The sequence below is a fragment of the Acidovorax sp. GW823-FHT05D11 genome, assembly GCF_058795695.1.
In genome coordinates this window covers 5,469,928-5,526,871 of sequence record NZ_CM179502.1, presented here as the reverse complement: position 1 = coordinate 5,526,871, position 56,944 = coordinate 5,469,928, and the positions used below count along the sequence as shown (strand labels likewise).

The 56,944-nt window shown below is 69.1% G+C and carries 48 protein-coding genes (2 of these 48 running past the window's edge); 28 read left to right on the top strand and 20 right to left on the bottom strand.

What is annotated here, in order from left to right:
• The 3 genes from AC3RCE_RS25460 to AC3RCE_RS25450 all read right to left on the bottom strand — a co-directional run.
• A protein-coding gene (locus tag AC3RCE_RS25460) for a diguanylate cyclase (protein ID WP_492254218.1) crosses the window boundary here: on the bottom strand, positions 1-197 show its start. The gene continues 958 nt to the left of window position 1, outside the view; only the first 197 of its 1,155 coding nucleotides appear in the window; it begins with the start codon at positions 195-197; the stop codon falls past the left edge of the window.
• Between the two features lie 131 nt (positions 198-328).
• A complete protein-coding gene (locus AC3RCE_RS25455; RefSeq protein WP_218339382.1) occupies positions 329-1,090 on the bottom strand; it encodes a 16S rRNA (uracil(1498)-N(3))-methyltransferase in 762 nt (253 codons plus the stop codon).
• A gap of 92 nt (positions 1,091-1,182) precedes the next feature.
• Positions 1,183-2,325, bottom strand: coding sequence for an aminoglycoside phosphotransferase family protein (locus AC3RCE_RS25450; protein ID WP_370627750.1), 1,143 nt, complete (start codon positions 2,323-2,325; stop codon positions 1,183-1,185).
• Between the two features lie 106 nt (positions 2,326-2,431).
• Here AC3RCE_RS25450 and AC3RCE_RS25445 point away from each other — a divergent pair, with 106 nt between their 5' ends.
• The 3 genes from AC3RCE_RS25445 to rsmA all read left to right on the top strand — a co-directional run bounded on the left by AC3RCE_RS25445 (position 2,432) and on the right by rsmA (position 7,264).
• Entirely contained in the window at positions 2,432-4,867 is a 2,436-nt protein-coding gene (locus tag AC3RCE_RS25445) for an LPS-assembly protein LptD (RefSeq protein ID WP_370627751.1), read from the top strand.
• An 11-nt stretch (positions 4,868-4,878) separates the two neighbouring features.
• The gene (locus tag AC3RCE_RS25440) at positions 4,879-6,297 is read left to right on the top strand and encodes a peptidylprolyl isomerase (RefSeq protein WP_218339383.1); all 1,419 of its coding nucleotides are present in this window, start codon (positions 4,879-4,881) and stop codon (positions 6,295-6,297) included.
• Positions 6,298-6,484: 187 nt separating this feature from the next.
• Positions 6,485-7,264 (top strand): 16S rRNA (adenine(1518)-N(6)/adenine(1519)-N(6))-dimethyltransferase RsmA, encoded by a 780-nt coding sequence (rsmA, locus tag AC3RCE_RS25435; protein WP_218297057.1) that lies wholly within the window; start codon positions 6,485-6,487, stop codon positions 7,262-7,264.
• A 377-nt stretch (positions 7,265-7,641) separates the two neighbouring features.
• Here the strand turns inward: rsmA and AC3RCE_RS25430 are convergent, their stop codons facing one another.
• The 5 genes from AC3RCE_RS25430 to aptA form a co-directional block, all read right to left on the bottom strand.
• A complete protein-coding gene (locus AC3RCE_RS25430; protein WP_010464776.1) occupies positions 7,642-8,067 on the bottom strand; it encodes a barstar family protein in 426 nt (141 codons plus the stop codon).
• Positions 8,068-8,207: 140 nt separating this feature from the next.
• Positions 8,208-8,615, bottom strand: a complete 408-nt coding sequence (locus AC3RCE_RS25425; RefSeq protein WP_218297058.1) for a guanyl-specific ribonuclease — start codon at positions 8,613-8,615, stop codon at positions 8,208-8,210.
• A 154-nt stretch (positions 8,616-8,769) separates the two neighbouring features.
• Entirely contained in the window at positions 8,770-11,115 is a 2,346-nt protein-coding gene (locus tag AC3RCE_RS25420) for an NADP-dependent malic enzyme (RefSeq protein WP_218297059.1), read from the bottom strand.
• 235 nt (positions 11,116-11,350) lie between these two features.
• Entirely contained in the window at positions 11,351-12,871 is a 1,521-nt protein-coding gene (locus AC3RCE_RS25415; protein ID WP_218297060.1) for a CoA-acylating methylmalonate-semialdehyde dehydrogenase, read from the bottom strand.
• Between the two features lie 86 nt (positions 12,872-12,957).
• Positions 12,958-14,322 (bottom strand): omega-aminotransferase AptA, encoded by a 1,365-nt coding sequence (gene aptA / locus AC3RCE_RS25410; protein WP_218297061.1) that lies wholly within the window; start codon positions 14,320-14,322, stop codon positions 12,958-12,960.
• A 209-nt stretch (positions 14,323-14,531) separates the two neighbouring features.
• Between aptA and AC3RCE_RS25405 the strand changes: the two genes are divergently transcribed.
• On the top strand, positions 14,532-15,434 hold the full coding sequence (locus tag AC3RCE_RS25405) for a LysR family transcriptional regulator (protein WP_218297210.1): 903 nt from the start codon (positions 14,532-14,534) through the stop codon (positions 15,432-15,434).
• A gap of 78 nt (positions 15,435-15,512) precedes the next feature.
• Positions 15,513-15,818: a flagellar basal body protein gene (locus tag AC3RCE_RS25400; protein ID WP_218297062.1), complete on the top strand. Its 306-nt coding sequence runs from the start codon at positions 15,513-15,515 to the stop codon at positions 15,816-15,818.
• A gap of 200 nt (positions 15,819-16,018) precedes the next feature.
• Here the strand turns inward: AC3RCE_RS25400 and AC3RCE_RS25395 are convergent, their stop codons facing one another.
• Positions 16,019-16,288 carry a DUF2061 domain-containing protein gene (locus tag AC3RCE_RS25395; RefSeq protein WP_218339387.1) on the bottom strand — a complete coding sequence of 90 codons (270 nt, stop codon included), beginning with the start codon at positions 16,286-16,288 and terminating at the stop codon, positions 16,019-16,021.
• A 265-nt stretch (positions 16,289-16,553) separates the two neighbouring features.
• Here AC3RCE_RS25395 and AC3RCE_RS25390 point away from each other — a divergent pair, with 265 nt between their 5' ends.
• The 6 genes from AC3RCE_RS25390 to AC3RCE_RS25365 all read left to right on the top strand — a co-directional run bounded on the left by AC3RCE_RS25390 (position 16,554) and on the right by AC3RCE_RS25365 (position 23,560).
• The gene (locus tag AC3RCE_RS25390; RefSeq protein WP_218297064.1) at positions 16,554-17,609 is read left to right on the top strand and encodes an SPFH domain-containing protein; all 1,056 of its coding nucleotides are present in this window, start codon (positions 16,554-16,556) and stop codon (positions 17,607-17,609) included.
• Positions 17,610-17,713: 104 nt separating this feature from the next.
• Positions 17,714-19,225 carry a DUF4178 domain-containing protein gene (locus AC3RCE_RS25385; protein ID WP_369640883.1) on the top strand — a complete coding sequence of 504 codons (1,512 nt, stop codon included), beginning with the start codon at positions 17,714-17,716 and terminating at the stop codon, positions 19,223-19,225.
• 96 nt (positions 19,226-19,321) lie between these two features.
• The gene (locus AC3RCE_RS25380; protein WP_370627755.1) at positions 19,322-19,543 is read left to right on the top strand and encodes a DUF350 domain-containing protein; all 222 of its coding nucleotides are present in this window, start codon (positions 19,322-19,324) and stop codon (positions 19,541-19,543) included.
• Positions 19,544-19,634: 91 nt separating this feature from the next.
• A complete protein-coding gene (locus AC3RCE_RS25375) occupies positions 19,635-21,155 on the top strand; it encodes a polyamine aminopropyltransferase (RefSeq protein ID WP_492255440.1) in 1,521 nt (506 codons plus the stop codon).
• 195 nt (positions 21,156-21,350) lie between these two features.
• Complete coding sequence (locus AC3RCE_RS25370) at positions 21,351-23,057, top strand: NAD(P)-binding protein (protein ID WP_492254217.1); 1,707 nt, start codon at positions 21,351-21,353, stop codon at positions 23,055-23,057.
• 5 nt (positions 23,058-23,062) lie between these two features.
• A complete protein-coding gene (locus tag AC3RCE_RS25365; protein ID WP_218297067.1) occupies positions 23,063-23,560 on the top strand; it encodes a L,D-transpeptidase in 498 nt (165 codons plus the stop codon).
• 61 nt (positions 23,561-23,621) lie between these two features.
• On the opposite strand, the gene AC3RCE_RS25360 is transcribed toward AC3RCE_RS25365, so the two are convergent.
• Together AC3RCE_RS25360 and AC3RCE_RS25355 are read right to left on the bottom strand one after the other, a co-directional pair.
• Positions 23,622-24,173 carry a GNAT family N-acetyltransferase gene (locus AC3RCE_RS25360; protein ID WP_492254216.1) on the bottom strand — a complete coding sequence of 184 codons (552 nt, stop codon included), beginning with the start codon at positions 24,171-24,173 and terminating at the stop codon, positions 23,622-23,624.
• A 34-nt stretch (positions 24,174-24,207) separates the two neighbouring features.
• A complete protein-coding gene (locus AC3RCE_RS25355; RefSeq protein ID WP_218339391.1) occupies positions 24,208-24,807 on the bottom strand; it encodes a helix-turn-helix domain-containing protein in 600 nt (199 codons plus the stop codon).
• A gap of 187 nt (positions 24,808-24,994) precedes the next feature.
• Between AC3RCE_RS25355 and AC3RCE_RS25350 the strand changes: the two genes are divergently transcribed.
• Complete coding sequence (locus AC3RCE_RS25350; protein ID WP_492254215.1) at positions 24,995-26,350, top strand: esterase-like activity of phytase family protein; 1,356 nt, start codon at positions 24,995-24,997, stop codon at positions 26,348-26,350.
• A 205-nt stretch (positions 26,351-26,555) separates the two neighbouring features.
• Here AC3RCE_RS25350 and ggt read toward each other — a convergent pair whose 3' ends face one another.
• Positions 26,556-28,187 carry a gamma-glutamyltransferase gene (ggt, locus tag AC3RCE_RS25345; RefSeq protein ID WP_369640879.1) on the bottom strand — a complete coding sequence of 544 codons (1,632 nt, stop codon included), beginning with the start codon at positions 28,185-28,187 and terminating at the stop codon, positions 26,556-26,558.
• An 81-nt stretch (positions 28,188-28,268) separates the two neighbouring features.
• Positions 28,269-29,219 (bottom strand): Bug family tripartite tricarboxylate transporter substrate binding protein, encoded by a 951-nt coding sequence (locus AC3RCE_RS25340; RefSeq protein ID WP_492255439.1) that lies wholly within the window; start codon positions 29,217-29,219, stop codon positions 28,269-28,271.
• A 139-nt stretch (positions 29,220-29,358) separates the two neighbouring features.
• Between AC3RCE_RS25340 and AC3RCE_RS25335 the strand changes: the two genes are divergently transcribed.
• The 3 genes from AC3RCE_RS25335 to AC3RCE_RS25325 all read left to right on the top strand — a co-directional run bounded on the left by AC3RCE_RS25335 (position 29,359) and on the right by AC3RCE_RS25325 (position 31,660).
• A complete protein-coding gene (locus tag AC3RCE_RS25335; protein WP_218297072.1) occupies positions 29,359-30,315 on the top strand; it encodes a LysR family transcriptional regulator in 957 nt (318 codons plus the stop codon).
• A gap of 88 nt (positions 30,316-30,403) precedes the next feature.
• Entirely contained in the window at positions 30,404-31,108 is a 705-nt protein-coding gene (locus AC3RCE_RS25330) for a riboflavin synthase subunit alpha (protein WP_218297073.1), read from the top strand.
• 48 nt (positions 31,109-31,156) lie between these two features.
• Positions 31,157-31,660, top strand: coding sequence for a GNAT family N-acetyltransferase (locus AC3RCE_RS25325; protein WP_218339394.1), 504 nt, complete (start codon positions 31,157-31,159; stop codon positions 31,658-31,660).
• Here the strand turns inward: AC3RCE_RS25325 and gcvA are convergent.
• Complete coding sequence (gene gcvA, locus AC3RCE_RS25320) at positions 31,633-32,535, bottom strand: transcriptional regulator GcvA (protein ID WP_369640877.1); 903 nt, start codon at positions 32,533-32,535, stop codon at positions 31,633-31,635. The two genes, AC3RCE_RS25325 and gcvA, sit on opposite strands and share 28 nt — an antisense overlap.
• Before the next feature lie 80 nt (positions 32,536-32,615).
• Between gcvA and AC3RCE_RS25315 the strand changes: the two genes are divergently transcribed.
• A complete protein-coding gene (locus AC3RCE_RS25315; protein ID WP_218297075.1) occupies positions 32,616-33,515 on the top strand; it encodes a DMT family transporter in 900 nt (299 codons plus the stop codon).
• 74 nt (positions 33,516-33,589) lie between these two features.
• Positions 33,590-34,087, top strand: coding sequence for an NUDIX hydrolase (locus AC3RCE_RS25310; protein ID WP_218339396.1), 498 nt, complete (start codon positions 33,590-33,592; stop codon positions 34,085-34,087).
• Positions 34,088-34,168: 81 nt separating this feature from the next.
• On the opposite strand, the gene AC3RCE_RS25305 is transcribed toward AC3RCE_RS25310, so the two are convergent.
• From AC3RCE_RS25305 to AC3RCE_RS25285, 5 genes are all read right to left on the bottom strand, one after another.
• A complete protein-coding gene (locus AC3RCE_RS25305) occupies positions 34,169-35,146 on the bottom strand; it encodes a Bug family tripartite tricarboxylate transporter substrate binding protein (RefSeq protein WP_218339397.1) in 978 nt (325 codons plus the stop codon).
• A gap of 38 nt (positions 35,147-35,184) precedes the next feature.
• On the bottom strand, positions 35,185-36,366 hold the full coding sequence (gene tcuB / locus AC3RCE_RS25300) for a tricarballylate utilization 4Fe-4S protein TcuB (protein WP_369640875.1): 1,182 nt from the start codon (positions 36,364-36,366) through the stop codon (positions 35,185-35,187).
• Positions 36,353-37,819 (bottom strand): FAD-dependent tricarballylate dehydrogenase TcuA, encoded by a 1,467-nt coding sequence (gene tcuA / locus AC3RCE_RS25295; RefSeq protein WP_492254214.1) that lies wholly within the window; start codon positions 37,817-37,819, stop codon positions 36,353-36,355. Before tcuA ends, tcuB begins: the two co-directional genes overlap by 14 nt.
• A 192-nt stretch (positions 37,820-38,011) precedes the next feature.
• Entirely contained in the window at positions 38,012-38,995 is a 984-nt protein-coding gene (locus AC3RCE_RS25290; RefSeq protein ID WP_218297080.1) for a LysR family transcriptional regulator, read from the bottom strand.
• Between the two features lie 152 nt (positions 38,996-39,147).
• Positions 39,148-39,963, bottom strand: a complete 816-nt coding sequence (locus tag AC3RCE_RS25285; RefSeq protein WP_218297081.1) for an IclR family transcriptional regulator — start codon at positions 39,961-39,963, stop codon at positions 39,148-39,150.
• A 101-nt stretch (positions 39,964-40,064) separates the two neighbouring features.
• Here AC3RCE_RS25285 and AC3RCE_RS25280 point away from each other — a divergent pair, with 101 nt between their 5' ends.
• From AC3RCE_RS25280 to AC3RCE_RS25230, 11 genes are all read left to right on the top strand, one after another.
• Positions 40,065-41,087, top strand: coding sequence for a tripartite tricarboxylate transporter substrate binding protein (locus AC3RCE_RS25280; RefSeq protein ID WP_492254213.1), 1,023 nt, complete (start codon positions 40,065-40,067; stop codon positions 41,085-41,087).
• Between the two features lie 34 nt (positions 41,088-41,121).
• On the top strand, positions 41,122-42,609 hold the full coding sequence (locus tag AC3RCE_RS25275) for a class I adenylate-forming enzyme family protein (protein WP_492245141.1): 1,488 nt from the start codon (positions 41,122-41,124) through the stop codon (positions 42,607-42,609).
• A gap of 13 nt (positions 42,610-42,622) precedes the next feature.
• Positions 42,623-43,414, top strand: a complete 792-nt coding sequence (locus tag AC3RCE_RS25270; protein ID WP_218297084.1) for a citryl-CoA lyase — start codon at positions 42,623-42,625, stop codon at positions 43,412-43,414.
• On the top strand, positions 43,411-44,241 hold the full coding sequence (locus AC3RCE_RS25265) for an SDR family NAD(P)-dependent oxidoreductase (protein WP_492254212.1): 831 nt from the start codon (positions 43,411-43,413) through the stop codon (positions 44,239-44,241). Before AC3RCE_RS25270 ends, AC3RCE_RS25265 begins: the two co-directional genes overlap by 4 nt.
• 102 nt (positions 44,242-44,343) lie before the next feature.
• Positions 44,344-45,465 (top strand): tRNA 2-thiouridine(34) synthase MnmA, encoded by a 1,122-nt coding sequence (mnmA, locus tag AC3RCE_RS25260; protein ID WP_218339404.1) that lies wholly within the window; start codon positions 44,344-44,346, stop codon positions 45,463-45,465.
• Positions 45,466-45,791: 326 nt separating this feature from the next.
• On the top strand, positions 45,792-46,268 hold the full coding sequence (bcsD, locus tag AC3RCE_RS25255) for a cellulose biosynthesis protein BcsD (RefSeq protein ID WP_255590973.1): 477 nt from the start codon (positions 45,792-45,794) through the stop codon (positions 46,266-46,268).
• Between the two features lie 46 nt (positions 46,269-46,314).
• Positions 46,315-46,869 carry a cellulose biosynthesis protein BcsP gene (bcsP, locus tag AC3RCE_RS25250; protein WP_492254211.1) on the top strand — a complete coding sequence of 185 codons (555 nt, stop codon included), beginning with the start codon at positions 46,315-46,317 and terminating at the stop codon, positions 46,867-46,869.
• Positions 46,866-47,648, top strand: coding sequence for a cellulose biosynthesis protein BcsQ (bcsQ, locus tag AC3RCE_RS25245; protein WP_218297088.1), 783 nt, complete (start codon positions 46,866-46,868; stop codon positions 47,646-47,648). The genes bcsP and bcsQ overlap by 4 nt, the downstream gene beginning before the upstream one ends.
• Positions 47,645-49,831, top strand: a complete 2,187-nt coding sequence (bcsA, locus tag AC3RCE_RS25240; RefSeq protein ID WP_218297089.1) for a UDP-forming cellulose synthase catalytic subunit — start codon at positions 47,645-47,647, stop codon at positions 49,829-49,831. The genes bcsQ and bcsA overlap by 4 nt, the downstream gene beginning before the upstream one ends.
• Positions 49,832-49,880: 49 nt before the next feature.
• Positions 49,881-52,199, top strand: coding sequence for a cellulose biosynthesis cyclic di-GMP-binding regulatory protein BcsB (bcsB, locus tag AC3RCE_RS25235; protein ID WP_492254210.1), 2,319 nt, complete (start codon positions 49,881-49,883; stop codon positions 52,197-52,199).
• Positions 52,200-52,289: 90 nt separating this feature from the next.
• On the top strand, positions 52,290-56,615 hold the full coding sequence (locus AC3RCE_RS25230; RefSeq protein ID WP_492254209.1) for a cellulose biosynthesis protein BcsC: 4,326 nt from the start codon (positions 52,290-52,292) through the stop codon (positions 56,613-56,615).
• A gap of 281 nt (positions 56,616-56,896) precedes the next feature.
• Here AC3RCE_RS25230 and AC3RCE_RS25225 read toward each other — a convergent pair whose 3' ends face one another.
• Positions 56,897-56,944: the final stretch of a hypothetical protein gene (locus AC3RCE_RS25225; protein WP_492254208.1), read on the bottom strand. It continues 1,593 nt past the right edge of the window; 48 of the gene's 1,641 nt are visible here — the last part of the coding sequence; its start codon lies off the right edge, out of view; it ends in the stop codon at positions 56,897-56,899.

Sequence of the window (56,944 nt, the reverse complement as noted above, 5' to 3'; positions counted from 1 at the left end):
CCCACTGAAATGGCGGCCCACCACTGCACGGCGGCGGCGTTCACCGCGCTGCTCGCCATCGACACCAGCAGCATCACGCCCGCGCTGCTGGACATGAGCGCCAGCGCGAGCAGCGCCATGCTCACCAGCGTGCGCCGCCGGGGATCGGTCGACAGAACCACATCCCTGAGGCGGCGCCGGCGGGAAGATGTGCGCAAGATGGAAACTCCTGCCAGTGTGGTGGGATCGCGCGGAACGCGGGGCCAGCGGCGCGCGGGCGGGCGGCTGCCGGTGCTCTGCGGTTCATTCTAGGGCGGGGGCCGCCCTGCGTACAGCCTGGGTGAACCCCTCACGGGCCCGCGAGAAGCGTGAGCGCCGCCAGGGCCGCGAGCGGCGCCGTCTCGGCGCGCAGCACGCGCGGCCCCAGCGTGACCGGGGCGAAGCCGTGGAGCAGCGCCAGATCTTCCTCGGCGCCGGAGAGGCCGCCTTCCGGGCCGGAAAGAAACACCACGGGCCCGGCGGGGGCCGCCGCCGCATGCAGTGGCGCGGTGCCCGCGCGCAGCGACAGCAGCAGGCGCTGCGCCGCCGCTTCGGCCCCGGCGCCACCCGCCTGCCGCGCACGCACCCAGCTGGCCAGGTCCACGGCGCCGTGCACCACGGGCACGCGGTTGCGGCCGCACTGCTCGCAGGCGGCCACGGCCACGGCCTGCCAGTGGGCAATTTTTTTCTCGGCCCGCTCGCCCTTGAGCTTGAGCACGCTGCGCTCGGCCACCAGGGGCGTGATGCTGGCCACGCCCAGTTCGGTGGCTTTCTCGACGAGCCAGTCCATGCGCTCGTTGGCGGTGATGCCCGCCAGCAGGTGCACCGTGCGCGCGGCTTCGCGTTCGGTGGCATGGTGCGCGCCCACCAGCACGCGCACGTCGCTGCGGCCCATGCGCAGCACGGTGGCGTCGAACTCGCCGCCCGGGTCGCCCCCGTCCTGGCCGCCATGGAACAGCGTGATGGAGTCACCCGGCTGCAGGCGCAGCACCTGCACATGGCGCGCGGCGCCCGGGGGCAGGTCCAGCTCGGCGCCGGTGGACAGAAGGGCCGGGCAGTGGAAACGGGGCATTTGCTACCTAATTTATAGCTGTTTGCGCTTGAAGGACAAGCGCTACAGCCTGATTGGACTCGATTTTTCCTGGCATGCGCCCGGTGGCGCCCCTACATCCGGCCGTAGGCAAATCCCGTGACCGGCTCGGTGCCCTCGATCTGGTCGAGCATCTTGAGCAGGGGCCCCAGCTGGCGGTAGCGGTTGGCCGTGGCGCGGATGTAGGCCATGAAACGCGGCGCGTCGGCCAGGTACCTGGGCTTGCCGTCGCGCAGGGTCAGGCGCGCGAAGATGCCCGCGACCTTGAGGTGGCGCTGCAGGCCCATCCATTCCACCGCGCGGTAGAACTCGCCGAAGTCATCGCCCCAGCCGCTGGCGCTGCGGGCGCCCAGCAGCCCGGCCTTGCGCGCCTTTTCCCAGTAACGCACGGTAATGTCGATGACAAACTCCTCTTCCCAGCTGATGAACGCGTCGCGCAGCAGGCTGGCGATGTCATAGGTGATGGGACCGTAGACGGCGTCCTGGAAGTCCAGCACGCCCAGGGGCGCGCCTTCTTCGACGGGGGCCATCAGGTTGCGCGTCATGAAGTCGCGGTGCACGTAGACCTGGGGCGCGGCGAGGTTGTGCGCCACGATGGCATCGAAGGCGCTGCCCAGGGTGGCCTGCTGCTGGTCGTCCAGCGTGACGCCGCGGTGTCGGCCCAGGTACCAGTCGGGGTACAGCGCCAGCTCGCGGCGCAGCAGCGCCTCGTCGTAGGCCGGCAGCACGCCGGGCTGGGAGGCCTTCTGCCAGTCCAGCAGCACATCGGTGGCCTGCTGGTACCAGGCGTAGGCGGCCTGGGGCTGCCCGGGGTCCAGCAGCTCGATCACCGTCCGGTGCCCCAGGTCGGACAGCAGCATGAATCCGCCGGGCTCGTCCCAGGCCAGGATCTGCGGCACGTTCAGGCCCGCGGACGCCATCAGGCCCTGCACCTGCACGAAGGGGCGACAGTTCTCCTGGTGGGGCGGGGCATCCATCACGATGCGGCTGCTGCCCGTGGCGCTGTCGATGCGCAGGTAGCGGCGGAAGCTCGCATCGGCCGACGCCGGGCGCAGCGTGGCGGGCAGCAGCTGGTGCGGGCCCACCAGGGGGGCGAGCCAGGCTTCGAAGGCTGTCTGGCGGGCCGCGTCGGGCCAGGCCACGGTGCAAGTTGCGGGGGTTGCCACGGCCATGCCCGGGGGCGGGCAGGCGGGAGAAGGGGAGGATGGGTGGCTCATGGATAATCCGATTTTACAAACCCGCTCCCCGCCTCCGTGGTGAGCGGGTCCTTCTTTCATCCGCCCCTGCCCATCGCCCCACGTGCCACGCCGCAAGCCCCCTACCGTGCAGACCCCTTCCCCCCGGACCCGGCCCGCCACGGCGAAGGCCGTGCGGCTGCGCGCGCCCGTGCCCCGGGCCCTGGCCTATGGCGTGGCGCTGGCCTGGTGCGGGCTGCCGCTCTCCGCGCTGGCGCAGGCGGCGGAGGCCCCCCCGCCCAGCGCCTGGGATGCACCGCCCGCGCTGCGCACCTCGCCGCTGCTGCAGGAAAAGATTCCGGACGCCGTGCGCCCCCAGCTGCCGGTGTTCGTGAAGGGTGACCACATCAGCGGCCAGACCGACCTGAACGCCGTCATCGAAGGCAATGCCGAATTGCGCCGGGGCGACACCGTGATCCGCGCCGACCGCCTGGACTACAACGTGCCCGAAGACCTGGCCAAGGCCAGCGGGCAGGTGCGCATCAACCGCGCGGGCAATGTGTACGAAGGCACGGCGCTGGAGCTGCGGGTGGATGCGTTCGAGGGCTTCTTCAGCGACGCGCGGTACAAGTTTCTGGCCACCCAGGCGCACGGCGATGCCACGCGCGTGGATTTCATCGACCGCGACCGGGCCGTGGTGCACAACGCCACGTACACCACGTGCGAGCGCGGCAATGAAGAAAGCTGGCGGCCCGACTGGGTGCTGCGCGCCGCCACCATCCGCATCGACAACGAGGAAGAGGTGGGTACGGCGGAAGACGCGGTGCTGGAGTTCAAGGGCGTGTCGCTGCTGCCGATTCCGTACATCACCTTCCCGCTGTCGGACAAGCGCAAGTCCGGCCTGCTGCCCCCGACCATCGGCCTGGACAGCCGCGACGGGGTGGCCTACATGCAGCCGTACTACTGGAACATCGCGCCCAACCGCGATGCCACGCTGCGCGCCGCCCTCATGACCAAGCGCGGCGCCAACCTGGGGGGCGAGTTCCGCTACCTGGAGCCGAGCTATTCCGGCCAGGTCAGCGCCGACGTCATGCCCACCGACCGCCTGCGCGACCGCATGCGGTGGAGCTTTTCGGGACAGCACCAGGGTGCTTTCAACACCGGCATCGGCGGGGTGGGGCTCAACCTCAACCTCAATCGCGTCAGCGATGACAACTACTGGCGCGACTTCGGCCGTGCCTCCGAGCTTCTGCGCCAGCGCCTGCTGCCCGGCGATGCCACGCTGTCCTGGGCGCGCAATGACATGTCCGCGAGCGTGCGCACCCTCAAGTGGCAGACGCTGCAGGACGTGACTTCTCCCATCGTGCCGCCTTACGACCGCATGCCCCAGCTGCAATGGCGCTATGCCCCCTCGCAGCTCGGTGGCGGGGTGGATGCCAGCGTGGAGCTGGACACCACGCGCTTCCAGGCGGCCCGCGAGCTGACGGGCCAGCCCAATGCCCACCGCAGCTATGCGATGGCGCAGATCAGCCGGCCGTTCCTGTCGCCCGGGGGCTTCGTCACGCCGCGCCTGCAGCTGCACGCCACGCAGTACCAGTTCGATACCCCGCTGTCCAATGGCGAGCGTTCGGCCAGCCGCGCGCTGCCCACCTTCAGCCTGGACAGCGGCCTGGTCTTCGAGCGCGACGCCGCATACTTCGGCCGCGCCTTCCTGCAGACGCTGGAACCGCGTGCTTTCTACACGTACACGCCGTACCGTGACCAGAGCCGCCTGCCCGTGTACGACACGGCGGCCAACGACTTCAATTTCGCCACCATCTACACCGAGAACGCCTTCGGGGGCAACGACCGGCTGGCCGACAACAACCTGCTTACCCTGGGCCTCAGCACACGGCTGCTGGACCCGAACACGGGCGCCGAGGCCGCGCGCTTCGGCGTTGCGCAACGCGTTCGTTTCTCCGACCAGCAGGTGACGCTGCCGGGCGGCGCGCCCGTGAGCGAGCGCCTGTCGGACCTGCTGCTGGGCGCGGGCATCACCTGGACGCCGCAGTGGGGCTTTGACTCCACCGTGCAGTACAACCCCAAGACCGGCCGTTCCATCCGCTCGACCATCGGTGCGCGCTACAGCCCGGGCAACTACCGCACCGTGAGCGCCGCCTACCGCCTGCAGCGCGGCACCAGCGAGCAGATCGACATTGGCTGGCAATGGCCGCTGGACGCGCTGTGGGGCAGCAGCGAGACCCACAACAACAAGCCATCCGGCGCCGCCGGCCGTGGCCAGGGCGGCGGGCGCTGGTACAGCGTCGGGCGACTGAACTACAGCCTGCAGGACCGCAAACTCGTGGACACCGTGGTGGGCTTTGAGTACGACAGCTGCTGCTGGATCGGCCGCGTGGTCCTCGAGCGCCTGCAAAGCAGTGTCACCACGTCCAACACCCGCCTGCTGTTCCAGATCGAATTCGTGGGCTTCTCCCGCCTGAGCCTGGGCTCCAGCCCCCTGGATACCTTCAAGCAAAATGTGCCGCGCTACCAGAACCTGCGCGAGCAGGTGACAACGCCCAGCCGTTTCAGCAACTATGACTAACGCTTAACGCCATGAATCACCGTGTCATCGCACTGGCCATTGCCACCCTGGCTTCCCTGATGTCCCAGGGCACCCTGGCCCAGGGCCTGCGCCCTTCCGGCGCGCCTGCAGGCAAGGGGCTGACGGCGCGCCCGGCGGCCGCACCTTCGATCACGCTGCCCGCGGAGACGGCGGCGGGCAGCGGCGGCAGTTCGGCGCCCCGTCAGGCGGATTTCATCGTGGCCGTGGTCAACTCCGAACCCGTGACCAACAACGAGGTGCGCTCGCGGCTCGCGCGCGCCGAGGCACAGCTGGCGCAGCAGGGGGGCGCCATGCCGCCGCGGGACCTGCTCGCCCGTGAAGTGCTCGAACGGATCATCCTGGAGCGCGTGCAGCTGCAGCAGGCGAAGGAGTCCGGCGTCAAGGTGGATGACTTCGCCGTGTCGCAGGCCGAGCAGGGCGTGGCCCGGCAGAACAACATGACGGTGGACGACCTCTACCGCCGCCTCGCGCGGGACGGCATGGGCAAGGAGCGCTTCCGTGAAGAGCTGCGCAACCAGCTGCTGCAGCAGCGCCTGCGCGAACGTGAAGTGGAGGCGCGCGTGAAGGTGTCCGACCTGGACATCGACCAGTACCTGCGCGAGCAGCAACGGGGCGCCGATGTGGCCTCGATGGAGATCAACCTGGGGCACGTGCTCGTCCTCGTCCCCGAGAATGCCAGCCCCGTGCAGGTGGCCGAGCGCCAGGCACGCGCCCAGCGCGCGGCCGACAAGGTGCGCGCGGGTGAGGACTTCGCGGCCGTCGCGCGCGAGTTCTCCGACGCGCCCGAAGGGCAGCGCGCCGCAGGCCTGCTGGGCCTGCGCCCGGCGGACCGGTATCCCGAACTGTTCGTGAACTCCACGCTGGGCCTGCCGGTGGGCAGCATCGTCGGGCCCGTGCGGTCGCCGGCGGGCTTTCACGTGCTCAAGGTGGTGGAGCGCGTCACGGCGGGCGTGCCCACCACGGTGGTGCAGAACCATGCCCGCCACATCCTGCTGCGCACCGGGCCGCAGCTGACGGAGTCCGCCGCGGCGGCGCGCCTGGCGGACTACCGGCGCCGCGTGCTGGCGGGCCAGGCCGACTTCGCGGCGCTGGCGCGCGAGCATTCCCAGGACGGCAGCTCCAAGGAGGGCGGCGACCTGGGCTGGGCCAATCCGGGCCGCTACGTGCCCGAATTCGAGCAGGCCTTGAACAGCCTCAAGCCCGGCGATGTCAGCGAGCCGCTGGTGTCGCGCTTCGGTGTGCACCTGATCCAGCTGCTCGAGCGCCGCGAGGCCAAGCTCACGCAGCGCGAGCAGCGCGACATGGCGCGCGATACGGTGCGCGAGAAGAAGCTGGACGAGGCCTACGCCACCTGGGCGCAGGAACTGCGCGGGCGCGCGTATGTGGAATACCGCGACCCGCCGCAATGAAGATGGAGTACGTTCCCCCGAGGCGCTGCGCACCTTCCTCCTCCTTCTTCCGTATCGCTGCGCGATGCGGGAAGGGAGGGGCCCCCGCCAGCGCCCCCCGGCGAAGCGCCGCCTGCGCGGCTTGGCCGCCCTTGCACAGCTCGCATGCCGTCTCCCGGCATATCGACAGCACCAGCGGGCCAATGGCATGAAGCACATCCCCCGCAAGCGCTTCGGGCAGCATTTCCTGTCCGACAAGGGCATCATCGAAGACATCGTGCAGGCCATTGCGCCCCAGCCGGGCCAGCCCATGGTCGAGATCGGACCGGGCCTTGCGGCGCTCACGCAGCCCCTGGTGGAGCGCCTGGGGCGCCTCACGGTCATCGAGCTGGACCGCGACCTGGCCTTGCGCCTGCGGCTGCATGGCCAGCTGGAGGTGATCGAGTCCGACGTGCTCAAGGTGGACTTCACCGCGCTGGCGCAAGCGATGCGCGAGAAGGCCGCGCAGCCTGGCCTGCGGCTGCGCGTGGTGGGCAACCTGCCCTACAACATCTCCACGCCCATCCTGTTCCATCTGCTGGACCATGTGCAGGTCATCGAAGACCAGCACTTCATGCTGCAAAAGGAAGTGATCGACCGCATGGTGGCCCAGCCTGCCACCAGCGACTACGGGCGCCTGTCGGTGATGCTGCAATGGCGCTACGCCATGGAAAACGTGCTGTTCGTTCCCCCGGAGAGCTTCGACCCGCCCCCGCGCGTGGACAGCGCCGTGGTGCGCATGGTGCCGCACGCAGAGCCCGCGCCCTTGTCGGTGCCCCTTCTGGAAGAGCTGGTGCAGGTCGCCTTCAGCCAGCGCCGCAAGCTGCTGCGCCACACGCTGGGCCGCTGGCTCGAAGCGCGCCAGTTCGCCGGCACCTTCGACACCCAGCGCCGCGCCGAGGAGGTTCCGGTGAGCGAGTTTGTGGCCTTGGCACAGCAGTGCTCTTGAATCAATAGCTGCTCGCGCTTGATGGATAAGCGCTAGAGTCTGATTTGACTAAGATGACAGCCACTGGCACGGCCCGAGCGGAGGATGCCAGGCAAGGGGCGCCCCGCAGTGAGGGCATCCCCCCTTTCCGGCGACGCCGGGAGAAGGGGGAAGCGGCGCGCAGCCGCTCAGGGGGATGAGCCGCCAGACTCAGGCAGCCGAAAGCCAGTAGCCGGCGTTGAAAGGGCTGCTCATGCGCAGCGCCATCGGGGACACGTCGACGAGCTTGTCGGTCGGCATTTTCTCGGCGGGCTCCGCGGCGATCTCAATGCCCTCGACACCCTGGGTGCCGGTAGCCTCGTTCGCCCGTTCTGCTTGGCTGGTGGATGCAGAACGGGCTACAGAAAAGAATAGAAACAGCGGAAGGGGATTTTTCGGTCGCCCCAATAGTCGGCGGCGTCGCGGAAGATATCGAGCAGCTGTTCACGCGCTTCCTTGTCGAACTTGCCGGTGGCGGGGATCTGCTCCAGCACCACGATGAAACCAGGCTGCGGGCCCGATTTGTGCAAGGGATCCGTCATGCAGTCGTACAGCGCATCAAAATTCTTGCCGAAGTGCGACGGGAAGGTGAATTGCCCGGCAATCAGGTCCAGCACATCCTGCTTGGACTGTGCGTGGGCCAGGTTGGCGTACAAGAAATGGTGACCCATGGAGGTGGCGGCATCCTGCAGGTCCTGCACGCGGAAGGCGCGAATGGACTGCACGATGTTGGTGCGCACGCCACGCAGTGGCGTTTCCAGGTCTTTACGAAGTGGCGTCTGCATCTCCGCTACTCTTTCTTTATAAAGTCCACAAACTTCTGGCTTCTCGCAAGGCTGCGGAATGCGGCCTGCGCGTGGGGGATTCAAGGTGGCGCGGTGTGCGCTGCCAGGGTTCTTCTGGTCTGCGTGCACCGCATCGGGGGTCATTCGACGATCTCGCGAAAACTGGCGTAGTGGTCGCCGGTGTAGTAGCAGGCGTCCGGAACCCGGGGCTTGCCGCCGCACACGATGCGCCGGGCTCCCCGGTCGCGCGATCCTGGCGTTCTGACGGTGTACTCACGGTAATAGCCCCGCTTGTGGGCGGGCAACAGCCGCTCGCGATTACCAAAAACCGATCCGTCCTTGTCATACGGAAAGGGGCCCCCCTCACGGATCAGCGCATACGTCGCACGCCCTTGGGGCGGCAACTCGGCCAGTGCGATGGGGGTGAGGGAACCGTCGGTGGACGGGGATTTCCGAGCATGCCCCGCCACCGGGGACAACACGAACGCAACACCCAAAACACACAAAAACCCTGCTTTGCGCGCCCGGGTGGCTACAGCCTTCAGCATCAACGAACCTTTCAGAAACTACGGGTTAACCCGAAATTTCGAGCCGCTAGTGTCGCTCAACGGCCCCCAAAAAGCAAGCGTCTGCACAAAGATTGGGCAGACGCTGAAGGGGGCAAGCAGCTTTTTAAGTTAGTGCTTGCTATCTATTTTGGGCTTATCTCGACACGTTGGCATCCGCCACGGTCAGGGCTGTCATGTTCACGATGCGGCGCACGGTGGCGCTGGGCGTCAGGATGTGGACCGGTTTGGCTGCCCCCAGCAGCACCGGGCCGATCGCGATGCCGCCGCCCGCAGCGGTCTTGAGCAGGTTGTAGGCGATGTTGGCCGCGTCGATGTTGGGGAACACCAGCAGGTTGGCGTCGCCCGTCAGTTCGCTGCTGGGCATGAGGGCCGCACGGGCCTTGCCGTCCAAGGCCACGTCGCCGTGCATCTCGCCGTCCACTTCCAGCCAGGGCGCCTGCTGGCGCAGCAGTTCCAGCGTCTGGCGCATCTTCACGGCGCTGGGGTGGTTGCTGGTGCCGAAATTGGAGTGCGACAGGAGCGCGGCCTTGGGCTTGATGCCAAAGCGCATCATTTCCTCCGCGGCCAGCGCGGTGATTTCGGCCAGCTCCTGGGGCGTGGGGTCGTAGTTGACGTGCGTGTCCACCAGGAAGACCTGGCGCCCTGGCAGCATGAGGCCGTTCATGCAGGCATACACGGGCACGTCCTGCGCCGTGCTGTCGGCGCCGCCCGCGTGCTTGCCGATCACCTGGTCGATGTAGAGCAGGTGGTTGGCCGTGGTGCCCCAGGTGCCGCAGATCAGGCCGTCCACCTCGCCCTTGTGCAGCATCATGCAGCCGATGAGCGTGAGGCGCCGGCGCATCTCGATCTTGGCGACCTGCTGGGTGATGCCCTTGCGCTCGGTCATGCGGTGGTAGGTCTGCCAGAAGTCGCGGTAGCGGTGGTCGAAATCGGTGTTGACCACGTCGTAGTCCACGCCTTCCTTCAGGCGCAGGCCGAATTTCTCGATGCGCTGGGCGATGATGGCCGGGCGGCCGATCAGCGTGGGACGGGCCACCTTCTCGTCCACCACGATCTGCGCGGCGCGCAGCACGCGTTCCTCTTCGCCCTCGGCGTAGGCCACGCGCTTGCGGGCCGCGGTGCGCGCGGCGTCGAAGATGGGCTTCATCGTCGTGCCCGAGGCGTAGACGAAGGTCTGCAGCCGGTCGCGGTAGGCGTCCATGTCGGCGATGGGGCGCTGCGCCACGCCGCTGTCCGCGGCGGCCTGGGCCACGGCCGGCGCGATCTTCATCATCAGGCGCGGGTCGAACGGCTTGGGGATCAGGTATTCGGGGCCGAACGTCAGCTTCTCGCCCACGTAGGCCGCGGCCACCACCTCGCTTTGCTCGGCCTGGGCCAGGTCGGCGATGGCGTGGACGGCGGCGATCTCCATCTCATCGGTGATGGTGGTCGCGCCGCAGTCCAGCGCGCCCCGGAAGATGTAGGGGAAGCACAGGACGTTGTTCACCTGGTTGGGGTAGTCCGAGCGCCCCGTGGCCATGATGATGTCGCCGCGCACGCTGTGCGCCAGCTCGGGCGTGATCTCCGGATTGGGGTTGGCCAGCGCGAAGATCACCGGCCGCTCGGCCATCGTGGCCACCATCTCGGGCTTGAGCACGTTGCCCGCCGACAGGCCCAGGAACACGTCCGCGCCCACCATCACCTCGGCCAGCTTGCGGGCCTCGGTCTTCTGCATGAACTGGCGCTTGTCGTCGTCCATCAGCTCTTCGCGGCCTTCATAGACCACGCCGGCCAGGTCGGTGACGAACACGTTCTTGCGCTGCACGCCCACCTTGAGCAGCAGGTTCAGGCAGGCCAGCGCCGCCGCGCCCGCGCCGCTGGTGACCAGTTTCACGTCCTCGATCTTCTTGCCCGCCACCTTGAGCGCATTCACGATGGCCGCCGCCACGGTGATGGCCGTGCCGTGCTGGTCGTCGTGGAAGACGGGGATCTTCATGCGCTTGCGCAGTTCGCGCTCCACGTAGAAGCAGTCGGGTGCCTTGATGTCTTCGAGGTTGATCGCGCCGAACGTCGGCTCCAGCGCGGCGATCACCTCCACCAGCCTGGCCGGGTCCTTCTCGTCGATCTCGATGTCGAACACGTCCACGCCGGCGAATTTCTTGAACAGCACGCCCTTGCCTTCCATCACCGGCTTGGAGGCCAGCGCGCCGATGTCGCCCAGGCCCAGCACGGCGGTGCCGTTGCTGATGACGGCCACCAGGTTGCCACGCGCGGTGTAGCGGAAGGCGTTGGCGGGGTCCTTCACGATCTCCTCGCAGGGCGCGGCCACGCCGGGCGAGTAGGCCAGGGCCAGGTCGTGCTGGTTCACCATCTGCTTGGTGGCGGCGATGGCGATCTTGCCGGGCTTGGGAAATTCGTGGTACTCGAGAGCGGCACGGCGCAGCTGGGCGCGCTTGTCGGAATCGTTGTTGTTGTTCTGGGCCGTGGTGTTCTCGGGCATTCAGTGTCTCCAACTCAGGGGGTGGGTGCAAAAACCGGGCTGCAGAGGCGCTGCAGTGGCTGTCAGCTTTGTAAGGGTCTGCGATTGTAGGGCGGTGGTCGTGAAAACCCTAGTAAGCGAATCTGCTTATATGGGTGGATCAGCCATGACCCCATCGGCTGCAATCCCCCACAAGGCAAGACGCCCCGCAGCCGGGGCGGCTGCGGGGCGTCTTGGCCTGGGCGCGGGGGCTCGGTCAGCGGCTGCTGGGGAAGCTGAACACTGCGCCTTCGCGCACGCCGGCCGAGGGCCAGCGCTGCGTGATGGTCTTGCGCTTGGTGTAAAAGCGCACGGCATCGGGCCCGTAGGCGTGCAGGTCGCCGAACAGGCTGCGCTTCCAGCCGCCGAACGAGTGGTAGGCCACGGGCACGGGCAGGGGCACGTTCACGCCCACCATGCCGACCTGGATGTGGTCGGTGAAGTAGCGCGCCGCTTCGCCGTCGCGCGTGAAGATGCAGGTGCCGTTGCCGTATTCGTGGGCGTCGATCAGGTTCATCGCCTCTTGCAGCGTCTTCACGCGCACCACGCCCAGCACGGGCCCGAAGATCTCTTCCTGGTAGATCTTCATGCCGGGCCGGACGTTGTCGAACAGGCACGCGCCCAGGAAGTAGCCGTTCTCATGGCCTGCGGCCACCTGCACGCCCCGGCCGTCCACCACCAGGGTCGCGCCTTCGGCCACGCCGCTGTCCACATAGGACTTCACTTTCTCGAAGTGCTGCCGGGTGACCAGCGGGCCCATGTCGTTGCCGTTGTCCGTGCCGGGGCCGACCTTCATCCTGGCGATCTCGGCCTTCAGCCCGGCGACCACGGCGTCTCCCACCTCGTCACCCACGGCGACGAGCAGGGGGATGGCCATGCAGCGCTCGCCGCAGGAGCCATAGGCCGCGCCCATCAGCGCGCTCACGGCGTTGCCCACGTCGGCATCGGGCATCAGCACCGCGTGGTTCTTGGCTCCGCCCAGGGCCTGCACGCGCTTGCCGTGCTTGCAGCCTTCGGCGTAGATGTACTCGGCGATGGGCGTGGAGCCCACGAAGCTCACGGCCTTCACGCGCGGGTCGGCCAGCAGCGTGTCCACCGCTTCCTTGTCGCCATTGACCACGTTGAGCACGCCGGGCGGCAGGCCGGCTTCGAGCGCGAGCTGGGCCACGAACAGCGTCGAGGACGGGTCGCGCTCCGACGGCTTGAGCACGAAGGTGTTGCCGCAGGCCACGGCCATGGGCCACATCCACAGCGGCACCATGGCCGGGAAGTTGAACGGGGTGATGCCGGCGCACACGCCCAGCGCCTGGAATTCGCTCCAGGAGTCGATGGACGGGCCCACGTTGCGGCTGTGCTCGCCCTTGAGCAGCTCGGGCGCGTAGCTGGCGAACTCCACGTTCTCGATGCCGCGCTGCAGCTCGCCATGCGCATCGGCCAGCACCTTGCCGTGCTCGGCGGTGATCAGGGCGGCGATCTTGTCGGCGTTGTCCTCGAGCAGGACTTTCAGCTTGCCCATCACGCGCGCGCGCTTGAGCGGCGGGGTGTTGCGCCAGGCCGGGAAGGCGGCCTGGGCCGAGGCGATGGCCTGTTCCACCGTGGCCTTGCTTGCCAGGGCCACGCTCGTGTGGGACTCGCCGGTGGCGGGGTCGAACACCGGCTGGGTGCGCGCCGTGTCGGCAACGGGCTGGCCGTCGATCAGGTGGCCGATGGTGGTGGTGACGTTCTTGTCGTGGTTCATGTCTGGATATGATTAAAAGATGCTTCCAGCGCCCATGTAACAAGCGCTGGAAGCTATTAATTAAGGAGCAAAAAGCGTGCCGCGTGTCAGGCGGTTTCCGCCAGGGCGTCGCCCAGGGCGTTCACCATGCGGTCGATTTCAGCCTCGGTGCTGATGAAGGGCGGGGCCAGCTGGATGGTGTCGCCGCCGTAGCGCACGTAAAAGCCCTTGTCCCAGCACTTCATGGCGATCTCGTAGGGCCGGCGGGCGGGCTCGCCCGGCAGCGCGGCGATGGTGATGCCCGCGGCCAGGCCGTAGTTGCGGATGTCCGCCACGTGCTTGGTGCCCTTGAGGCCATGCACGGCCTGCTCGAAATACGGTGCCAGCGCCTGGACGCGGCCGGGCATGTCTTCCTTTTGCAGGATGTCCAGCACCGCGTTGCCCGCCGCGCAGGCCACGGGGTGGGCCGAGTAGGTATAGCCGTGCGGGAACTCCAGCATGTACTCGGGGCCGCCCTGGCTGATGAAGGTGTCGTAGATCTCCTTAGTGGCGATCACGCCGCCCAGCGGCTGCGCGCCGTTGGTCACCTGCTTGGCGAAGTTCAGGATGTCGGGCGTCACGCCGAAGGCCTCGGCCCCCGTCCAGGCGCCGCAGCGGCCGAAGCCGGTGATCACCTCGTCAAAGATCAGCAGGATGTTGTTCTGCGTGCAGATCTCGCGGATGCGCTCCAGGTAGCCCTTGGGCGGGATCACCACGCCGGCCGAGCCCGAGAAGGGCTCGACGATCACGGCGGCGATGTTCGATGCATCGTGCAGCGCGATCACGTCCAGCAGCTTGTCGGCCAGCGCGCGGCCGCCGTCCTCGGCCATGCCTTTCTGGAAGGTGCCGGCCGGTGGCTGGGTGTGGGGAATGTGGTCGGCCTCGATGCCCTGGCCGAAGGTCTTGCGGTTGCCCACGATGCCGCCCACGGAGATGCCGCCGTAGTTCACGCCGTGGTAGCCCTTCTCGCGGCCGATCAGGCGCGTCTTGCTGGCCTGCCCCTTGGCGCGCCAGTAGGCGCGGGCCATCTTGAGCGAGGTGTCGGCCGACTCGGAGCCCGAGCCGGTGAAGAACACATAGTCGAGCCCGGCGGGGGTCAGCGCCTTGAGGCGGTTGGCCAGCTCGAAGGAAGCCGGGTGGCCGAACTGGAAGGCCGGGGAGTAGTCCAGCGTCGCGGCGGCCTTGCCGATGGCTTCGGCCACTTCCTTGCGGCCATGGCCCAGGCCCGAGCACCACAGGCCCGACAGGCCGTCGAAGATCTTGCGGCCCTCGGCGTCGGTGTAGTAGGCGCCCTGGCCGCTCACGATCATGCGCGGCTTGGCCTTGAAGTTGCGGTTGCCGGTGAAGGGCATCCAGTGCGCCTCCAGCCATTCGGCGTCCATGCGGGGGCCTTCGGCGCCAGCGGCGGTTTTTTCGATGTTGACGAAGCTCATGGGATTCTCCAGTGCAAGACGGCGGCAAAAGCAGGGGCAGGCCCGTCCATGCAGGGCGGGTGCGTGGCATTGTTGCGCTGGCGGTTAATCTCTAAAATAGTCCAATATCAATGTTTACTTGACGGTTTATGCAAGTAATTCCCGCCACCCCGCACGCCACCGCCACCCCAGCAGCTGCCCCGCCCGCCAGCGCGGCCCGGCACCGCGCCGTGCTGGGGCAGCTCAGCGACATGGACCTGCGCCTGCTGCAGGTGTTCAAGAGCGTGGCGGAGTGCGGGGGCATGTCGGCCGCCGAGCTGGAACTGAACATCGGCACCAGCACCGTGAGCCGCCACATGAAGGACCTGGAGACCCGCCTGGGCCTCACCCTGTGCCGGCGCGGGCGGGCCGGTTTCGCGCTCACTGCCGAGGGGCAGCGCGTATACGACGAAACCCTGCGGCTGCTGTCCGCGGTGGACGCGTTTCGCAGCAGCATCGATGACATCCACCGCCGCATGGGCGGCAGGCTGGAGGTGGCGGTGTTCGACAAGACCGCCAGCAACCCGGCCGCCCACATTGGCGATGCGATCGCGCTGTTCGCCAGCCAGGCGCCCGAAGTGAGCCTGCAGATGCACGTGGCCTCGATCCCGGCCATCGAGCGCGGGCTGATCGACGGCAGCTTCCACGTGGGCATCATCCCGGCGCACCGCACATCGCAAAGCCTGGTCTATGCCGACCTGTTCGCCGAAACCATGCTGCTGTACTGCGGCGCGCGCCACCCCCTGCACGGCACCGACCATGCCGCGCTGACCTGGGAATCGCTGCGCGCCTACCAGTTCGCGGGGCTGGGCTACCACTCGCCCAACATGGAGCTGAGCCACAGCACGCGCCTGCCGCGCAAGGCCACGGGCTTCGACCAGGAGTCGATCGCCACGCTCATCCTCTCGGGCCGCTACCTGGGTTTCCTGCCGGACCACTATGCCGAGGGCTTCGAGCGCCAGGGGCTCATGCAGGCGGTATTGCCCGGGCGGTTCCACTACCGCTGCCAGTTCGTGAGCGTGCTGCGCAAGTCGCCGCAGCCCCCGCGCGCGGCCCAGGCCTTCGCGCAATGCCTGCTGCAGGCGCATGGTTGATGGCGCCTTCCTTGCCTGCGCAGCGGCGCGGGCGGACAATCCCTGTTCCTTGACTGGGCGCTGTGCGCGGGGTACGTGATGGCAAGCATTTCTTCGATCGGCAGCTCCGGCCTGCAGGCCGCCCAGTTGCGGCTGGACGCGTCGGCCAACAACGTGGCCAACATGAACACCCCGGGCTACCGCCGCGAGGTGGTGGCGCAGGAAGAGGCCGCCGACAGCGCGGGGGTGCGTGCCACGGTGCAGCGCGAGCAGGAGGCGCAAGGGGTGGCGCTGGAGAAGGAGGCCGTCGAGCAGATGTCGGCCACCTATGCGTTCAAGGCCAACCTGCAGACCCTCAAGACACAGGATGAGATGATGGGCTCGCTGCTGGACGTGAAGGCCTGACGGCCATCGCGGTCCACGCCCCCGACAAAGCCCCGCCAGCCGGGGCTTTTTCTTTTCCTGTTTCCTTCCGGTGCCTAGCCGGGGCCGGCGGGGGCCAGCCCGGCCAGGCGCTGGACCAGCCAGCGCTGAAAAGCCAGGCCCGTGGCGGTGCGGCTGCGCAGGGGGATTGTGTACATGGTGGCTCCTTGGGATGACGGGGGTCAGCCGGCCTGCAGCGCCGCGCTGGGCGTGTGGGCCAGGGCGGCATCGCGCGCGCGGCGCCGGGCGGCGCGGTCCCAGGCCTTCTCATGGAAGAAGAAGGCCACCGCCTGCACCGTGGGCTCGAGCAGGCTCAGGGTGAGCGAGGCCCACAGGTTGCCGGTCACGGCGTAGGCCACCAGGGCGGCCACGCCAATGTGGATCAGGTAGTAGCTGCCCGTCTTCAGCAGCATGGTCTTGTTCTGGCGGGCGGCGCGGCGGATGTGGGACATGGAGGACTCCGGGTATCTGCAAGCCCCGCCGTGGCGGCAGGGATGAAGGAATGGTAGTCATTCTCAATAGCAAAAGCCAATTGGTACAGGCTAATACAAACATAGGCGCTATCAAACGCCCGCGCCGGACGGGTGGTGCGGCGGGGCCGCGCCCGGGTGGGAAGCCATTCACGCCGGCGGGCTGAAAAAAGCGCCGGCCGGCACCGGTGCCGTTGCTATGATGGCCGCTCTTTTCAACCCCCTCTTACAACCGCCGGGAGCACACATGGCCCTCATGGACTTCATCAAGAAACAGTTCATTGACATCATCCAGTGGACTGAAGAGGGGGACGGCACCCTGGCCTGGCGTTTCCCGATGGCGGGCATGGAAATCCAGAACGGCGGCACGCTGGTGGTGCGCGAGTCGCAGATGGCGGTGTTCGTGAACGAGGGCCAGGTGGCCGACGTGTTCGCGCCCGGCACCTACAAGCTCACCACGCAGACGCTGCCGGTGCTCACCTACCTCAAGAATTGGGACAAGCTCTTCGAGTCCCCCTTCAAGAGCGACGTCTACTTCTTCAGCACGCGCCAGCAGATCGACCAGAAGTGGGGCACGCCCCAGCCCATCACGATCCGCGACAAGGACTTCGGCGCCGTGCGCCTGCGCGCGTTCGGCAACTACGCGTTCCGCATCGCCGACCCCAAGCTGTTCCACACCGAGATCTCCGGCACGCGCGAGTCCTACCCCGTGGCCGACCTCGAAGGCCAGCTGCGCGGCCTGGTGCTGCAGAACATCAGCAACGCCATCGCGGGCAGCGGCCTGCCGTTCCTGGACCTGGCGGCCAACCAGGTCATGTTCGCCGATGCGCTGACCAAGGAGCTCGCGCCCGTCTTCGCCAAGCTGGGCCTCCTGATCGAGAACCTCACGGTGCAGAACGTCTCGCTGCCCGAGGAGCTGCAAAAGATCCTCGACCAGAAGATCGGCATGGGCATGGTCGGCAACGACATGGGCAAGTTCATGCAGTACCAGACGGCGCAGGCCATCCCCAAGTTCGCCGAAGGCGCGGGCAATGGCGGTGGCGGCATCGCGGGCGACGCCATGGGCCTGGGCGCGGGCGTGGCGCTGGGCCAGGTGCTGGCGCAGAACCTGCAGCAGGGCCTGCAAGGCGGCGGTGCGGCCGCGCAGGCAGCGCCTGCGGCGGCTGCTGCTGCCGCAGTGGGCGTCAAGCCCGAGGACGTGATGGCCACGCTGGAGAAGCTGGGCGAGCTCAAGTCCAAGGGCATCCTGACCCAGGAAGAGTTCGACGCCAAGAAGGCCGAACTGCTCAAGAAGCTGGTCTGATTCCGGTTGCTATCATAAATATAGCTGCTTGCGCTGGAGGGATCAGCGCCAGAGGCCAAAAAGGCCCCAAAGCCGCGTAGCGCGGCGCAGGCAGCAGCCCCCCGATGGCCACCGACCCCACACAGCGTTACTACCGCGCGCCCTGCCCGGGCTGCGGCGCGCCGGTTGAATTCCGCAGCGCGCAGTCCACGCACGCCGTCTGCGGCTACTGCCAGAGCACCGTGGTGCGCAATGGCGACGTGCTGCAGCGCCTGGGCAAGATGGCCGAGCTGTTCGACGACCACAGCCCGCTGCAGCTCATGGCCAGCGGGCGCATCCAGCTCGATGGCAAGGATGTGCCCTTCACCCTCATCGGCCGCCTGCAGTACAAGGGCGACGCGGGCACCTGGACCGAATGGGCCGCCTTTTTGCAGGACGGCACCCTGGCCACGCTGGGCGAGGACAACGGCGCCTACGTCTTCACCCGCCCCATCGACCCGGGCCGCGAGATGCCCGAGGCCGCGCGCTTTCGCATCGGCAGCACCACCGCCATCAACGGCAAGCCTTACAGCGTGGCCTACACGGGCCAGGCATCGCTCATCTCGGCCCAGGGCGAGCTGCCCAAGCTGCCGCCGCTTGGCCATCCGTTCGGCATGGTCGAGCTGCGCAGCGCCGACGGCGAAGTGGTCAGCATCGACTACGGCCACACGCCGCCCAACGTCGAGCGCGGCAAGGCCGTGCTGCTGGAAGACCTGCAGCTCACCGGCCTCAAGGACGAATCGGCCAAGGACGAAAAAGGCCGCCAGTTCAACTGCCCGCACTGCGGCGCGCCCGTGCAGGTGCAGCTGTCCACCTCCAAGAGCGTCACCTGCGGCTCGTGCGCCAGCATCATCAGCCTGGACAGCGGTGTGGGCGGCGAGCTGCGCTCGGCCGAGCAGGACGAGCCCGTGCAGCCCCTCATTCCGCTGGGCAGCAAGGGCCAGCTGCAGGGCGTGCACTGGCAGGTGGTGGGCTTTCAGCACCGCATGGGCGTGGAGCCCGGCGACGACGAGCATTTCGGCTGGAGCGAATACCTGCTCTACAACCAGAAGCGCGGTTTTGCCTTCCTGGTCGATTCCGAAGAAGGCTGGAGCATGGTGCGCCCCACCACGGGCGCGCCGCAGATGGCGGCCACGGGGCGCTCGGCCACCTACATGGGCACCAAGTACGACCTCAAGTACACCTACGAGGCCGAAACCACCTATGTGCTGGGCGAGTTCTACTGGCAGGTCACGCGCGGGCAGAAAACCACCAACCGCGACTTCGCCAGCGCCAAAGGCCTGCTCTCGATGGAGCAAAGCCCCAATGAGATCACCTGGTCGGCCGGCGACAAGCTCGCCAGCGACACGGTGGCCAAGGCCTTCAAGCTCGACGACAAGAAAGACGTGCTGCAGCGCGACGACCCGGGGCCCTTCGTGGCCAAGTCCGGGCTGGGCTGCGGCACCGTCATCCTCATCGCCATTGTCATCCTCATCCTGCTGTTGCTGCTCAGCCGCTGCAGCCGCTGCGACCCGCGGGTGGAGAACTGCTCGTCGTCCAGCTACCGCAGCTCGGGCGGCTCGTATGGCGGGTATTCGTCCGGCGGCAGCCACAAGTAGCCCCGGGTTGCCGCAAGCCCGGGGGGCGCCGGCAGTTTTGCAACCTTTCCCGCCAGCCTGTCTGGCGGCAACCTTTTCGTTCAAGGAGATCACATCATGATGGGAATCGAATGGCTCAGGCCCGCGGCGTTCCTCGGGTCCATCCTGTATGCGCTGATTGGCGTGGTCATCTTCTGGCTGTGCTTCGTCATCGTCGACAAGATCACGCCGTATGACCTGTGGCGCGAAATCGTCGAGAAGCAGAACCAGGCGCTGGGCCTGGTGGTGGCGGCGATGTGCCTGGGCATCAGCATCATCGTGGCGGCGGCGATCCACTGACGCACCTTGCCTGAAGCGGCGCCCCCCCGGGGCCGCGCCGGTGACCGCCTTGCACTCCGACCTGAATTCCCCCGCCTCCCCGCCCGAGGCCATGGGCGCCCGCTCCGGCCCCCGCCCCATCGAGATCGCCCTGCTCACCAGCGTCTTCGTCGTGGCCGCCTGCGGCCTGCTGTACGAGCTGGCCGCGGGCGCGCTCGCGTCCTATGTGCTGGGCGACTCGGTGCTGCAGTTCTCCACCATCATCGGCACCTACCTGTTCGCCATGGGCGTGGGTTCGTGGCTGTCGCGCTACTTCGAGCGGCAGCTGCCCGCGCACTTCCTGCGCATCGAGCTGCTGGTGGCGCTGGTTGGCGGGGCGTTGCCGGCCACCCTGTTCCTGGCCAACGCCTACACGCCGGGCGCGTTCCGCTTTCTGCTGTACGGCATGGTGCTCATGGTGGGCACGCTGGTGGGGCTGGAGATCCCCCTGGTCATGCGCATCCTCAAGCGCAACGTGGCGCTCAAGGACCTGGTCTCGCAGGTGCTCACGTTCGACTACCTGGGCGCGCTGGCGGTGTCGCTGGCGTTCCCGCTGCTGCTGGTGCCGCACCTGGGGCTCATCCGCACGGGGCTGCTCTTCGGCCTGATGAACGCGGCCGTGGCGCTGTGGGCGGTGTGGCTGTTCCGGCATGAATTGCGGCGCCTGAAGGCGCACCTGGTGGCCTGCGTGATGGTGCTGGGCATTTTGCTGGCCGCCCTGGCGGGGGCCGAGTACATCACCAGCGTGGCCGAGGACAAGTTCTACCAGGACCGCATCGTGTTCAGCACCGCATCGCCCTACCAGCGCATCGTGGTCACGCACGGGCGTGTGGGGCACCGGCTGTACCTCAACGGCAACCTGCAGTTCGCGCAGTCCGACGAGTACCGCTACCACGAGGCCCTGGTGCACCCCGCCCTGTCGGCACACGGTGCGCCCAAACGCGTGGCGGTGCTGGGCGGTGGCGACGGCATGGCGGTGCGCGAGATCCTCAAGTACCCGTCGGTCGAGTCCGTGACGCTGGTCGAACTGGACCCGGCCATGACAAAGATCTTCAGCGAGAACCCCACGCTCGCGCGCCTGAACGGCAACGCCTTGCAGAACCCCAAGGTGAAGATCGTCAACACCGATGCCTTTGGCTGGCTGCAGGAGGGATCGGACACGTTTGATGTCATCGTGGTGGACTTTCCCGACCCCACCAATTTTTCCATCGGCAAGCTCTACACCAACAGCTTCTATGCGCTGCTGGACAAGCGCCTGGCGGCCAGCGGCTACGCGGTGGTGCAGACCACGTCGCCGCTGGTGGCGCGCCAGAGCTTCTGGACCGTGGTGCAGACCATCGAGTCCGTGGGCCTGCAGGCCGCGCCGTACCACGCCCATGTGCCCAGTTTTGGCGAATGGGGCTTCATCATCGCCAGCCGCAGGCCCTGGCGCCTGCCCGGGGCCTTGCCCGATGGCCTGCGGTTTCTGGGCACCGACTCGCTGCCCCTGCTGTTCGATTTTCCGCGCGACATGGCGCGGGTGCCCGCCGAGGTGAACCGGCTGTCCAACCAGGCGCTGGTGCACACGTACGAGCGCGAGTGGGGAAAACATTGAGAAGCCCCCCTGAGCCGCTTCGCGTCTTCCCCCCGCTCTCGCAGCGCTGCGCGCAGCGGGCAGGGGGACGCCCCCAGCGCACGCCAGCGAAGCGCCGCCAATGCGGCTTTGCGGCCCTTGCGCGGGGGCCGCTGGTCTGGGCCGCGCCGGTCGCAAGCCGCGCAGGCGTTGCGTACACCCGGAGACACTGACGCCATGCAACGTCGCCATTTCCTAGCCACCGCCGCCGCCTCGACTGCCGCCGCGGTGCTCCTGCCGGGTTGCGACAAGGCCCCTCGCGTCTTGGAAGGTGGCTTCACCGGCATCGACATGGCGCGCGGCCACCAGCTGCGCGACTGGCTCAAGACCGGCTCCTGGCCCGCGCCGGCCGTGGTGCGGCGCGCGCAGGTCATCATCGCGGGCGGCGGCGTGGCGGGGCTGGCGGCGGCGCGGTCGCTGCGGCTGGCGGGCATCGCGGACTTCGCGCTGCTGGAGCTGGAGGACAGCGCGGGCGGCAACAGCCGGGGCGGGGCCGTGCAGGGCATTGCCTGCCCGCTGGGCGCGCACTACCTGCCGGTGCCCGGCGACGATGCGCCCGAAGTGCAGGATCTGCTGGAAGAGCTGGGCTTGCGCCAGCGCGTGGCCGGCCGCTGGCGCTACGACGAGCGCCACCTGTGCCACAGCCCGCAGGAGCGCCTGTTCTTCGAGGGCGCATGGCAGGAAGGCCTGCTGCCGGTGCAGGGCGTGGACGATGCAACCCTGGCCCAGTACCGCCGCTTCGCGCAGGCCGTGGCGCAGCAGTCCAAGGCCGCGCGCTTCACCATGCCGGTGCTCAAGTCGCTGGACGCCAGAAAGCCCCTGGCACCCGCGCACCAGGCGCTGGACGCGGTGACCTTCGACGCCTGGCTGCAGCAGCAGGAGCTGGACGATCCGCACCTGCGCTGGTACCTCGACTACTGCTGCCGCGACGACTACGGCGCGGGCACCGCGCGCGTGTCGGCATGGGCGGGCATCCACTACTTTGCGAGCCGCCATGGTTTTCACGCCCCGGCCGAGGCCGCGGACGAGTCACGCGAAAGCGTGCTCACCTGGCCGCAGGGCAATGGCTGGATCACCCAGCGCCTGGCGGCCCCGCTGCAGAACAGTGCCCAAGGTGGCGGCCAGCTGCGCGCCGCCACCAGCGTATTGCGCATCACCGAGAACCGCCACGGCGTGGAGGTGGATGCCTTCAACCACGCCACCGACAGCGTGGAGCGCTGGCAGGCGCCGCGCTGCATCGTGGCGCTGCCGATGTTCATGGCGGCGCGCGTGGTGCAAAACCCGCCCGCGTTCCTCACCGGCGCCGCAAGGCGCCTGGGCTGGGCGCCCTGGCTCGTGGCCAACATCCACATCGACAGTGCCCTGACCGACAGGCCCGGCGCCGCCCCCGCCTGGGACAACGTTCTGTACGCCGACCCCACGGCGGGCGGCCTGGGCTACGTGAACGCCGGACACCAGCGCCTGGACGCGCGTGCCGTGCTCGCGGGGCCCACGGTGCTGACCTACTACCAGGCGCTGGGCGATGCTCCCGACGGCCGCCAGCAACTCGCCACCCAGCCCTGGCAGCACTGGGCCGATCCGATCCTGGCCGCACTGGCGGTGCCCCACCCCGACCTGCGCCAGCGTGCCACGCGCGTGGACATCACGCGCTACGGCCACGCCATGGCCATCCCCACGCCCGGGATGCTCGGATTTTTAAGTCAGATTGGCCTCCAGCGCTTGCCAGGAAAGCGCAGGCAGCTATCAAATGGCGAGCAAACGCCCTGGATTCCCACCCCCGCCACGGCGCGGCTGGCGTTCGCGCACAGCGACTGGTCGGGCTACTCGGTGTTCGAAGAGGCCTTCACGCGCGGGCACGGCGCGGGGCTGGTGGCGGCGGGCTGACCCCGATGGCCGGGCCTGAACTGCACATCCACGTGGCGCAGCAGCGATTGCACCTGGTGGTGGCCGGGGCCATCGAGCGCAGCTACCCGGTATCGACCGCCCTGAACGGCGTGGGCGAACGCAAGGGCAGCGGCTGCACCCCGCGCGGCCAGCACCGCGTGCGCGCCAAGGTGGGCGCGGGCTGCGCGCCGGGCACGGTGTTCGTCGGGCGGCGGGCCACCGGCGAGATCTATTCGCCCGCGCTGGCGGCACGGCACCCGGGGCGCGACTGGATCCTGTGCCGCATCCTCTGGCTGGCCGGCTGCGAACCCGGCGTGAACCGGGGCGGCGCGGTGGACACGCTGCGCCGCTTCATCTACATCCATGGCTGCCCGGAGGGCTCGCCCCTCGGGGTGCCCGCCTCGCACGGCTGCGTGCGCATGGCCAATGCCGACGTGATGGACTTGTTCGACCGGGTCGCCGTCGGCACGCTGGTGCGCATCGAGGAGGGCGCCGCCTCCTGACAGGGGACGGGCGCCATGACACCAGGCCCCACCCTTGCCAGGGGCGGCGCCCTCCGCGGTGTCAGCCGTCGATGGGGGTGCGGGGGGTGTCCAGCGTGAGCTGGTAGAACGCCGCATCCAGCCACCGCCCAAACTTGAAACCCACCTGGGGCATCGTGCCCGTGTGCACGAACCCCAGCTGCTGGTGCAGCCGGATGCTGCCTGCGTTCGCCGCGTCGATGCACCCCACGATGGCGTGGATGTCGGCGGCCTTCGCCCGCTCGATCAAGGCCCGCATCAGCCAGGCGCCCAGCCCGCGGCCCCGGCAGTCCTTGTGGACATAGACACTGTGCTCGACCGTGTACTTGTAGGCCGGAAACGCGCGGAACGTGCCCCACGAGGCAAAGCCCAGCAGCCTGCCCTGGGCATCGGCGGCCCCCAGCACCGGGAATCCGCCGGCCCGCTTGGCGGCGAACCAGCTGGCCATGGCCGACGGCGGGCGGGGCACATAGTCATACAGCGCCGTCGAGGTCACGATGGCATCGTTGAGGATGTCCAGAATGGCGCTGGCATGCGCTGGCTCGGTGCAGTCGATGAAATGGACGTCGGGAGAGGGCGTGGTGGTGGAGTTCATGGTGGCGGAGATGGACAAAGTGGCGGGAATCCGGTCAGCGGTGGCCGTGGGCGGCCACATCGCAGAGGGCGACCAGGTAGTGGGCCTCCTGGTCGGCGGGATTGGAAAAGACCAGGGGCTCCGTGAGCCGCACGGCCAGGCAGTCGCCCTTGCGCAGCACATGGAGCGTGTCTCCCTGCGAGATCTCCATGCGGCCTTTGAGCACCCACACCTGCTGGTGCAGCGAGCCGTCCAGCCGGCCGCCCTCGTAGGCCACGCGCGCGCCGGCGGGAAACCGCACCTCCGCCAGCTGCAGCGGCGAGGGCCACGCGGGGGGCGACACCTGCTTTCTCACATAGCCGGACTGCGGGTCCACCCACTCCACCTGGTCGCCATGCCGCACCAGCGGAGCGGCCCGCGCCGGGGTGGGCGGCGCCTCGCCGAACAGTTCGCCCAGCGACACGCCCAGCGCCGATGCCAGGCGGTCGAGCACCACCGCCGTCGGGTTGGTCTGGCCCCGTTCGATCACGGAGATCATCGAGCGGCTCACGCCGGAACGGGCGGCCAGGCTGTCGAGGCTGTCGTTGCGCGACGCACGCAGCCCATGGATGCGGCGGCCAATCCTGGCGCTGATGTCCTCGGCGGAGAGGGGCATTGGATTTCCATCAAATGGGATTTTGTCCATCATATTGGATTTTTGGCCGCGTCGGACCACCCGCCCGCACGGCAAGGGGGGTGTCCAGGTTTTCCGGTGCGTAGAAAAGAACGCGCGTGTGCCCTCCGTCACTTCCCTGTCACACCGCCCCGGCATCGTCCGCCTTTTGTTTCTTCAAAGTCGACGCATGTTTCACCTCTCACGCATTGCTGCTGGCGCCACCTTGGCCTGCGCTGCCCTGGTTCCTTCCCACGCCCAGCAGGCCTACCCCGCCACGCTGGCGGGCCACGCCGTGCTGCCGGCCTTCACGCTGATCGCCGCGCCCAAGGACGCCCCGCAGGACCTGCAGGCCAGCGGCAAGTTCACCACCCCGCGCCGCGTGGAGGCCGTGGGCACCGTGATGGGCCAGTCGGGCGGGCGCGACACCGGCGTGTCCGTGCCCTTCAGGGGCCAGCCCATCCAGGGCCATTCGGGCATCAAGCGCATGGCCGACGGCTCGTTCTGGATCCTCACCGACAACGGCGCGGGCGCCAAGGCCAATTCGCCGGATTTCATGCTCTACCTCAACCACTACGCCGTGGACTTCAAGAGCGGCCAGTTCAACCGGATCAAGACCGTGTTCCTGCACGACCCGGACAAGAAGGTGCCGTTTCGCATCACGCACGAAGGCACGGAACAGCGCTACCTGACCGGTGCCGACTTCGACCCCGAGAGCTTCCAGTTCGCGGGCGGCGCGCTGTGGATCGGCGACGAGTTCGGTCCCTCCCTCATCAAGGCCGACCTGAACGGCAAGGTGCTGGGTGTGTTCGAGACCAAGGTGGACGGCAAGGTGGTGCGCTCGCCCGACGCCCCCGGCGTGCTGATGCCCGGCGCGCCGGACGCCAAGCCCACGCCGTTCGAGGTCAAGCGTTCCAAGGGCTACGAAGGCATGGCCGCGTCCAGGGACGGCAGCAAGCTCTATGCGCTGCTGGAAGGCGCGCTGTGGAACGAGGAGGCCAAGGCGTATGAGAACGTGGGCGGCAGGCAGTACCTGCGGGTGCTGGAGTTCGATGTGAAGTCCGAGCAGTGGACGGGCCGCCACTGGAAGTACGTGCTGGAGGCCAACCACCACGCGATCGGCGACTTCAACATGATCGACAACACCACGGGTTTGATCATCGAACGCGACAACGGCGAAGGCACAGCCGACAAGGCCTGCCCGGAAGGCCACAAGCGCACCGACTGCTTCCACGACCTGGCCAAGTTCAAGCGCGTCTACAAGGTCGAGATGAGCGACGCCAACGTGGGCGGCGAGATCCGCAAAGTGGGCTACATCGACCTGATGAATATCCAGGACCCGCAGCGCCTGGCTCGGAAGCCGCTGAACAACGGCGTGCTCACCTTCCCGTTCTTCACCATCGAGAACGTGGACGTGGTGGACGGCACACACATCGTCGTGGGCAACGACAACAACCTGCCCTTCAGCAGCAGCCGCGAGCCGAACAAGGCCGATGACAACGAGCTGGTGCTGCTGGAAGTGGGCGAACTGCTGCGGGCCAGGTAGGGGCAAGCCGGTCGGCGCATGCCGGGAGCGGGCTGATGATGCCTTGGCGCCCCGGCCCGCGCACCCCGCCCTGCGCTGCGTTACGTTGAGCGGCCGATCAGGGGCCGGAGAGGCGGGTGCGCTGATCGATGAATCGCCACCAGCTATCCAAAGAGGAGCGAGTGACGCGGCTTCGCCGCGGGCCCGCCTGCCCGCCCGCTGGCGCTCAGTGCGCCGCGTCCATGCGCAGCTTGTACGCCACGCCATCGCGCCCGGGGTCGGCGCCGCCGTGCAGGCCGTCGGGCTGCACCTGCACGCCGTGCACCCAGCCAATGGTGTAGTTGTAGGGGTTGCGGCCGACCGCGTAGCCCTGGGCTTCGAGCGCGCGCGTGGTGTGGCGCGGGATGCGGTTGCACACGTCGATGGCGTTGCTGGTGGACGAAAACCGCGGCGCCGACACGGCGGCCTGCATCTCCATGCCGTGGTCGATCACGTTGAGCAGCACCTGCAGCACGCCCATGGCGATCTGCGTTCCACCCGGTGCGCCCAGCACGATGTCCAGCCCGCCGTCCTTGAACGTCATGGTGGGGCAGGACGACGTGAAGCGGCTCTTGCCCGGCTGGATGCTGCCCGCACGGCCCGGGCGCGGGTCGAACACACCCATGCAGCCGTTGTACAGGAAGCCCATGCCCGGCGTGATGATGCCCGAGGGCATGGCCAGCGAGTGCGTCATCGACACGGCGTTGCCGTCCGCATCGACCACGCTCAGGTGCGTGGTGTCGCGTGGCACGGGCGCGCCGGGGTTCACGCGCTCCACGCTGAAGCGCTGGCCCGCGCGGATCTGTTCGGCCGCCTCGCGGGCCATGTCCTTGGACAGGAGCTTGTCGAGCGGCACGTCGAAGAATTTCGGATCGCCGATGCAGCGGTCCTTGTCGGCCGTCGCCTTCTTCATCGCCTCGCACACCAGCCGGATGTATTCGGGGCTGTTGTGCTCCATGCCGCGCAGCTCGAAGTGCTCCAGGATGTTGAGCATCTCCAGCAGCATGGCGCCGCCGCCGGGAGGCTGGTTGGTGGTGACGGTGCGGTCGCGGTAGCTGCCCACCAGCGGCGGGTTGCGCGTGACCTCGTACCGGGCCAGGTCCTCGAGCGTGATCAACGCGCCCAGCGACTGCAGGTGCGCGATCATCTTCTGGGCCAGATCGCCCCGGTAGAACGGCTGCGAGCCCTCTTCGGCGATCTGGCGCAGCACGCTGGCCATGCCAACGTTCCGCAGCGGCGTGCCGATGGGCTTGGGGCGGCCATCGGGGCGGCAGTACAGGTTGCGGCTGTCCTCGCAGTACTGCAGCCGCTCCAGGTTGCCGACGCGGCCCATGGCGGGCTCGTCGATCCAGAAGGCGTGCATGCCGGGGCGCACAAAGAAACCGTCCGAGGCCCAGCGGATCGCGGGCTCCACCACCTGCTTCCACGGCAGGCGGCCGTGCGCCTGGTGCATGGCTTCCAGGCCCTTGAGCGTGGCGGGTGTGCCAATCGACTGGGGGCCGATGTCGTTGACGCGGCCTGTCAAGATGAAGCCGAAGCCGTCCTTGGTCTCGCCTTCGAGCAGGTGCTCCCACATGTTCTCCCGGGCTGCCAGCGGCGCGGGCGAGTGGAAGTCGAAATACTCATGCACCCGGGCGCCGGGTAGGTACACCGCGGCCGTGCCAAAGCCCGCAATGCCGCACATCAGCGGATCGACCACCGTCTGGGCCAGGGCGCAGGCGACCGCCGCATCCACGGCATTGCCGCCGGCGCGCAGGATGTCGATACCGGATTCGGCGGCCTCGGGCTGCGGGCAGACCACCATGGCTTCTTTTTTCATAGCATTCAAGGGCGAACCCCGTGCGGCATCAGTGACACGGCACGGGGTGGATTGAGAGAGAGGGGCTTGCGGGGCGCGGGCTTACTTGGCGCTGAGGTTCAGCTTTTCGAGCGTGGGGCCCCAGGCCTTGGCGTCGCGCACCGTGGTTTCCATGACCAGCGACGCAGGCCCGGACACGGCGATCACGCCCATGGTCTTGAGCTTGGCCTGCACTTCGGGGCTCTTGTGGAAGCTTTCCGTGGCCTTGTTGAGCTTGTCCACGATGTCGGCCGGCGTGCCGGCGCGCGCCACCACGGCGCTCCATCCCAGGGAGTCAAAACCCTTCACGCCCAGCTCGCCCAGGGTGGGCACATCGGGCAGCTCGGGTGCGCGCTGGGGGGACAGCACGGCCAGCGCATTGAGTTTCTTGGCCTTGATGTGCGGCAACGCTGTGCCATACACCACGCCCATCAGTTCGGTCTGCCCGCCCATGGTGGCCATGACGCCGTCGGCTTCGCCCTTGTAGGGGATGTGGGTCATCGAAATGCCCAGCGCTTCATTCACCAGTTCCACGGCGAGGTGGGTGGAATTGCCCAGTCCGGCGGACGCGAAGTTGAGCTTGCCGGGGGCCGCCTTGGCCTTCTCCGTCAGGTCTTTCAGCGTCTTGATGCCCGTGGCGGGATTGGCCGACAGCACGATCGGCACGGTGGTCAGCATGGCCACGCCCGTGAAATCCTTCTCGGGGTTGTAGGGCAGGGGTTTGTAGGTGAACTGGTTGAGCACCATGAGCGACACGCTGCCGTACAGCAGGGTGTAGCCGTCGGTGGGGGCGCTCAGCGCGTTCTGTGCGGCAATGAGCCCCCCTGCGCCGGGCTTGTTTTCCACCACGATGGTGCCGCCCAGGGCCTTGCCGGCATGTTCTGCCCACAGGCGCGCGATCGTGTCGGAGCTGCCGCCCGCCGCCTGCGAGACCACCAGGCGCACGGGACGGTTTGGGTAGGCGCCTTGCGCATGCGCGGCGGTGGCCGTGACGGCTGCGGCAGCGACGCCCATCAGTAGCCTGGAGACGTTGTTGATTGTGTTGAACACGGTGACCTCGACGGGGAAGTTACAGAAAAGATGAGCACATTGTCATGACGAATACTGCTGATTGCCTAGTGAAAAGGCAGAATGGGGCCATGAGGATTTGTTCATGATTGATCGTTCGGAAGGCACGTCCTGGGCGCGGCGCATCAAGGTCCGGCACCTGGAGTCGTTCCTGGTGCTGGACGAGGCGGGCACGCTCACGCTGGCGGCGGCGCGGCTGCACATGACGCAGTCGGCCATGTCGCACTGGCTGGCCGAGATGGAGGGCGTGGTGGGCTCGGCGCTCGTGGTGCGTGGGCGCAAGGTGCAGCTCACGCCCGCCGGGCACCTGCTCAAGCGGCTGGCCATCAACGTGCTGGGCGACATTGCCCGCACGGGCCGGGAGATGCACGCCATGGCCGAGGGACGCGTGCCGCGCCTGAACGTGGGCAGTGTCTGGGCGGGTATCGCCGGCGGCCTGCCCGAGGCCGTGAGCGCCTTTCAGCAGGACCATGCCGATGTGGCCGTGTCGATCCACGACGGGCCGTTCGACCATCTGCTCAAGGGGCTGGAGACGGGCGCGCTCGATGCCGTGATCGGCGTGCTCGATGCGCGGGCCCACCGGCCGGGGCTGGACCACCAGGTCCTGTTTGACGACCAGGTGGCCGTCGTCATCGGGCACGGCAGCAAGTACTGGTCGCGCAGCGCGGGGCTGGGCTTCGCGGACGTGCTGCACGAAAACTGGGTCATGCCGCCCAGCGGCACGCTGACGCGCATCCAGATGGATGCCTACCTGATCGCGCAGGAGGCCTCATGGCTGGTGCCGAAGGCCGAGACGGCGTCGCTGGCCATGATGCAGGCGCTGTTGCACAAGGGCGACTATGTGGGCGTGTGTTCGGAATCCATGGCCGACTACATGGCGTCGCTGGGGCTGTTCAGGAAGATCGCCATCGACTCCAGCATCCGCTTCGGGCCCATCACCGTGGTCTGGCACCGCGAGCGTGTCTCGGCCACGCTCATGGACTTTGTCGGCTGCCTGGTGGGCCACGCGCGGCGTGCGCCCCCGCTGGCGCACAGCCCGTAGGCGCGGCGGGACCGCGCCGCCCCGGCGCGCGGGGCCGGGTGGCAAAATTGAAGGCCCTCCCCTCTGCCACCTACCCGGAAACCGCGCCATGTTCACAGGCATCGTCCAAGCCACGGCAGGCATTGCCGCCATCCACGATCGCGCAGGCCTGCGCACCTTCACGCTCGACTTCCCGGAAGGCTTCTGCCAGGACCTCGCCATCGGCGCCAGCGTGTCCACCGACGGCGTGTGCCTCACGGTGACGGAAATCCTCTCGCCCACGCAGGCCAGCTTCGACGTGATGCTGCAGAGCCTGAACATCACCACGCTGGGCGGCTACCAGCAGGGCGACCGCGTGAACGTGGAACGCGCGGCCAAGGACGGCGCCGAGATCGGCGGCCACCCGCTGTCGGGCCATGTGGACTTCACCGGCACGCTCATCGAGCGCCGCGAGTTCGACAACAACCTGGTGTGGCGCGTGGCCGTGCCCGAGGCGTTTCGCCGCTACATCTTTGCCAAGGGCTACATCGCCATCCACGGCGCGAGCCTCACGGTGGCCGAGGTGAACCGGCAGGAGGGCTGGTTCGAGATCTGGATGATTCCCGAAACGCGCCGTGCGACGGTGTTTGAACACAAGAAGGTGGGCGACCCGCTCAACATCGAGATCGAGCGCAGCACCCAGGTGGTGGTGGACACTGTGCGCGAGGCCGTGCAGGAAAGCCTGGGCCGGCTGCAGCCGGTGCTGGAAGCCCTGCTCAGGGAAAAGGGCCTGTCGCTCGACGACTTCGTGCAGCCGCCGGTGTTGCCGCATTGAATGGAACACGTCCGGGCCCCTGGCGTGGTGGCCCCTTCCGATGATCCGATGACGAGGGTGCGCCCCCTGGCCGTCGCCGACCTGCCCGGCCTGCTCGCGGTGCAGCTGGCCTGCTATGGCGCGGGCTTCGTGGAGAGCGGCGAGGTCTTCGCGGCCCGCCTGGCCAGCCCGGCCAACTGCTCGCTGGTGCTGGAGCGCGCGGGCGTGGTGTGCGCCTATCTGGCGGCCTACCGGTCGGTGATGGGCAAGGTGACGCCACTGCATGGCGGCTTCGAGGCCGTGCCGCAGCCCGATACGCTCTACCTGCACGACATGGCCGTGCTGCCCGGCTGCGCGGGCCAGGGCCTGGCCCGTGCGCTGCTGCAGCCGATGTGGGAAGGGGCGCGGGGCCAGGGCCTGCGGCACACGGCGCTGGTGTCGGTGCAGGGCTCGCAGGCGTACTGGGAGCGGCAAGGCTATGCCGTGCAACCCCTGGCCGATGCGGCGCAGCGCGAACGGCTGGCGAGCTATGGAGACGGCGCGGTCTACATGGTACGTGCACTCGCTCCCTGACCGGCGCTCCCCTGCGCCATGACCCAGTCGCGAAAGCGGCGCAGCGCGGGGTCGATCAGGGCTTCGGGCCGGTACACCAGGTGGTAGGCCAGCGGCGCCGGAAGGGGCTTGCAGTGCACGCAGACCAGCTCGCGCGCGTCCAGCTCCTGCTGCACGAGCGCACGCCTTGCCAGCGCAAACCCCCGCCCGGCCACGGCGGCCTCGATGGCCGCGTTGGAATGCGCGAACACCACGCCGCCGTCGCAATCCACGCCCGCCACGCCGTGCGCCTCGCACCACAGGCGCCAGTCGCCACGGTGCTCGTCGTGCAGCAGCCGGGCGCTGGTGATGTCGGCCACGCGCGCCGATCGGCGCGGCGCGAGCAGGCGCGGGCTGCACACGGGCACCAGGTCGTCGGCCACCAGCACCTCGGAGCGCAGGCCGGTGTATGCACCCTGCCCATGGCGCACGGCAAAGTGCACGCCTTCGGCCGCGAGGTCCACCGCGCGGTTGGTCGTGCCCACGTGCACGTCCATGTCCGGATGCTGCTGCAGGAAGCCATGCAGGCGCGGCACCAGCCACTGCACGGCGAAGCCCGGCGTGCAGCTCACCAGCACCACGTGCCGCCGGTTCGTCGACGCGATGCGCGAGGTGGCATGCCCGATCAGGGCCAGGCCCTCGGCACAGGCCACCTGGTAGTCGCGCCCGGCCGCCGTGAGCGCCAGGCCGCGCGGCTGGCGCTCGAACAGCGCGCAGCCGAGGAACTCCTCGAGCTTGCGCACCTGCTGCGAGACGGCGCCGGGCGTGACATGCAGCTCCTCGGCCGCGCGCCGCACGCTGGCGTGGCGGGCCGTGGCCTCGAAGAAGCGGACGGCGATCAGGGGCGGCAGGCGCATGGTGCTTGTATAGCGTGGCTAAACGGGTGTGCAGGATAAATGGTTTGCCGCCACGGCACCATGCCCCGAAGATGCCGGGCATGAACCTCCCCAGCCTGCTCCGTCTTTTCGCCCTGGCCGCCCTGTGGGGCGGCAGCTTTCTCTTCATGCGCATCGCCGCGCCGGTGTGGGGGGCGGTGCCCACCGCGTTCGGCCGCGTGGTGCTGGGCGCGGCGGGGCTGCTCGCGCTGCTGGCGGTGGTGCGGCTGCGGCCCGCGTTCGGGGGCAAGCTGGGCGCCGCGCTGGTGCTGGGCGCCATCAATTCGGGCATACCGTTCCTGATGTTCGCGCTGGCCGCGCGCGTGCTGCCAGCGGGCTACAGCGCCATCCTCAATGCCACCACGCCGCTCATGGGCGTGGTGATCGGTGCGCTGGCATTCGGCGAGCGCCTCACGCCCGCCCGCGTGGGCGGCGTGCTGCTGGGCATGGCGGGCGTGGCGGTGCTCGCGCAGGCGGGGCCGGTGGCGCTCAGCGCGCCGGTGCTGGGCGGCATCGCCGCCTGCCTGGTGGCCACGGCCTGCTACGGCCTGGCGGGCTTTCTCACGCGGCGCTGGATCACGCAGCGCGGCGGGCTCGACAGCCGCCTGGTGGCGCTGGGCAGCCAGTGGGGGGCCGTGCTCGCGCTGGCGCCGTTCGCCCTGTGGGAGGCGGCGCACCAGCCGGTGGCCACCTGGCTCGCGGCCGGCCCCGCCGTCTGGGGCGCGATGCTGGCGCTGGGCCTGCTGTGCACCTCGGCCGCCTACGTGCTGTATTTCCGGCTCATCGCCGACGTGGGGCCCGTCAAGGCGCTCACCGTGACCTTCTTGATCCCGCTGTTCGGCGTGGCCTGGGGCTGGCTGGTGCTGGGCGAGGTGGCCACGCTGGCGCACGCCGCCGGCGGCGTGCTGATCGCGCTGGCGCTGTGGCTGGTGCTGCGGCCCGCACCGGCCCCGCAGCGCTGAGCGCGGCACGGCGCTGCGAAGGGCGATGCCGGCCGCGGCAGCGCGCGTCATGGCCCGTGGTCATAATGCGCGCCATGCCCCACCGCTGGAAACCCAACGTCACCGTGGCCGCCCTCATCGAGCGCGATGGCCGTTTTTTGCTGGTCGAGGAAGAGACGACCGACGGTCTCAAGCTCAACAACCCCGCCGGCCACCTGGACCCGGGCGAATCGCCCATCCAGGCCTGCGCGCGCGAGGTGCTGGAAGAGACGGCCCATGATTTCGTGCCCACGGCGCTCGTGGGGGTGTACATGAACCGGTTCACCAAGACGCGCACGGGCGACGACATCACCTACATGCGCTTTGCGTTCGCCGGCACCCTGGGCACGCACCATGCGTGGCGCCCGCTGGACGCGGGCATCGTGCGTTCGGTCTGGATGACGCTGGACGAGATCAGGTCCTGCGCCGACCGCCACCGCACGCCGCTGGTGCTGCAGTGCATCCAGGACTACCTGGCCGGGCAGCGCTTTCCGCTGGACTTGATCCATACCGACCCCAGCGTGCTGCAGATGCCGGACACGGCGCGGCCCTGAGGCCCGGGACTGCCGCATCCTCTTCACCGGCGTGCCCACGGGACGCCGTGCAGTGCCTCAAGGGAGTGATTCTTCCCCCCTCTACTCCGCCGTGAGCTTGCGCTCCTTGATGATGGTGGCCCACTGGGTCGATTCCTTCTTCATGAAGGCCGTGAGTTCGGCGCGCGTGGTGGGCTGGGGCGTGAGGCCATGCTTGTTGAGCGCCTCTTTCACGCCCGCGTCGTTCAGCACCTTCACGATCTCCTGGTTCCAGCGTTCCAGCAGCGGCACCGGCGTTTTGCCCGGCGCCACGAAGGCGTACCAGTTGAGCGCCTCGAAGCCGGGAAAGCCCGATTCCGCCACGGTGGGGATATTGGGCAGATAGGCCGGCCGCGTGAGGCCCGTGGTGGCCAGCGGGATCAGCTTGCCCGTTTCGACATGTGGCAGCGCGGTGGGGGGCGCGGCAAAGTACGAGGTGACGCGTTCGCCCAGCAAATCCTGCAAGGCGGGTGCCCCGCCCTTGTAGGGCACATGGGTCATGTCGATGCCCGCGCGCTGGTTGAACAATTCGCCCGCCAGGTGGGATGCCGAGCCCGCGCCCGTGGAGGCGAAGTCCACGCTGCCGGGCTTCTTCCTGGACAGCTGCACGAATTCTGCGAGCGTCTTCGCGCCCGCAGCCTTGTGCACCACCAGCACGTTCGGAAAGTTCACCCCGCCCGACACCGCCGCCAGGTCCTTGAACGGGTCGTAGGTGAGCTTCATCAGGTGCGGCGCGATGGTGAGCGGCCCCACCGAGCCCAGCAGCAGCACCGTGCCGTCCGGCGCCGCATTGGCCACGAACTGGTGTGCGATGTTGCCGCCCGCCCCGCCCTTGTTGTCCACCACCACCGACTGGCCGATGTTCTCGGAGAGCTTCTTGGCGATCAGGCGGGCGGCCGCATCGGCCGCGCCGCCCGCGGCAAAGCCCACGACCAGGGTGACGGGCTTCTTGGGCGGAAAGTCTTGCGCGGCGGCGCCGAAGGCCAGGGGCAGGATTGCCAGCGCCAGGGCGCATTGCAGCAGGGTTCGTTTGGGGGTCATGGGGTCTCCTTCATCGTGGGTTGTGTGGTGTCAGTGAATCAATCAGCGCCCAGCCCGATGGGGTTGGGCTGGCGCTTTTCCACCGCATGGCGCAGCAGCGATGCGGTGCGGAAAATGCCGTGCGCGAACTTGCCGTAGGGCAGGGTGGCGAACAGCGCCATCACCGCGCCCAGGTGCAGGCACAGCAGCAGCGGCAGGGCGGGCGTGCCGCGCGCGGCCCAGAGCAGCAGGCCGCTGGTGGCGGTGAGGAACAGCAGCGCGATGAAGGCGCGGTCCATGGGCTTTTGCGCGGCGTCGCCATGCTGTGGGTGACGGCGCAGGTTCAAGCGCCACAGGCCCGCCGTGCCGATGGCAAGGCTGATGCCGCCCACGCCGCCCAGCAGCTTGGGCAGGCTGGGCAGGTCGTACGGTGCGGGCGCGCCCAGCAGGTAGTGGTACAGCGTGGCGACGCTGGTGGCGGCAAAGCACAGCATGAAGCCGTAGAACGTGAGGTGGTGAAACCGCCGGCGCGACAGGGTGTAGGCATCGTCCTCGTTGTGACAGCCGTCGCCATGGCCGCCGTCCAGGTATTTCAGGCGCAGCACCGCGTCGGCGGCCTCGACCGTGGCGGGCGCGCTCAGCGGCGCGCCGCTGGTGGCGGGCGTCACGTCGCGCCAGAAGCGGCGCACGCCCAGGCCCAGCGCCAGCGTGGCGAACAGGAACACCGGCGCGAACAGGCCCACGAGCAGGTTGTGCGGGAAGATGCCGTAGAAGCCACCCACGGGCGACTGCCACAGCGCACCCAGGCCCTGGCCATGCAGCGCTACGGCCAGCACCATGAACAGCGTGAGGCCTGCCACCAGGGCCAGTGCCAGGGTCAGCCCGTTGCGCTGGTAGAGCGCACCGAGCGCCGGGGGCCAGGCGTAGTCGGTGTAGGTCTGCCCCCGCACCTGGGCCATGGCCTGCGGTACGTTCACCGCAAATTCATGCGGCGGCGCGTATTGGCAGGCGTGCAGGCAGGCACCGCAGTTGTGGCACAGGTTGGCAATGAAGTGGATGTCGGCCTTGCCAAACTCCAGCCGCCGCGTCATGGCGGGGAAGACGGCGCAAAAGCCCTCGCAGTAGCGGCAGGCGTTGCAGATCTGCAGCTGGCGCGCCACTTCGGTTTCGGGGGCCGACAGCACGATGTTGCCGTTCGCCAGCGCCCGGGCGTCGCGCGTCAGGGCTTCAAGCGTTTGCATCACTAACTCCTGTTTTCATAGCTGCTGGCGCTTTGTGGATAAGCGCTGGAGCCTGTTTGGATGCCAAGGCGGCCTGTGTTCCCGCGATGCGCCCGAAGGCCGTGCCGATGCTCATGCCCACCCCGGCCGTGTAGCCCTTGCCCAGCACGTTGCCGGCCATCATTTCGCCGGCCACGAACAGGTTGGGGCTGGGCGCGTCGCCAAAGCGCACGGCGGCGGTGTCGTCGGTGCGCAGGCCCAGGTAGGTGAAGGTCACGCCGGGCCTGAGCGCGTAGCCGTAGAACGGGCCGGTGGCGATGGGCCGCGCCCAGTGGGTCTTGGCGGGCGCGATGCCCTCGGTGTGGCAGTCGTCCAGCGTGGTGTGGTCGAAGGTGCCCACGCGGCAGGCGGCGTTGTAGCTGTCCAGCGTGCGCATGAAGCGGTCCACGGGCAGGCCGAGTTGTTGCGCCAGCTCGGGCAGGGTGTCGGCCTTCACGCCCGGGAACACGGGCGGCATGAAGCGGCCGATGGCCTGGGTGTCGATGACCGAGTAGCCGATCTGCCCCGGCTGCTGCGCCACCAGGCGGCCCCAGATCGCGTATCGCTTGGGCCAGAAGTCCTCGCCCTCGTCGTAGAAACGCTCGCCATCGCGGTTGACCACCACGCCCAGCGACACGCAGTCGATGCGCGTGCAGATGCCGCCGTCGTACAGCGGCGCGCGCGCGTCGATGGCCACCATGTGCGCCTGCGTGGGGTCGCCGATGCGGTCGGCGCCGTGGTCGTCGAGCAGGTGGCGCAGCAGCACGCCCCGGTTGTAGGCCGTGCCGCGGATGAGGAAGTTGTCCGACGGCCACTCGCCGCGTTCGTTCTGGCCCCAGGCCTCGCGCAGCCATTCGCGGTTGGACTCGAACCCGCCCGCCGCGAGCACGCAGCTCTTGGCCGTGATGCGCTCGCCGCCGGCCAGGTGCGCCGCGACGAAGCGGCCGTTGTCGATGTCCAGGCGCTCCACCGGGGCTTCGTAGCGCACCCGCACGCCCAGCGCCTCGGCGCTGCGGTAGTAGGCATTGACCAGCGCCTTGCCCCCGCCCATGAAGAACGCGTTGGTGCGCGCCACGTGCAGCGTGCCGGCCAACGCGGGCTGAAAGTGCACGCCGTGGCGGCGCATCCAGGGCCGGCAGGTGCTCGACTCGCGGATCACCAGGCGCGCCAGGTGTTCGTTGGTGAGGCCGCCCGTCACCTTGAGCAGGTCTTGCCAGAACTCTTCTTCGGGGTAGGCGCTGACCAGCACGTCCTGCGGCGCGTCGTGCATGCAGCGCAGGTTGCGGGTGTGGGCCGAGTTGCCGCCGCGCCAGGCGCGTGGGGCCGATTCGAGCAACAGCACGCTGGCGCCCGCCTCGCGCGCCATCAGGGCGGCGCACAGGGCGGCATTGCCGCCGCCGATGACGAGCACATCAACCACAGCGTCGCCGCTCATGGCCGGTAGCTCCAGGCCCTGCGCTGTGCGTGGGGGAATGAAGAAGGGGTTTTGGGGCCCATGGGGTGTCTCCTGGCGAGGTCGCCGTGTCGTTCATCGTGGTGATGGCGACTGTAGGGAGACGTGGGCCCTCCGTGCAGCAGGCTCAGGTCATGGGGGTATCACGGATCGAGATGGCAGCGCGTGGCAGGTTCAAGCGGGCGCGCCCTCGCCACCGATCCATGTCGTTCCGAACCACTGGCCGGTGGCCACGAGTTGGCGCACGCAGTCGGCCACCACCACGCGCGTGGCCAGCGCGGCGGGCGAGAGCTCTTCATCGGGCAGGCTGCACAGCAGGTTGACGCGGCGCGCGGGCGCGTCGGTCAGGCGCGCGCACTGGAAGCGCAGGGCGGCATCCGGGTAGCGGCCCATGGCGGCCCAGGGCTGCACGGTGGAGCCCAGGCCCGCGTCCACGGCGGCCATCACCATGGCGAGCGAGTCCACCTCCAGCACCACGTGCGGCGCCACGCGGTCGCGCGCGAAGGCGGTGTCCAGCGTGCTGCGCAGGCCGTGCGGGCCGGTGGGCAGGATCAGGGGTTCATGGACCAGTTCGGCCACCGTCAGGGTCTCGGGCAGCTGCCGGCCGCCGGGGTTGCCGGGGCCGCTGCGCGCGCAGATGAGGAACAGGTCTTCCTCGAGCAAAGGCGCCATCTCCCAGCGGCGCGCGCCGCTGGCCTGGCGCGCCTGGTGCAGGCGGGTGTCGAACAGCACGGCCAGGTCCAGCTCGCGCGCGTTGAGCATGGCCGTGAGGTGGCCCGACATGCTCTCGACCATGTGCAGCCGCACGTCGGGGTAGCGCGCGCGCATGGCCTGCATCAGCGGCAGGCCCAGCACGCTCGACGTGGTGGGCGCCAGGCCCACGGTGACGGTGCCCGACAGCCGCGCCTGCTGCGCGGCGCGCACAGCCTGGTCGGCATGGCGCAGGGTGAGCTGCGCCTCGCGGAAGAAGGCCAGCCCCGCCTCGGTGGGCGCCACGCCGCGCGGCGTGCGGTGCAGCAGGCGCGTGGCCAGCTCGCCCTCCAGCCGGGTGATCTGCTGGCTCAGCGCGGACTGCACCACGTCCAGGTCCAGCGCGGCGCGGCTCATGGAGCCGCGCTCCACCACGCGCACGAAGTAGCGCAGTTGTCTCAGTTCCATCGGGGTCCTCGGGGCCGCGGCCATCACGGCGCGTGATGGGGCGGATGTTCGCACATTCCGCCGCGACCGGGGTTTTGGTCGAAATAGGCCTGTAGCGCTTTATCCATAGGCGCTGACAGCTACTGTTTTGATAGTATCTGGCGCCCGGCCGCTCACACCCCGCCCGGCAGCAGCGCCGCCAGCGCCTCGCGCATCCAGCGCGCGATGAGCTGCTGGCGCTCGCGCGGCATGCGGTCCACGGTGGATGCCACGCTGATCGCGGCCACGGGCTCGCCGGCCGCGTTGCGCACGGCCATGCCGGCGGCCAGCACGCCCTGGGTGGCGTGGTTGCCCACCACCGACCAGCCGCGCTCGCGCGTGGCGCGCACCAGGATGGCCAGGCGCTCGGGCGTCATGCCGCCGTAGCGCGGCAGCGCCTGCGCGTTGGCGGCGATGGCGGCCTGCATCTCGGCATCGGGCAATGCGGCCAGCAGCGCCAGGCCCGCCGCGCCCACGCCCAGCGGCTGGCGCGTGCCCACCTGGATCACGAGGATCTGCACCGGGTGCGTGCCCACGTGGCGGGCGATGCAGTGCGAAGTGGGCCCCTCGCGCACGATGGCGAAGGCCGCATCGCCGCAGGCGCGGCTCACGCGCTCCAGCACGGGCGCCAGGCGCATAGCCATGTTGGGCTGGCCCGCGGGCTCGGCCATGGCCGCAAGGCGCGGGCCCGCCACGTAGCGAAAGCGCCCGCGCTGCGCCACATAGCCGCTCTCCAGCAGCGTGGCCAGCAGGCGGTAGACGGTGGCGCGCTCCAGCCCCGCCGCGCGGCACAGGTCGACCACGCGCGCGCCGTCGCGGCCCTGGGCCAGCACGGCGTCCAGCACCTGCAGGCCCCGGCGCAGCGTGCGGCTGCCGGGGTCGTCGGGGGCTTCGGGCGGGGGTGGAACGTCCGGCAGACGGACGTTTCGATTCGCAGGTCGGGAGGGCATGGGAAAGAATTTGTCCGTCGATGCAACCAGCGCGCAGTGTGCCGCAGAGCCACGCCGCCGGGGCGCCCAGACGGATTTTCAGACACACCAGGAGACAAGACATGACCTCGCACACCACCCCCTCTGCCATGCCCTACACGGCTCCGCGCCGGCGCCTGCTGGCCCTGGCCGCCGCCATCGCCTGCACCGCCGCCCTGCCCCTGCAGGCCCAGACCGCCAGCGCCACGGGCTGGCCCGCCAAGCCCGTGAAGCTCGTCGTGGGCTATGCAGCCGGCGGCGCCACCGACGTGATCGCGCGCCTGGTGGCCGCCAGGCTCGGCGACCAGCTCGGCCAGCCCGTGTTGGTGGACAACCGCGCGGGCGCCAACAGCAACGTGGGCGCCGAGGCCGTGGCGCGCTCGCCGGCCGACGGCTACACGCTGTACGTCTACACCATCGCCAACACCATCAACGCCACGCTGTACCCCAAGCTCGGCTACGACCCGGTCAAGGACTTCGAGCCCATCGGCATGATCGCCAGGATCCCGAACATCCTGGTGGTCAACCCCAGGCTGCCCATCAAGAACCTGACCGACTACGTGCGCTACGCCAAGGAGTCCAAGGACGGCATCACCTTCGCGTCTTCGGGCAGCGGCTCGTCCATCCATCTCTCGGGCGAGATGTTCAAGATGCAGTCCAGGCTCAAGATGCTGCACGTGCCCTACCGGGGCAGCGCGCCTGCCGTCACCGACTTGCTGGGCGGCCAGGTGGATTCGATGTTCGACAACACGCCCTCGGCGCTGCCGCATGTGCAGACGGGCAAGCTGCGCGCCATTGCCATCACCAGCGCCCAGCGCTCGCCCTTGCTGCCGGATGTGCCCACGCTGGCCGAGTCGGGCTATGCGGGCTTCGACGTGCAGTCGTGGTTTGGCCTGGCCGCACCGGCGGGCACGCCGCGCGCCGTGGTCGAGCAGGTCAATGCGGCCCTGAACAAGGTGCTGGCCCAGCCCGAGGTGCGCAACCGCCTGCAGGAGCTGGCCGCCACGCCCGATGGGGGCACGCCCGACAAGATGCGCAGCTTTGCCGCCGCCGAGATCAAGCGCTGGCGCGAGGTCGTCAAGGAATCGGGCGCATCGGCCGAGTAATACGCAACCTCCCGCAACCTCCCCTGCCGCCCCTATGTTCCCCATCGACTTCTTCTGGCGGGCCGCCCAGCGCTGGCCCGACCGCATCGCCATCGACGCGCCCGAGGGCGCCATCCGCTACGACGCGCTGGCCGCCCGCGTGGCGGCGCTGGCGGCGGGTTTCACCGCCATCGACCCCACACCCCAAAGCCGCGTGGGCATCTGCGCGGGCAACAGCGCCGACCACATCGCCGCGCTGCTGGCCGTGCTGGCCTGCGGCAAGGTGTGGGTGCCGCTCAACCCCAAGAGCACCCGGCCCGAGATCCGCCGCATCATCGATGCGACCGAGCCCTCCATCCTGGTGCTGGACGCGGCCTGCGCCGAGCTGCTCGACGGCGCGCCTGGCTTCCACCTGCCGACCGCAGGCTTGGCGGACCTTGCAGCCGCGCATGCCGGCGCGCCGCGCCCCGTGATCGATCTGCCGGGCGACGCGACCCAGGCCATCAAGTTCACGGGCGGCACCACGGGCGCGCCCAAGGGCGTGATGCAGCCCTACCGCGCGTGGATGGCCAACATCACCAACCAGATCCACGCCTGGGGCTTCGACGAGCACGAGCGCTACATCGTGGCCGCGCCCATCACGCACGGCACCTCCACCTACCTGCTGCCCATCCTGGCGCAGGGCGGCTGCCACGTGGTGCTGGCCGGCGCGGGCGCCGAGGCGGTGCGCACGGCCTTCCGCGAGCGCGGCGGCACGGTGTGCTTCATGCCGCCCACGCTGGTCTACATGCTGATGGCGCTGCCCGGCGTATCGCGCGCGGACTTTCCGCGCCTGCGCCGGCTCATCTACGGCGGCGCGCCCATGCCACCCGAGAAGATCCGCCAGGTGCGCGACTTCTTCGGCCCCGTGCTGGGCACCACCTACGGCCAGACCGAGGCGCCGCAGATCCTCACCGTGATGCAGCCCGGGGACTTCGAGGACCCGGCCAACTGGGCGGCCGTGGGCCGCACCACCTGGTTCAGCGACGTGGCCATCATGGCGCCCGACGGCCGCCTGCTGCCCCCGGGTGAGGTGGGCGAGGTGGTGGCGCGCGGCGACCTGCTGATGACCGGCTACTGGCGCCTGCCCGAGAAGACCGCCGAGACCCTGGTGGACGGCTGGCTGCACACGGGCGACCGCGGCCTTATCGACGAGCGCGGTTACCTCTACCTCAAGGACCGGCTCAAGGACATGGTGATCACCGGCGGCTTCAACGTCTACCCCGTGGATGTGGAGAACGCGCTGGGCCAGCACCCGGCCGTGCACGAATGCACCGTGTTCGGCCTGCCCGACGACAAGTGGGGCGAGACCGTGCAGGCCGCCGTGCAATTGCGCCCCGGCGCGCAGGCCAGCGAGGCCGAGCTGATCGCCTTCGTGCGCGAACGCCTGGGGCCGGTGCAGACGCCCAAGCACGTCCATTTCCACGAGAGCCTGCCGCGGTCGCCCGTGGGCAAGGTGCTCAAGTCCGCCGTGCGCGATGCGGCACTGGCCGCTACGGCCTGAAGGAACCATCCATATGACCACCAACGCCTCCAAGACCCCCGTCACCAGCCTGTGCACCCACACCCTCACCAGCCTGCATTACCGAGATGCGAACCTGGTCGAGGACTTGATGGGGAAGAAGACCTTCACCGAGGTGATGCTCATGCAGATCCTGGGCCGCGCGCCGCGCGGCGTGGACCTGCGCATCACCGATGTGGTGCTCATCGTGCTCATGGAGCACGGCCTCACGCCCAGTGCGATCGCCACGCGGCTGATCTACATGAGCGCGCCCGAGAACCTGCAGGGTGCCGTGAGTGCGGGCCTGCTGGCCGTGGGCAGCTCCTTCGTGGGCACCATGGAGAACTGCTCCAGTCTGCTCGACCGCATCGCGGCGGCTGAGGACCCCGAAGCCGAAGCGCTGGCCATTGCACGCCACTACAAGGGCCTGAAATCCCCCGTGCCCGGCTTTGGCCACCACCTGCACAAGCCCGTGGACCCGCGCGCCTACAAGCTGCTGGAGATGGGCCGCGCCGAGGCCGAGCTGAAAGGCGACAAGATCCGCGCGCTGGAGATGCTGTCCAGCGCCGTCGATGAGGTCGCAGGCCGCGCCATCACCATCAACGCCACGGGCGCGGTGGCGGCGCTGCTCGGCGAGATCGGCGTGCCCACGGCGGTGATGCGCGGCTTTGCCGTGATCTCGCGCGCGGCCGGCCTGGTGGCGCACATCGTGGAGGAGCAAGACAGCCCGTCGGGCCGCTTCATCTGGGACACGGTGGAGCATGCGATCCCCTTCGTCGGCGGCGCGGGCCAGGGCGGCCCGGCGTGAGCGCCGTACCGCATCCACCCGCCCTGCCGCTGGACCTCTCGGGCCGTGTGGTCTTCGTGGCCGGGGGCGGGTCTGCCGGACCGGGCTGGAGCATTGGCCGCGCTGCCTGCGTGACCTACGCCCGCCTGGGCGCCAGCGTCTGCGTGGCCGACCGCGATGCGGCCTCCGCTGAAGAGACCACGGCGTTGATCCATGCCGAAGGCGGCACCGCCGCCACCTTCGTGGGCGATGTGGCCGAGGCGGCGGAGGTGAAGCGCCTGTTCGCCGAGGCGCGCGAACGCTTCGGCGGCGCCATCGACGTGCTGCACCACAACGTGGGCATCGGCAAGACCGGCGGCCCGCTGGAGACCAGCGCCGAGGACTTCGACCGCATCCACGGCGTGAACGTGAACAGCCTGCTGCTGGCCTGCCAGGAGGTGCTGCCCGGCATGGTGGAGCGGGGCCGGGGCTCGATCATCACGATCTCGTCCATCGCGGGCATGCGCTACCTGGGCTACCCGCACCTGGCGTATGGCGTCACCAAGGCGGCGGTTACCCACTTCACGCGTCTGGTGGCGCAGCAGTACGCGGGCCAGGGCGTGCGCGCCAACACCGTGGTGCCGGGGCTCATCGACACGCCGCGCATCGCGACCACGGTGGCGAAGATGTTCTCGGACGCCAACCTCGACGAGGCCCGCGCCGCGCGCGCCCGCCAGGTGCCCATGGGCCGCATGGGCACCGCCTGGGACGTGGCGCACGCCTGCGCCTTCCTGGCCAGCGATGCGGCGGCCTATGTGACCGGCACCGAACTGGTGGTGGACGGCGGCATCACGGGCAAGTTCGTGTAGTTCCGCCCAGCCCTGTCCCCGGCCGCCGGATGGCCTGCCGGGGGACAGGGCGTTCCTGGCGCCCGCGCGTGCCCTGCCGCTACAAAAAATACAATCGGTGCGATGACAGCATCCCCCAAGCAGCGCGTCGTCGTCGGCCTCTCCGGCGGCGTGGACTCCGCCGTGACAGCCCACCTGCTCAAACAGCAGGGCCACGAGGTGGTCGGCATCTTCATGAAGAACTGGGAAGACGACGACGACAGCGAGTTCTGCTCGTCCAACATCGACTTCGTGGACGCGGCCGCCGTGGCCGACGTGATCGGCATCGAGATCGAGCACGTCAACTTCGCGGCCGACTACAAGGACCGCGTGTTCGCCGAGTTCCTGCGCGAGTACCAGGCCGGCCGCACGCCCAACCCCGACGTGCTGTGCAACGCCGAGATCAAGTTCAAGGCCTTCCTGGACCACGCCATGCGCCTGGGCGCCGAGAAGATCGCCACGGGACATTACGCGCGGGTGCGCCGGAACCCGGCCTCGGGCCTGTTCGAGCTGCTCAAGGGGCTCGACCCGTCCAAGGACCAGAGCTACTTCCTGCACCGCCTGAACCAGGCGCAGTTGTCCAAGACCCTGTTCCCTGTGGGCGAGCTGCACAAGACCGAGGTGCGCCGCATCGCCGAGGAGATCGGGCTGCCCAACGCCAGGAAGAAGGACTCCACCGGCATCTGCTTCATCGGCGAGCGGCCGTTCCGCGAGTTCCTGAACCGCTACATCAGCCACGCACCGGGCCCCATCCAGGACGACCGGGGGCGCACCATCGGCAAGCATGTGGGCTTGAGCTTCTACACGCTGGGCCAGCGCCAGGGGCTGGGCATTGGCGGCATCAAGGAAAAAGGCGTGCAGCGCGGCGGCGGCGATCACGCGCCCTGGTTTGTCGCCCGCAAGGATCTCGCCACGAACACGCTGCGCGTGGTGCAAGGGCATGACCATCCCTGGCTCCTGTCCCACGCCCTGCAGGCCCAGGATGCCAGCTGGACGTCGGGCCACCCACCGGTTCCCGGCCACTACGGCGCCAAGACCCGCTATCGGCAGCAGGACGCCGCCTGCTCGGTCGTCAGCGCGGCGGGCACGGATTTCCAGCTGCGGTTTTCCCAGGCGCAATGGGCGGTCACGCCCGGCCAGAGCGCGGTCCTGTACGACGGGGAGGTGTGCCTGGGTGGCGGGGTCATCGGGTCGGCTACAGACTGAAACACTCGGGATTTTTCCAGCGCAGCCCAGGTGGCGGCGGGTCGCAAATGCGGGCTTTCTAATTGTCACTGACTATCGAATGAAAAATTCAATAGCAATTGATGCGAGATATGTGGTGTGGCACCCACAACCCTCTACGTAGATACCGCCAGTTGAACTAAGTTGACCTTCTGTTCGCTGCGGCAAGTGCCATTTCGGCGGGCAGGGCTCCTAAAATTCCTGCAAACGCTGTTTGAAACCACATGTATCAACCGATGCATATGGTAAACCCTTAGTCCACCCCGCCGAGGGCCATCACCGGCCCGATGCTTGCTCGCGTGCGCGCCATGTCCTCCATCGTTTCCATGCCCTCCAGTCCCGAGATCGCCGAACACCTGGCCCAGCAGCAGTGCACGGTCCAGTGGAGGGGGTTCTTTCAGGCCCTGGCGTCGGAGTTTGCCGCCGCACTCGCGCCGGAAGACCTGCGCGCGCTGATGTTCCGGGTGGGGGCACGGTTCGCGGCGGAGCACCCCCTGCCGGCGTGCGCCACCCTGCAGGAGCTGGAGCAGGCCATGTCGGCCGTGTGGACCCGCATCGACTGGGGCTGGGTCCGCCTGGTGCAGGACGTGGCGCAACTGGACATCCACCACAGCCTGTCGCCCGTGTCCGCTGCGTTCGGGCCCGACCACGCACCATGGTCGGGTGGTTTCCTGGAGGGCGTCTATCAGGGCTGGTTCGAACTGGCCGGCGCTGGCCAGCTCAAGGTGGTGCAGCGCGCGCCCGCGGATGCCTGGGGGTGTGTGCACCTCCAGCTGGCACGCTGAGCCCTGCGGATTTCGGATTTCTACGTTTCGGCATTGACGGTGACCCATGAAGCATTCAGACGACATCGTGAACCTCTTTCAGCAGTTCGGCGCCAAGGCGGACCCCTACCATGAGCTGGCCCGCCAGCAGGAGCACAAGCTCTCCAGGGAGCGCTGGCCGCTGGTGTCGGCCGTCCGCGACGCCGTCGCCGATGACGTTCCTTCCGTAGACCGCCGCGCCGGCGTCCCCGGTGCCCCGACGCCCCAGACGGCCTTCGCGCCCGCGCCGGCTTCGGCACGGCCCGCCCCCGCGGGCTGGGCGCAACCCGCCGCGCGGCCTGCGGCCGAGGTTCCTCCGCCCGTGGTGGCGCCCACATCCATGCCTGCGCCTATGACCCCGGCGGACCGCGTGCCACCCTCGGCCGTGCTGGCCGCCCGTTCGCCCCTGGCCGGCCTGGCCGGCCTGCGCACCGCGGCGGCCCCTTCCTCTTCCGATGCGGCGGCGGTGCAACCCGGTTCGCTGCCCGCCGATCTGCCGTCGGTGTTTGCGCGCCTGGCGGGCGCGGGCGACACCCCGGCCCGGCCCGCAGCGGCCTGGCAGCCTCGCAAGGGCCACCCATGAAAGTGATTGCCATCGTTTCTGCCAAGGGCGGCGTGGGCAAGACGACACTGACCGCGAACCTGGCCACCGCGCTGGAGCGCCAGGGCGTGGCGACCTTGCTGGTGGTGGACATGGACCCCCAGAATGCGCTGGGCCTGCACTTCGGGGCCGATCCCCGCTCCCTCGCGGGCGTGTCCCGGGCCAGCCTGGCGGGCGAAGGCTGGGCCTCCGTCTGCGTGGAAAGCCCCTCGGGGGTGCATGTGCTGCCCTATGGGGTGGTGAACGAGGCCGACCGCGTGGCCTTCGAGCGGCATCTGGATGCGCATCCGCACTGGCTGGCACAGCAGCTGGAGAGCCTGGAACTGCCGCAGGACGCGGTCGTGCTGATCGACACGCCGCCCGGCCCCTCCGTCTACATGCAGCAGGCGCTGGCGGCGGCCCAGGTGGTCGTCGTGGTCAGCCTGCCCGACGCGGCATCGTATGCCTCGCTCGCCCTGATGCAGCGCCTGGTGCACACGTACTGCACGCCGCGCCCCGACTTTTCCGAAACGCTCTATGTGCTCAACCAGGCCGACGGCGCGCGCCAGCTGTCCAAGGACATCACGCGCGTCATGCAGGACAACCTGGGCGAGCGGCTGGTGGGCGTGATCCACGAGGACCAGGCCGTGCGCGAAGCGCTGGCCTACGACCAGAGCGTGCTGGAGTACGACGCACAGGGCCAGGCGGCCGATGACCTGCGCGCCTGCGCGCGCGTCCTGGCGCAGCGCCTGCGCCTGCCGCTGGCGGGAGCCGCGCGATGAGCGTCGACCAGCGTCCCCGGGCCGACGAAGTCGCCGACGCCGACTCCCACAGCCCCCAGGCCCGCTGGCGCACCGTGGTGCATGCCATCACGGGGTGGAACCTGTGGCAGCACCCCGTGGTGCGTGTCGCGGCGGTGGTGTTCAGCGCCCTCCTGATGGGGCTGGTCATCAGCGTGCCGCTCGACCTCCAGGGCCAGATCCTCTTTTCCGTGGGCTCGTTCGGTGCCGCCCTGCTGCTGAGCAAGACGCCCGGCCGCCTGTCCACGCTGGCCATGATCGTGCTGTCGATCTCGGCGTCGTCGCGCTACATCTACTGGCGCTTCACGGACACCATCGGGTTCACCAACCTGCTGGATGCGGCTTTCGGGTACGGCCTCGTGCTGGCGGAGCTGTATGCGTTCGCGGTGCTGCTCATCGGCTACTTCCAGACGGCGTGGCCGCTGCAACGTCGCCCGGTTCCCATGCCCCAGGACATCAGCACCTGGCCCAGCGTGGACGTGTTCATCCCTTCGTACAACGAGCCGCTCGAAGTGGTGCGCCAGACCGTGTTCTCGGCCATGAGCCTGGACTGGCCGGCCGACCGGCTCCACGTGTACGTGCTCGACGACGGCCGCCGCCCCGAGTTCCGCGAATTCTGCGAAGAGCTGGGCGTGGGCTACCTGATCCGCGACAACAACCACCATGCCAAGGCCGGCAACATCAACGCGGCGCTGAAGGTCACGCACTCCGAATACATCGCCATCTTCGACTGCGACCACATTCCCACGCGCTCGTTCCTGCAGATCTGCATGGGCTGGTTCTTCAAGGACACCAACCTGGTGATGCTGCAGACGCCGCACGTGTTCTTCTCGCCGGACCCGTTCGAGCGCAACCTGGACACGTTCCACCGCATGCCCAACGAGGGCGAACTGTTCTACGGCATCGTGCAGGACGGCAATGACCTGTGGAATGCCTCGTTCTTCTGCGGTTCCTGCGCCATCATCCGCCGCAAGGAGCTGCTGGAAGTGGGTGGCATCGCGGTGGAAACCGTGACCGAGGACGCGCACACCGCGCTCAAGCTCAGCCGCCTGGGCTACAACACGGCCTACCTCGAGGTGCCCCAGGCCGCGGGCCTGGCCACCGAGAGCCTGTCCGGCCACGTGGGCCAGCGCATCCGCTGGGCACGCGGCATGGCGCAGATCGCGCGCACCGACAATCCGCTGTTCGGCAAGGGCCTCAAGTTCGGGCAGCGCCTGTGCTACCTGAACGCGATGCTGCACTTCTTCTACGGCCTGCCGCGCCTGGTTTTCCTGACGGCGCCGCTGGCCTATCTGTTCTTCGGCGCGCATGTGTTCCAGGCCACCGCGCTGATGATCACCGCCTACGCGTTGCCCCACCTGGCCCACGCCAGCGTGACCAACTCCCGCATCCAGGGGCGCTTTCGCCATTCGTTCTGGAACGAGGTGTACGAGTCGGTGCTGGCCTGGTACATCATGCGCCCGGTGCTGGTGGCGTTCATCAACCCCAAGCTGGGCAAGTTCAACGTGACGGCCAAGGGCGGGGTGATCGAGAAGGCCTATTTCGACTGGACCATCGCACGGCCCTACGTGGTGCTGCTCCTCATCAATCTCGTCGGGTTCGCGGTGGGAATCTGGAAGTTGTTCTCGTCGGCGGGCGATGAAACCACGACGCTGGTCATCAACATGGTCTGGACCACCTACAACGTCATCCTGCTGGGCGCCAGCGTCGCGGTGGCCAGCGAGACCCGCCAGATCCGGGGCACGCCGCGCGTGGCCGCCTCCCTGCCCGCCGTGATCCGCTTCGACAACGGGCGCACGCTGGTGTGCAAGACCGAAGACTTCTCCCAGCACGGGCTGGGCCTGTCCGTGCCCCCGGACAGCGACATTCCCATGGGCAGCCGCCTTTCGGTGTCGCTGTTCCGGTCGGACGAAGAAGGTGTCTTTCCCGCGGTCGTCACGTTCAGCGGCAAGGGCCGCCTGGGCGTGAAGTTCGACAACCTCAGCCTGCACCAGCAGGCCGAGCTGGCGTCGCTGACCTTCGCGCGGGCCGATGCGTGGATCACTAGCTGGGGCACCGGCCAGCGCGACAAGCCACTGCGCTCGCTCCGAAGCGTGATCGTGATCGGGCTGCGCGGCATGGGGCAGCTGACTGTCTCGGCCGTCAAGTCCCTGAAGCCCCGCTGAGAACACCGACACGTTCCAAGCCTTTCCCTGTTTCCAAAGACTCCACACCATGATTTCCAAAAGACATCCGACAGCGCGGCTGCCGCGCAAGCGCATGCTGCCTGCCATGCTGGCCTTGGTACTGGCAGGGACGGCCGTGCCGGTTTCGCAGCTCTCCGCCGCCCCCGCGCCCGTGGCGGCCGGCGTGGACGCGGCGGCGGCGGCACCGCAGTCCGACGGCGTGCGCGTGCACCGCACCAGCTTCAAGGACCTGGGCGCCCTTTTTCCCCTGCAACTGCGGGGCGTGGACGGCACCAGCGGCGTGGCCTTCAGCGTGCGCGGCGACGAGGTGGTCACCGGCGCCCGGCTGAAGCTGAACTATTCGTACTCGCCCGCCCTGCTCACCAACCTGTCCCACATCAAGGTGCTGGTGAACGAGCAGGTGGCCGCGACGATTCCGGTGACCACGCAGCAGGCGGGCGAGAACCTGCAGCGCGAGATCACCATCCCGCCGCGCCTCATCACCGAGTTCAACCGGCTGAACCTGCAGCTCATCGGCCACTACACCATGGAGTGCGAGGACCCGCTGCACTCCAGCCTGTGGGCCAACATCGGCAACGACAGCGTGCTGGAGCTCACCGTCGCGCCGGTGGCGCAGACGAACGATCTGGCGCTGCTGCCCCAGCCGTTCTTCGACCGCCGGGACGTGCGGCCGCTGGACCTGCCCATCGTGTTCAACGCGGCGCCCAACGCGGGCATGCTGCAGGCCGCGGGAACCATGTCTTCCTGGTTCGGCGCGCTGGCGGGTTTCCGGGGCGCGAAGTTCCCCTCCTTCATTGGCGAACTGCCACCGCGCGGCAATGCCGTCGTGATGGTGGCCGGCCGGGGCCAGGCCCCGGCGGGCCTGGCGCTGCCCGAAATCCAGGGCCCCACGGTGGCGGTGGTCAGCCACCCGGCCGACCGCAACGGCAAGCTGCTGCTGGTCATGGGGCGTGACGAGGCTGAGCTGGCCGTGGCCGCCAAGGCGCTGGCCATCGGCTCCTCGGCACTGTCCGGCCCGCTGGCGCGGATCACCGAGGTCACGGAACTCAAGCCCCGCAAGCCCTACGACGCGCCCAACTGGCTGGCCAACGACCGTCCGGTGAAGTTTGGCGAGCTGGTCGAAGCCCAGGCGCTCAACGTGTCCGGTTATTCGCCCGACCTGATCCGCGTGAACTTCTTCCTGCCGCCCGACCTGTTCGCGTGGCGCCAGAAGGGCATCCCGGTGGACCTGCGCTACCGCTATACGCCGCGCCCCAACGCGGACAAGTCCACGCTCAATATCAACGTGAACCAGCAGTTCCTGCGGTCCCTGCCGCTGCATGCGGTGAACCATGAGGAGCCGGGCGCGCTCGACCGCCTGTTGACGACGGTGATGCCCAAGGGCGAGATGGCGCCGGAGCGCGAGAGCTTCCACATCCCGCTGTTCAAGCTGCCAGCCCAGTCGCAGCTGCAGATGCACTACTACTACGACGTGGTCAAGCAGGGCGCGTGCAAGGACGTGCCGCTGGACAACGTGCGCGGCTCGGTGGAGGCCGATTCGACCATCGACATCTCCGGCTTCCCGCATTTCATCGCGATGCCCGACCTGGCCGCCTTCGGCAATGCCGGGTTCCCGTTCACCCGCATGGCCGATCTCTCGGAGTCTGCCGTGGTCATGCCGGACAAGCCGGGGGTGCAGGAGTACACGGCCTACCTGGGGCTGATGGGCGTCATGGGGCGCGTGACGGGGTACCCCGCCCTGGGCGTGACCGTGGCGCAGGCCCAGCAGGTGGACAGGCTCGCCGACAAGGACCTGCTGGTCATTGCCTCCGGCGGCAACCAGCCCTTGCTCAAGCAGTGGGCCAGCGCCATCCCCGCGGCCTTGCAGGGCGATGCGAAGAGCTTCCAGATGTCGGACTTCGCCAACCGCCTGCTGCGCTGGTGGGGTTTTGGCCAGGAGTCCAGCGTGCACGCGCGGCGCAACCAGGTCGCGTTCTCCAGCAACAGCACCGATGCGCTGGTGGCTGGTTTTGAATCGCCCCTGCGCAGCGGCCGCAGCGTGGTGCTCGTGGCCAGCAACCAGCCCGCGGGGCTGGGGCAGGTGATGGATGCCCTGCTGGACGCCGAATTGCTCAAGCACGTGCAGGGCAGCACCACGGTGATCCGCGGCAAGCAGGTGGACAGCCTGGTCGCCGAGAAAAACTACCATGTGGGCCAGCTGGGCCCCCTGCTGTACGCGCAGTGGTTTCTTTCGCGCAACCCGCTGCTGCTGATCCTGCTGGGCGTGTCGGCGGCGGTGCTGATTGCGATCATCATGTACCTGTCGCTCAGAGCGCGCGCACGGGCGCGGCTCAAGCAAAAAGGTTGAGGCAAGGCGAAGCACGCCCGGTATTTTCTGAATCACGCAACACAGTCCCGGCACCTCGGTGGCCGGGAACCTCGCAGGGAGAAGGAAGGCATGTCCTCCAAACGTCGTCGTCACCACACACTGGCCATGGGGCTGCTGGCCTCGCTGATGGCGCCCGCCGCGGCCTGGGCGCAGACCGGGGCGGAGCAGACCCTGCTGGACCAGGGACAGTACTGGCAGGAGCGCGGTGACACCGAGCGGGCGGGCGAGGCATGGCAGAAGCTGCTGCGCATCAACCCGCAGAATGCCCAGGCGCTGTACGGGATGGCGCTGGTGGAGCTCAATGCCCAGCGCCCCGAGGGCGCGCAGCGCTACCTGAACCAGCTGCAGGCGGCGCACCCGCGCAGCCCCCTGGTGAGCCGGCTGCAGGAGTCCATCCGCACGGGGCGCAGCGCGCCGCAGATCGAAACCGCGCGCCAGCAGGCCCGCAGCGGCCAGGCCAGCCAGGCGCTGAGCACCTACCAGGCGGCGCTGGGAGACCGCGCCCCCACCGGGCCGCTGGCCCTGGAGTACTACCAGACCCTGGGCGCCACGGCGGGCGGCTGGGACGAAGCCCGCCGCGGCCTGAGCCGCCTGGCGCAGGAGTCGCCCGAGGATCCGCAGATCGCGCTGGCCCTGGCGCAGCACCTGACCTACCGCGAGTCCACGCGCCGCGACGGCATCGCCCAGCTGGCGCGGCTGGCGGGGCGTCCCGACGTGGGCAAGGCTGCCACGGAAAGCTGGCGCAAGGCGCTGGCCTGGACAGGCAATCGCTCGGCCGACATCCCGCTGTACCAGGAGTTCCTGCGCGCCAATCCTGGCGACACGGCGGTGCAGACACGCCTGGTGCAGGCGCAGAACCTGCAAAAGCAGTCCCAGGCCGCTCCCGGCCGCACGGCCGATCCGCTGCGCCAGCGCACCACGGCAGGATTCCAGGCCCTGGACGACGGCGAACTGGATGCGGCGGAGGCCGCCTTCCTGAACGTGCTCGAATCGCGCCCCAGCGATGGCGACGCCCTGGGCGGCCTGGGCATCCTGCGGCTGCGCCAGGAGCGGTTTGCCGAGGCGCGGGGGCTGCTGGAGCGCGCCTCGCGCGCCGGATCGGCCAGCCGCTGGAAGCAGGCCCTGGACAGCGCCACCTACTGGAGCCTGGTGGAGCAGGCCACCACGGAACGCGAACGCGGCGACACGGCGGCGGCCCGGCGTTCGCTGGAACAGGCCGTGCGGCTCAATCCCGCCGAGGTGACGGCGGAGAGCGATCTGGCGGACCTGCTGGTCGAAGACGGCCAATACGACGCGGCGGAGGCGGCCTACCGGCGCGTGCTGGCGCGCCAGGCCGACAACCCCGACGCGGTGCGCGGCCTGGTGGGCGTGCTGGCGCAGAACAACAAGGCCGCCGAAGCGCTGGCGCTCGTCGAGAAACTGTCCCCCTCGCAGCAGGAAAAAGTGGGCGCCCTGGGGCGCCTGCGCGCCGCGCAGGCCCTGGGCCAGGCGCGCGCCGCCACGGAGCGCGGCGATGTCGCGGCTGCCCGCGCCGCGCTGGAAGACGCGCTGCTGAACGACCCGGCCAGCCCCTGGGTGCGGCTGGACCTCGCGCGCCTGTACCTGCGCATGGGCGCGGTGGCCGAGGCCCGCGGCGTGATGGACGGGCTGCTGCTGTCCAACCCCAACATGCCCGAGGCGCTGTACGCGGGCGCCCTGCTGGCCTCCGAGGCCGGTGACTGGCCGGGTGCGCTGGCCCTCCTGGACCGCATTCCCGAAAAGCACCGCACCCGGGACATCGCCGCGCTGCAAAAGCGCGTGTGGGTGCATGTGCAGGCCTCGGCGGCGTCGGCGCTGGCGGCGCAAGGCCGGCAGTCCGAGGCGCTGGCCGCCCTGGCGCAGGCGGAGTCCTTTGCCACGCAAGATCCCGAGCTGCTGGGGGCCATGGCCCTGGCCTACGCGGACGCGGGCGAGCCGCAGCGCGCCCTGGGCATGGTGCGCCAGGTGCTGGCACGCACCGCCCGGCCCGACGTGGGCCTGCGCCTGCAGTACGCGGCGACCCTGCTCAAGACCCAGCAGGACGTGGAACTGGCGGGCATCCTGCGGCAGTTGCAGACCGCCCCCATGAACGACCGCGAGCGCAAGAGCTTCAGCGACATCCGCCGGGCCTACATCGTGCGCCAGGCCGAGGGCCTGCGCGAAGCGGGCGACCTGGTCGCCGCCTACGACACGCTCGCCCCCCTGCTGGCCGAGCAGCCCGACGAACCCCTGGCCATGGCGGCGCTGGCCCGCATGTACGCGGCCAACAACGACTATGCCCAGGCGCAGGCGCTGTATGCGCGGCTGCTGGAAAAGTCGCCCAATGATGTGTCCCTGCTCCTGCAGACCGCGGCCATGGCCACCGGCGCCAAGGACTACGGCTACGCGGAGTCGCTGCTGTCCGTGGCGCTGGCGCGCGCACCCCGCGATCCCGAGGTGCTGACCGCCACCGGGCGGCTGTACCGCGCGCAAGGCAAGAACTCCAAGGCCACCGAGTTCTTCACGGCGGCCGTTGCGGCCGAAAACGCGCAGCGCGATGCCGTGCTGGCCGCCAGTGGCGTGCCGGCGGGTCCGGCGCGCTCCGGGAATCCATTCGCCCAGCGCGCCGGGCAGCAGTTCCAGCGTGCCGGTGGTGGGCTGTCGGTGCCGGGCGCCGCCACGACGGCAGTGCGCTCGCCGGTGGGCTACACCCCCCAGCAGTACGCCCCGCAGCCCGTGGCGCGCAGCAATGCGCCCGCAGGCCTGTACATTCCGGATCCGGCGGGGGCCAGCCGCTTTGGCACGGCGCCACAGGCCTACGCCCCGGCCGCCCCCATGACGCCCGCCAGCTACTACCCCGAGGCCGCCAGCCCGGCCGTGGTGGCCGATGCGGCTGCATCCGCAGGCACCGCGCGCCGCGCCACGGCGACACGCGGCGCGGCGCCACAGGCCCCCGTCCAGCGGTCGTCCGCCGCCGCGCCCGCGGCACCGGCCGTGGCGCCCGCGTACGCTGCTCCGTCCGCCTCCCAGGTGCCTGCGCAGCCCGCCGCCAGCGGGGGCTACCTCACGCCCGCGCAGGCCTATGGCGGGTATGCGGCGGCACCCCAGCCGCTGCAGCGCGGCGGTGCGCCTGCCGCGGCGGCTCCCTCGGCCTGGGCCACGGCCGGGATGGGCAACGTGCCGGACCCTGCGCGGCCCCGTACGGCCCGCGACGAGCTGCGGGAAGTCCAGCAAAGCCAGATATCCAGCTTCTCGGTCGGTGCCACGGCGCGTGCCCGGCAGGGCGAGGCGGGCATGAGCCAGCATTCCGAGATCGAAGCCCCCGTCCAGCTGAAGATGAGCGTGGGCGACGGGCACCTGCTCCTGGGCGTGACCCCCATGGGCACCAGCGCGGGATCGCCCGGGTCTCCGTACGGCACCGTCAGCCGCTTTGGCGGCGGCCCGGTCACCGCGCTGGACATGCCCGAGCGCGCGGCGGGGTCGCAGAGCGACAGCGGCATCGGGCTGAGCGTGGGCTATGAAAACGGCGGCTTCCGGGCCGACATCGGCAGCACGCCGCTGGGCTTCGGCCAGTCGGACGTCACGGCCGGCGTGCGATACCGCACGGCCCTCACCGACAACCTCACCGTGGCGGGAGACCTGTCGCGCCGCCCGGTGACCGACAGCCTGCTGTCGTTCGCCGGTGCCCGCGATGCGCGCACGGGAGACCGCTGGGGGGGGGTGTCGGCCACGGGCGGGCGCCTGGACCTCACCTGGGACGATGGCGAGCTGGGCGTGTACGGCTACGGCTCGCTGCACGGCCTGACCGGCACCCGTGTGCGCAGCAATGCGCGGGCCGAACTGGGCGGCGGCATGTACTGGCATGTGCACCGCACCTCCAACGAGGACCTCACGGCCGGCCTGAGTTTCACGGGCCTGTCGTACCAGCGCAACCTGCGCTACTTCACCGTGGGCCACGGCGGGTACTTCAGCCCGCAGCAATTCGTGTCCTTCGGCATTCCGGTCGAATGGGCGCAGCGCAATGGCCGCCTGTCCTACCAGCTCAAGGGCTCGGTGGGCGTGCAGTACTTCAAGGAAGACGCGGCACCGTACTTCCCCAACAGCCCGTCGCGGCAGGCCAGTGCCGTCCAGGCGGCCAGCGACGCGCTGGCCTTCGGCGAAACCGGCGCCACCGCCATCTACCCCGGCCAGTCCCGCACGGGCCTGGGCTACAACCTGGGCGCCGCCATGGAGTACCAGATGCACCCGCAGGTGTTCCTGGGCGGGCACCTGTCGCTCAACAACGCGCGCAACTACCGCGAATTCGCGGGGGGCCTGTACGTGCGGTACGCGTTCCAGCCCTACAGCGGCCTGCAGGCCTTCCCGGTCAACCCGTTGCGGTCGCCCTATAGCTACTGAGGCCACAGAACTTCCCAGAGGGCCCACCAGCTTTCTGCAGGCAACAAAAAGGCCCGCCGCACATGAAGTGCGGCGGGCCTTTTTGTTGCTGGCGGCCACGCGTGTGGCCTGCTTGCCAGCCTACCTACCTGTGTGCCTCAGCCTGCCTGCACGCACGCAAGGTATCGCATGCACAAGCCATCGAGAGGCCGGAGCCAGGCCATCGGCCGGGCTGCATGGCCATCCCGCGAGGGGCCGGCGGGTGGCACCCCGCCTTGCTGCAGGGCGCCACCCCCTTACCTTCAGGGCGTGGCCTGCTTGGCGCCCACAAACACCGTGTGGGCGCGCGA

Coding starts and splice junctions, on each gene's coding strand:
- AC3RCE_RS25455 (WP_218339382.1), bottom strand. CDS start 1,090: ATGCCCCGTTTCCACTGCCCGGCCCTTCTGTCCACCGGCGCCGAGCTG.
- AC3RCE_RS25450 (WP_370627750.1), bottom strand. CDS start 2,325: ATGAGCCACCCATCCTCCCCTTCTCCCGCCTGCCCGCCCCCGGGCATG.
- AC3RCE_RS25440 (WP_218339383.1), top strand. CDS start 4,879: ATGAATCACCGTGTCATCGCACTGGCCATTGCCACCCTGGCTTCCCTG.
- rsmA (WP_218297057.1), top strand. CDS start 6,485: ATGAAGCACATCCCCCGCAAGCGCTTCGGGCAGCATTTCCTGTCCGAC.
- AC3RCE_RS25430 (WP_010464776.1), bottom strand. CDS start 8,067: ATGCAGACGCCACTTCGTAAAGACCTGGAAACGCCACTGCGTGGCGTG.
- AC3RCE_RS25425 (WP_218297058.1), bottom strand. CDS start 8,615: ATGCTGAAGGCTGTAGCCACCCGGGCGCGCAAAGCAGGGTTTTTGTGT.
- AC3RCE_RS25420 (WP_218297059.1), bottom strand. CDS start 11,115: ATGCCCGAGAACACCACGGCCCAGAACAACAACAACGATTCCGACAAG.
- AC3RCE_RS25415 (WP_218297060.1), bottom strand. CDS start 12,871: ATGAACCACGACAAGAACGTCACCACCACCATCGGCCACCTGATCGAC.
- aptA (WP_218297061.1), bottom strand. CDS start 14,322: ATGAGCTTCGTCAACATCGAAAAAACCGCCGCTGGCGCCGAAGGCCCC.
- AC3RCE_RS25400 (WP_218297062.1), top strand. CDS start 15,513: ATGGCAAGCATTTCTTCGATCGGCAGCTCCGGCCTGCAGGCCGCCCAG.
- AC3RCE_RS25395 (WP_218339387.1), bottom strand. CDS start 16,288: ATGTCCCACATCCGCCGCGCCGCCCGCCAGAACAAGACCATGCTGCTG.
- AC3RCE_RS25390 (WP_218297064.1), top strand. CDS start 16,554: ATGGCCCTCATGGACTTCATCAAGAAACAGTTCATTGACATCATCCAG.
- AC3RCE_RS25385 (WP_369640883.1), top strand. CDS start 17,714: ATGGCCACCGACCCCACACAGCGTTACTACCGCGCGCCCTGCCCGGGC.
- AC3RCE_RS25380 (WP_370627755.1), top strand. CDS start 19,322: ATGATGGGAATCGAATGGCTCAGGCCCGCGGCGTTCCTCGGGTCCATC.
- AC3RCE_RS25375 (WP_492255440.1), top strand. CDS start 19,635: ATGGGCGCCCGCTCCGGCCCCCGCCCCATCGAGATCGCCCTGCTCACC.
- AC3RCE_RS25370 (WP_492254217.1), top strand. CDS start 21,351: ATGCAACGTCGCCATTTCCTAGCCACCGCCGCCGCCTCGACTGCCGCC.
- AC3RCE_RS25365 (WP_218297067.1), top strand. CDS start 23,063: ATGGCCGGGCCTGAACTGCACATCCACGTGGCGCAGCAGCGATTGCAC.
- AC3RCE_RS25360 (WP_492254216.1), bottom strand. CDS start 24,173: ATGAACTCCACCACCACGCCCTCTCCCGACGTCCATTTCATCGACTGC.
- AC3RCE_RS25355 (WP_218339391.1), bottom strand. CDS start 24,807: ATGCCCCTCTCCGCCGAGGACATCAGCGCCAGGATTGGCCGCCGCATC.
- AC3RCE_RS25350 (WP_492254215.1), top strand. CDS start 24,995: ATGTTTCACCTCTCACGCATTGCTGCTGGCGCCACCTTGGCCTGCGCT.
- ggt (WP_369640879.1), bottom strand. CDS start 28,187: ATGAAAAAAGAAGCCATGGTGGTCTGCCCGCAGCCCGAGGCCGCCGAA.
- AC3RCE_RS25340 (WP_492255439.1), bottom strand. CDS start 29,219: ATGGGCGTCGCTGCCGCAGCCGTCACGGCCACCGCCGCGCATGCGCAA.
- AC3RCE_RS25335 (WP_218297072.1), top strand. CDS start 29,359: ATGATTGATCGTTCGGAAGGCACGTCCTGGGCGCGGCGCATCAAGGTC.
- AC3RCE_RS25330 (WP_218297073.1), top strand. CDS start 30,404: ATGTTCACAGGCATCGTCCAAGCCACGGCAGGCATTGCCGCCATCCAC.
- AC3RCE_RS25325 (WP_218339394.1), top strand. CDS start 31,157: ATGACGAGGGTGCGCCCCCTGGCCGTCGCCGACCTGCCCGGCCTGCTC.
- gcvA (WP_369640877.1), bottom strand. CDS start 32,535: ATGCGCCTGCCGCCCCTGATCGCCGTCCGCTTCTTCGAGGCCACGGCC.
- AC3RCE_RS25315 (WP_218297075.1), top strand. CDS start 32,616: ATGAACCTCCCCAGCCTGCTCCGTCTTTTCGCCCTGGCCGCCCTGTGG.
- AC3RCE_RS25310 (WP_218339396.1), top strand. CDS start 33,590: ATGCCCCACCGCTGGAAACCCAACGTCACCGTGGCCGCCCTCATCGAG.
- AC3RCE_RS25305 (WP_218339397.1), bottom strand. CDS start 35,146: ATGACCCCCAAACGAACCCTGCTGCAATGCGCCCTGGCGCTGGCAATC.
- tcuB (WP_369640875.1), bottom strand. CDS start 36,366: ATGCAAACGCTTGAAGCCCTGACGCGCGACGCCCGGGCGCTGGCGAAC.
- tcuA (WP_492254214.1), bottom strand. CDS start 37,819: ATGAGCGGCGACGCTGTGGTTGATGTGCTCGTCATCGGCGGCGGCAAT.
- AC3RCE_RS25290 (WP_218297080.1), bottom strand. CDS start 38,995: ATGGAACTGAGACAACTGCGCTACTTCGTGCGCGTGGTGGAGCGCGGC.
- AC3RCE_RS25285 (WP_218297081.1), bottom strand. CDS start 39,963: ATGCCCTCCCGACCTGCGAATCGAAACGTCCGTCTGCCGGACGTTCCA.
- AC3RCE_RS25280 (WP_492254213.1), top strand. CDS start 40,065: ATGACCTCGCACACCACCCCCTCTGCCATGCCCTACACGGCTCCGCGC.
- AC3RCE_RS25275 (WP_492245141.1), top strand. CDS start 41,122: ATGTTCCCCATCGACTTCTTCTGGCGGGCCGCCCAGCGCTGGCCCGAC.
- AC3RCE_RS25270 (WP_218297084.1), top strand. CDS start 42,623: ATGACCACCAACGCCTCCAAGACCCCCGTCACCAGCCTGTGCACCCAC.
- mnmA (WP_218339404.1), top strand. CDS start 44,344: ATGACAGCATCCCCCAAGCAGCGCGTCGTCGTCGGCCTCTCCGGCGGC.
- bcsD (WP_255590973.1), top strand. CDS start 45,792: ATGTCCTCCATCGTTTCCATGCCCTCCAGTCCCGAGATCGCCGAACAC.
- bcsP (WP_492254211.1), top strand. CDS start 46,315: ATGAAGCATTCAGACGACATCGTGAACCTCTTTCAGCAGTTCGGCGCC.
- bcsQ (WP_218297088.1), top strand. CDS start 46,866: ATGAAAGTGATTGCCATCGTTTCTGCCAAGGGCGGCGTGGGCAAGACG.
- bcsA (WP_218297089.1), top strand. CDS start 47,645: ATGAGCGTCGACCAGCGTCCCCGGGCCGACGAAGTCGCCGACGCCGAC.
- bcsB (WP_492254210.1), top strand. CDS start 49,881: ATGATTTCCAAAAGACATCCGACAGCGCGGCTGCCGCGCAAGCGCATG.
- AC3RCE_RS25230 (WP_492254209.1), top strand. CDS start 52,290: ATGTCCTCCAAACGTCGTCGTCACCACACACTGGCCATGGGGCTGCTG.